General features: G+C 42.5%; 50 protein-coding genes, 6 tRNA genes and 1 pseudogene (2 of these 57 cut by a window edge). 41 read left to right on the plus strand and 16 right to left on the minus strand.

Translation table 11 applies throughout. The features are described 5' to 3' along the window. The 3 genes from HGO23_RS13615 to nagE all read right to left on the minus strand — a co-directional run. A protein-coding gene (locus HGO23_RS13615; protein ID WP_209026994.1) for a beta-N-acetylhexosaminidase crosses the window boundary here: on the minus strand, window positions 1-665 show its beginning. The gene continues 2,029 nt to the left of window position 1, outside the view; 665 of the gene's 2,694 nt are visible here — the first part of the coding sequence; the start codon lies at window positions 663-665; its stop codon lies beyond the left edge, outside the window. Between the two features lie 234 nt (window positions 666-899). Beyond that, complete coding sequence (gene glnS / locus HGO23_RS13620) at window positions 900-2,567, minus strand: glutamine--tRNA ligase (protein ID WP_209026995.1); 1,668 nt, start codon at window positions 2,565-2,567, stop codon at window positions 900-902. A gap of 391 nt (window positions 2,568-2,958) precedes the next feature. Next, window positions 2,959-4,986, minus strand: coding sequence for an N-acetylglucosamine-specific PTS transporter subunit IIBC (gene nagE, locus HGO23_RS13625; protein WP_209026996.1), 2,028 nt, complete (start codon window positions 4,984-4,986; stop codon window positions 2,959-2,961). A 333-nt stretch (window positions 4,987-5,319) separates the two neighbouring features. Here nagE and nagB point away from each other — a divergent pair, with 333 nt between their 5' ends. The 11 genes and pseudogenes from nagB (at window position 5,320) to HGO23_RS13680 (ending at window position 10,313) form a co-directional block, all read left to right on the plus strand. Continuing rightward, a complete protein-coding gene (gene nagB / locus HGO23_RS13630; protein WP_099134481.1) occupies window positions 5,320-6,126 on the plus strand; it encodes a glucosamine-6-phosphate deaminase in 807 nt (268 codons plus the stop codon). 28 nt (window positions 6,127-6,154) lie between these two features. After that, window positions 6,155-7,300: pseudogene (gene nagA, locus HGO23_RS13635) on the plus strand (N-acetylglucosamine-6-phosphate deacetylase); the annotation flags it as partial. Window positions 7,301-7,390: 90 nt separating this feature from the next. Beyond that, the gene (gene nagC / locus HGO23_RS13640; RefSeq protein ID WP_099134479.1) at window positions 7,391-8,614 is read left to right on the plus strand and encodes a DNA-binding transcriptional regulator NagC; all 1,224 of its coding nucleotides are present in this window, start codon (window positions 7,391-7,393) and stop codon (window positions 8,612-8,614) included. Between the two features lie 154 nt (window positions 8,615-8,768). Then, window positions 8,769-8,845, plus strand: a tRNA-Met gene (locus HGO23_RS13645). Window positions 8,846-8,850: 5 nt separating this feature from the next. Further along, a tRNA-Leu gene (locus HGO23_RS13650) sits at window positions 8,851-8,935 on the plus strand. Window positions 8,936-9,010: 75 nt separating this feature from the next. Next, window positions 9,011-9,085: transfer RNA gene (locus tag HGO23_RS13655), tRNA-Gln, on the plus strand. Window positions 9,086-9,170: 85 nt separating this feature from the next. Continuing rightward, window positions 9,171-9,245 (plus strand) — tRNA-Gln (locus HGO23_RS13660). A 40-nt stretch (window positions 9,246-9,285) separates the two neighbouring features. Further along, window positions 9,286-9,362 (plus strand) — tRNA-Met (locus HGO23_RS13665). Window positions 9,363-9,375: 13 nt separating this feature from the next. After that, window positions 9,376-9,450, plus strand: a tRNA-Gln gene (locus HGO23_RS13670). 182 nt (window positions 9,451-9,632) lie between these two features. Continuing rightward, on the plus strand, window positions 9,633-9,935 hold the full coding sequence (locus HGO23_RS13675) for a type II toxin-antitoxin system HigB family toxin (RefSeq protein ID WP_099134612.1): 303 nt from the start codon (window positions 9,633-9,635) through the stop codon (window positions 9,933-9,935). Between the two features lie 3 nt (window positions 9,936-9,938). Continuing rightward, window positions 9,939-10,313 carry a helix-turn-helix domain-containing protein gene (locus HGO23_RS13680; protein WP_099134478.1) on the plus strand — a complete coding sequence of 125 codons (375 nt, stop codon included), beginning with the start codon at window positions 9,939-9,941 and terminating at the stop codon, window positions 10,311-10,313. A gap of 79 nt (window positions 10,314-10,392) precedes the next feature. Here the strand turns inward: HGO23_RS13680 and ubiF are convergent, their stop codons facing one another. After that, on the minus strand, window positions 10,393-11,580 hold the full coding sequence (gene ubiF / locus HGO23_RS13685) for a 3-demethoxyubiquinol 3-hydroxylase (protein ID WP_209026998.1): 1,188 nt from the start codon (window positions 11,578-11,580) through the stop codon (window positions 10,393-10,395). A 213-nt stretch (window positions 11,581-11,793) separates the two neighbouring features. Between ubiF and miaB the strand changes: the two genes are divergently transcribed. From miaB to ybeD, 20 genes are all read left to right on the plus strand, one after another. Next, window positions 11,794-13,224, plus strand: coding sequence for a tRNA (N6-isopentenyl adenosine(37)-C2)-methylthiotransferase MiaB (gene miaB / locus HGO23_RS13690; protein ID WP_099134477.1), 1,431 nt, complete (start codon window positions 11,794-11,796; stop codon window positions 13,222-13,224). A 129-nt stretch (window positions 13,225-13,353) separates the two neighbouring features. Beyond that, window positions 13,354-14,331 carry a PhoH family protein gene (locus HGO23_RS13695; RefSeq protein WP_425330517.1) on the plus strand — a complete coding sequence of 326 codons (978 nt, stop codon included), beginning with the start codon at window positions 13,354-13,356 and terminating at the stop codon, window positions 14,329-14,331. Then, window positions 14,328-14,801, plus strand: coding sequence for an rRNA maturation RNase YbeY (ybeY, locus tag HGO23_RS13700; protein ID WP_209027000.1), 474 nt, complete (start codon window positions 14,328-14,330; stop codon window positions 14,799-14,801). The genes HGO23_RS13695 and ybeY overlap by 4 nt, the downstream gene beginning before the upstream one ends. 125 nt (window positions 14,802-14,926) lie before the next feature. After that, a complete protein-coding gene (corC, locus tag HGO23_RS13705; RefSeq protein WP_099134474.1) occupies window positions 14,927-15,805 on the plus strand; it encodes a CNNM family magnesium/cobalt transport protein CorC in 879 nt (292 codons plus the stop codon). Window positions 15,806-15,815: 10 nt separating this feature from the next. Continuing rightward, the gene (gene lnt / locus HGO23_RS13710) at window positions 15,816-17,345 is read left to right on the plus strand and encodes an apolipoprotein N-acyltransferase (protein ID WP_209027001.1); all 1,530 of its coding nucleotides are present in this window, start codon (window positions 15,816-15,818) and stop codon (window positions 17,343-17,345) included. A gap of 520 nt (window positions 17,346-17,865) precedes the next feature. Then, window positions 17,866-18,753, plus strand: coding sequence for a glutamate/aspartate ABC transporter substrate-binding protein (locus tag HGO23_RS13715; RefSeq protein ID WP_099134610.1), 888 nt, complete (start codon window positions 17,866-17,868; stop codon window positions 18,751-18,753). A gap of 87 nt (window positions 18,754-18,840) precedes the next feature. Further along, window positions 18,841-19,581, plus strand: coding sequence for an amino acid ABC transporter permease (locus HGO23_RS13720; RefSeq protein WP_209027002.1), 741 nt, complete (start codon window positions 18,841-18,843; stop codon window positions 19,579-19,581). 2 nt (window positions 19,582-19,583) lie between these two features. Beyond that, window positions 19,584-20,261, plus strand: a complete 678-nt coding sequence (gene gltK / locus HGO23_RS13725; protein ID WP_209027003.1) for a glutamate/aspartate ABC transporter permease GltK — start codon at window positions 19,584-19,586, stop codon at window positions 20,259-20,261. Continuing rightward, window positions 20,258-20,983, plus strand: a complete 726-nt coding sequence (locus HGO23_RS13730; protein WP_099134470.1) for an amino acid ABC transporter ATP-binding protein — start codon at window positions 20,258-20,260, stop codon at window positions 20,981-20,983. The genes gltK and HGO23_RS13730 overlap by 4 nt, the downstream gene beginning before the upstream one ends. Window positions 20,984-21,177: 194 nt before the next feature. Continuing rightward, complete coding sequence (leuS, locus tag HGO23_RS13735) at window positions 21,178-23,772, plus strand: leucine--tRNA ligase (protein WP_099134469.1); 2,595 nt, start codon at window positions 21,178-21,180, stop codon at window positions 23,770-23,772. 67 nt (window positions 23,773-23,839) lie between these two features. Continuing rightward, window positions 23,840-24,385 (plus strand): LPS assembly lipoprotein LptE, encoded by a 546-nt coding sequence (gene lptE, locus HGO23_RS13740; protein WP_209027004.1) that lies wholly within the window; start codon window positions 23,840-23,842, stop codon window positions 24,383-24,385. After that, the gene (holA, locus tag HGO23_RS13745) at window positions 24,382-25,449 is read left to right on the plus strand and encodes a DNA polymerase III subunit delta (RefSeq protein ID WP_209027005.1); all 1,068 of its coding nucleotides are present in this window, start codon (window positions 24,382-24,384) and stop codon (window positions 25,447-25,449) included. The genes lptE and holA overlap by 4 nt, the downstream gene beginning before the upstream one ends. After that, window positions 25,433-26,104 (plus strand): nicotinate-nucleotide adenylyltransferase, encoded by a 672-nt coding sequence (gene nadD, locus HGO23_RS13750; RefSeq protein ID WP_209027006.1) that lies wholly within the window; start codon window positions 25,433-25,435, stop codon window positions 26,102-26,104. Before holA ends, nadD begins: the two co-directional genes overlap by 17 nt. A gap of 99 nt (window positions 26,105-26,203) precedes the next feature. After that, window positions 26,204-26,530, plus strand: a complete 327-nt coding sequence (gene rsfS / locus HGO23_RS13755; protein ID WP_099134465.1) for a ribosome silencing factor — start codon at window positions 26,204-26,206, stop codon at window positions 26,528-26,530. Window positions 26,531-26,532: 2 nt separating this feature from the next. Next, complete coding sequence (gene rlmH / locus HGO23_RS13760) at window positions 26,533-27,003, plus strand: 23S rRNA (pseudouridine(1915)-N(3))-methyltransferase RlmH (RefSeq protein ID WP_209027007.1); 471 nt, start codon at window positions 26,533-26,535, stop codon at window positions 27,001-27,003. Window positions 27,004-27,039: 36 nt separating this feature from the next. Further along, window positions 27,040-28,986 carry a peptidoglycan DD-transpeptidase MrdA gene (gene mrdA, locus HGO23_RS13765; RefSeq protein WP_099134463.1) on the plus strand — a complete coding sequence of 649 codons (1,947 nt, stop codon included), beginning with the start codon at window positions 27,040-27,042 and terminating at the stop codon, window positions 28,984-28,986. 17 nt (window positions 28,987-29,003) lie between these two features. Beyond that, window positions 29,004-30,116 carry a peptidoglycan glycosyltransferase MrdB gene (gene mrdB / locus HGO23_RS13770; RefSeq protein ID WP_209027008.1) on the plus strand — a complete coding sequence of 371 codons (1,113 nt, stop codon included), beginning with the start codon at window positions 29,004-29,006 and terminating at the stop codon, window positions 30,114-30,116. Between the two features lie 12 nt (window positions 30,117-30,128). Next, window positions 30,129-31,082, plus strand: coding sequence for an endolytic peptidoglycan transglycosylase RlpA (gene rlpA, locus HGO23_RS13775; protein ID WP_209027009.1), 954 nt, complete (start codon window positions 30,129-30,131; stop codon window positions 31,080-31,082). A gap of 192 nt (window positions 31,083-31,274) precedes the next feature. Next, window positions 31,275-32,513, plus strand: coding sequence for a D-alanyl-D-alanine carboxypeptidase DacA (dacA, locus tag HGO23_RS13780; protein WP_209027010.1), 1,239 nt, complete (start codon window positions 31,275-31,277; stop codon window positions 32,511-32,513). A 108-nt stretch (window positions 32,514-32,621) separates the two neighbouring features. Beyond that, on the plus strand, window positions 32,622-32,885 hold the full coding sequence (ybeD, locus tag HGO23_RS13785; protein ID WP_099134458.1) for a DUF493 family protein YbeD: 264 nt from the start codon (window positions 32,622-32,624) through the stop codon (window positions 32,883-32,885). 251 nt (window positions 32,886-33,136) lie between these two features. Here ybeD and HGO23_RS13790 read toward each other — a convergent pair whose 3' ends face one another. After that, on the minus strand, window positions 33,137-34,597 hold the full coding sequence (locus HGO23_RS13790; protein WP_099134457.1) for a TrkH family potassium uptake protein: 1,461 nt from the start codon (window positions 34,595-34,597) through the stop codon (window positions 33,137-33,139). Window positions 34,598-34,779: 182 nt separating this feature from the next. Between HGO23_RS13790 and lipB the strand changes: the two genes are divergently transcribed. The 3 genes from lipB (at window position 34,780) to crcB (ending at window position 36,885) form a co-directional block, all read left to right on the plus strand. Continuing rightward, window positions 34,780-35,415 carry a lipoyl(octanoyl) transferase LipB gene (lipB, locus tag HGO23_RS13795; RefSeq protein WP_099134609.1) on the plus strand — a complete coding sequence of 212 codons (636 nt, stop codon included), beginning with the start codon at window positions 34,780-34,782 and terminating at the stop codon, window positions 35,413-35,415. A gap of 117 nt (window positions 35,416-35,532) precedes the next feature. After that, window positions 35,533-36,498 carry a lipoyl synthase gene (gene lipA, locus HGO23_RS13800; protein WP_099134456.1) on the plus strand — a complete coding sequence of 322 codons (966 nt, stop codon included), beginning with the start codon at window positions 35,533-35,535 and terminating at the stop codon, window positions 36,496-36,498. 12 nt (window positions 36,499-36,510) lie between these two features. Next, window positions 36,511-36,885: a fluoride efflux transporter CrcB gene (gene crcB, locus HGO23_RS13805; protein ID WP_099134455.1), complete on the plus strand. Its 375-nt coding sequence runs from the start codon at window positions 36,511-36,513 to the stop codon at window positions 36,883-36,885. Between the two features lie 69 nt (window positions 36,886-36,954). On the opposite strand, the gene cspE is transcribed toward crcB, so the two are convergent. Both cspE and HGO23_RS13815 read right to left on the minus strand, forming a co-directional pair. Next, window positions 36,955-37,164 (minus strand): transcription antiterminator/RNA stability regulator CspE, encoded by a 210-nt coding sequence (gene cspE, locus HGO23_RS13810; RefSeq protein ID WP_099134454.1) that lies wholly within the window; start codon window positions 37,162-37,164, stop codon window positions 36,955-36,957. A gap of 187 nt (window positions 37,165-37,351) precedes the next feature. Next, window positions 37,352-37,837 carry a methylated-DNA--[protein]-cysteine S-methyltransferase gene (locus HGO23_RS13815; protein ID WP_099134453.1) on the minus strand — a complete coding sequence of 162 codons (486 nt, stop codon included), beginning with the start codon at window positions 37,835-37,837 and terminating at the stop codon, window positions 37,352-37,354. Between the two features lie 761 nt (window positions 37,838-38,598). On the opposite strand from HGO23_RS13815, the gene proV reads away from it, so the two are divergent. The 7 genes from proV (at window position 38,599) to emrB (ending at window position 46,368) form a co-directional block, all read left to right on the plus strand. Continuing rightward, on the plus strand, window positions 38,599-39,801 hold the full coding sequence (gene proV / locus HGO23_RS13820) for a glycine betaine/L-proline ABC transporter ATP-binding protein ProV (protein ID WP_209027011.1): 1,203 nt from the start codon (window positions 38,599-38,601) through the stop codon (window positions 39,799-39,801). Further along, window positions 39,791-40,891: a glycine betaine/L-proline ABC transporter permease ProW gene (proW, locus tag HGO23_RS13825; protein ID WP_209027012.1), complete on the plus strand. Its 1,101-nt coding sequence runs from the start codon at window positions 39,791-39,793 to the stop codon at window positions 40,889-40,891. The genes proV and proW overlap by 11 nt, the downstream gene beginning before the upstream one ends. 15 nt (window positions 40,892-40,906) lie before the next feature. Further along, the gene (gene proX, locus HGO23_RS13830; RefSeq protein ID WP_209027013.1) at window positions 40,907-41,947 is read left to right on the plus strand and encodes a glycine betaine/L-proline ABC transporter substrate-binding protein ProX; all 1,041 of its coding nucleotides are present in this window, start codon (window positions 40,907-40,909) and stop codon (window positions 41,945-41,947) included. Window positions 41,948-42,153: 206 nt separating this feature from the next. Continuing rightward, on the plus strand, window positions 42,154-42,705 hold the full coding sequence (locus HGO23_RS19725; RefSeq protein WP_342355488.1) for an AzlC family ABC transporter permease: 552 nt from the start codon (window positions 42,154-42,156) through the stop codon (window positions 42,703-42,705). A gap of 129 nt (window positions 42,706-42,834) precedes the next feature. Beyond that, on the plus strand, window positions 42,835-43,362 hold the full coding sequence (gene mprA / locus HGO23_RS13840; RefSeq protein WP_099134448.1) for a transcriptional repressor MprA: 528 nt from the start codon (window positions 42,835-42,837) through the stop codon (window positions 43,360-43,362). A gap of 261 nt (window positions 43,363-43,623) precedes the next feature. Next, window positions 43,624-44,811, plus strand: a complete 1,188-nt coding sequence (emrA, locus tag HGO23_RS13845) for a multidrug efflux MFS transporter periplasmic adaptor subunit EmrA (protein ID WP_209027014.1) — start codon at window positions 43,624-43,626, stop codon at window positions 44,809-44,811. 15 nt (window positions 44,812-44,826) lie between these two features. Further along, window positions 44,827-46,368, plus strand: a complete 1,542-nt coding sequence (emrB, locus tag HGO23_RS13850) for a multidrug efflux MFS transporter permease subunit EmrB (protein ID WP_209027015.1) — start codon at window positions 44,827-44,829, stop codon at window positions 46,366-46,368. Window positions 46,369-46,487: 119 nt separating this feature from the next. Here emrB and HGO23_RS13855 read toward each other — a convergent pair whose 3' ends face one another. From HGO23_RS13855 to HGO23_RS13895, 9 genes are all read right to left on the minus strand, one after another. Beyond that, window positions 46,488-48,893 (minus strand): GNAT family N-acetyltransferase, encoded by a 2,406-nt coding sequence (locus HGO23_RS13855; RefSeq protein ID WP_209027016.1) that lies wholly within the window; start codon window positions 48,891-48,893, stop codon window positions 46,488-46,490. Continuing rightward, window positions 48,893-50,212: a lysine N(6)-hydroxylase/L-ornithine N(5)-oxygenase family protein gene (locus HGO23_RS13860; protein WP_209027017.1), complete on the minus strand. Its 1,320-nt coding sequence runs from the start codon at window positions 50,210-50,212 to the stop codon at window positions 48,893-48,895. Before HGO23_RS13860 ends, HGO23_RS13855 begins: the two co-directional genes overlap by 1 nt. 26 nt (window positions 50,213-50,238) lie before the next feature. After that, window positions 50,239-51,855: a pyridoxal phosphate-dependent decarboxylase family protein gene (locus HGO23_RS13865; protein ID WP_099134443.1), complete on the minus strand. Its 1,617-nt coding sequence runs from the start codon at window positions 51,853-51,855 to the stop codon at window positions 50,239-50,241. Between the two features lie 418 nt (window positions 51,856-52,273). Beyond that, window positions 52,274-53,041 carry a siderophore-iron reductase FhuF gene (gene fhuF, locus HGO23_RS13870; protein WP_209027018.1) on the minus strand — a complete coding sequence of 256 codons (768 nt, stop codon included), beginning with the start codon at window positions 53,039-53,041 and terminating at the stop codon, window positions 52,274-52,276. 1 nt (window position 53,042) lies between these two features. Next, entirely contained in the window at window positions 53,043-53,858 is an 816-nt protein-coding gene (locus HGO23_RS13875; protein ID WP_099134441.1) for an ABC transporter ATP-binding protein, read from the minus strand. After that, complete coding sequence (locus tag HGO23_RS13880) at window positions 53,858-54,910, minus strand: FecCD family ABC transporter permease (protein WP_099134440.1); 1,053 nt, start codon at window positions 54,908-54,910, stop codon at window positions 53,858-53,860. The genes HGO23_RS13875 and HGO23_RS13880 overlap by 1 nt, the downstream gene beginning before the upstream one ends. A 4-nt stretch (window positions 54,911-54,914) precedes the next feature. Continuing rightward, window positions 54,915-55,925: a FecCD family ABC transporter permease gene (locus HGO23_RS13885; RefSeq protein WP_099134439.1), complete on the minus strand. Its 1,011-nt coding sequence runs from the start codon at window positions 55,923-55,925 to the stop codon at window positions 54,915-54,917. Continuing rightward, window positions 55,912-56,970, minus strand: a complete 1,059-nt coding sequence (locus tag HGO23_RS13890; protein WP_244589833.1) for an iron-siderophore ABC transporter substrate-binding protein — start codon at window positions 56,968-56,970, stop codon at window positions 55,912-55,914. Before HGO23_RS13890 ends, HGO23_RS13885 begins: the two co-directional genes overlap by 14 nt. Window positions 56,971-57,037: 67 nt before the next feature. After that, window positions 57,038-57,671, minus strand: partial view of a TonB-dependent siderophore receptor gene (locus HGO23_RS13895; RefSeq protein ID WP_099134438.1) — the 3' portion only. Its footprint extends 1,580 nt past the window's final position; 634 of the gene's 2,214 nt are visible here — the last part of the coding sequence; its start codon lies off the right edge, out of view; it ends in the stop codon at window positions 57,038-57,040.

The raw sequence follows: 57,671 nt of genomic DNA on the forward strand, positions 1-57,671 counted from the left end.
ATTTGCCCACGCAGTTTATCCTCATCAATTAATGACACCTGGCTGTTTTTCTCAAAACGGCTTTCGGGTGTCATCAGGATATTGTTATCCGCTGTAGTTCGTTTCCACTGCTCCCCTTTAAAATCAGATAAAAATGCACTCAGATCCTCAGTATCAGTATTAGTCAGTACCTTGGGAACAGCATCACCTGAAGTGGCATACCAGCGTGGCATAAAATCTGTACTATAAATCTGCCAGTATTCACCAATAATTGGCAGTGAAACCTTTTCTTTAGCCTTGATCCCTCTGAACTTTTCTGTCGGTTCTAATTTATACAAGTCACCTGTGATATGCGTGATTTTGTATTGCTCATTATTAACTTTCAGAATTTGGCGAATGCTATGAAAATAGAGTGCCCAATCCGCAGAATCAATTGCCTGATCGCCATTGGTCAATGTGATATTAACCCGATTACAAGCGGCCCCATTTGCACCTAAAATGGCACAGTCAGTCCCATGTGATCCGGCCTGGTTGTCTACGATGCTGAAATTCACGTTTAACTGACTAAGTGAATCCACTATCTGCTGTGATGTCATTTCCGCATGAATATTTTCCGCATAAGTACCTGCCGTGAACCCTGCCGCCATGATAATTGCTGCTAAAGTGTGTAATTTAATGCTTTTCATTAATGACCTCGTCCGAGTTTCTCATTTTCGCCCAGAACAGAAGGCTGTTTTTGATATCACAAAACGATTTTGTACAACGGTTACAACATAGTATCAATGCGAAATAACCCTATACAAGATGTGACTATAAGGCAATTTTTAATCTTGGCAGGAAGAGTTAATTTTCATTACGAGACTTTTAAGCATAAAAAAAGCGCGATAATAATCACGCTTTTTTCGTGTATTCAATTTACATTATTCTTTGGCGATTTTCGCCCAAGTATCACGTAAGCCTACAGTACGGTTAAACACTAAACGTTCAGGACTTGAGAGTTTGCTGTCAGCACAGAAATACCCTTCACGCTCGAACTGATAGGTTTTTTCCGGCGGTGCTTTTGCCAGCCCCGGCTCAACAAAACCTTTACGTACCACTAATGACTCTGAATTAATCGTAGGCAGGAAATCCTCTTCCGCCCCCGGGTTCGGTACACTGAACAGACGGTCATACAGATAGAATTCCGCAGGGATAGCATGTGCAGCGCTTACCCAGTGAATAACCCCTTTCACTTTGCGACCATCAGCTGGATCTTTATTCAGGGTCTGCTCATCATAGTGACAATAAATAGTAGTGATATTGCCTGCGTCGTCTTTCTCGACACGTTCAGCTTTAATCACATAAGCATTACGCAGACGAACTTCTTTACCGAGTACCAGACGTTTATATTGACGGTTTGCTTCTTCACGGAAATCAGCGCGATCAATATAAATTTCACGGCTGAAAGGCACTTCACGACTACCCATTTCTGGTTTATTTGGATGGTTAGGCATTGTCAGAATGACTTCACCTTCCGGCATATTTTCAATCACCAGTTTTACCGGATCAAGAACTGCCATAGCACGCGGTGCATTTTCATTCAAATCATCACGAATACAAGATTCCAACGCTGCCATTTCAACGTTGTTATCCTGTTTAGTCACCCCGATACGACGGCAAAATTCACGGATCGCAGCAGAAGTATAGCCACGACGACGCAAGCCAGAAATCGTTGGCATACGTGGGTCATCCCAGCCATCAACGATGTTTTCTGTCACCAGCAGATTCAGTTTACGCTTGGACATCACCGTGTATTCCAGATTCAGGCGAGAAAACTCATACTGACGTGGGTGGCAATCAATCGTGATGTTATCCAATACCCAGTCATACAAACGACGGTTATCCTGAAACTCTAATGTACATATAGAATGGGTGATCCCTTCCAGGGCATCAGAAATACAATGGGTGAAATCGTACATCGGATAGATGCACCACTTATTACCGGATTGGTGATGTTCTGCAAATTTAATGCGATACAGAACCGGATCGCGCATGACGATGAATGGAGAAGCCATGTCAATTTTTGCCCGCAGACAGGCTTTCCCTTCAGTAAATTCACCAGCACGCATTTTTTCGAACAGAGCAAGGTTCTCTTCCACACTGCGATCGCGGTACGGGCTGTTTTTACCCGGCTCTTTTAGCGTGCCACGATATTCGCGGATCTCGTCTGGGCTTAATTCATCGACATACGCCAGACCTTTATTGATCAATTCAAGCGCGTATTCATACAGATTATCGAAATAGTTAGAAGAGTAGCGAATATCACCACTCCACTGGAATCCCAGCCACTGGACATCATTTTTGATCGACTCAACGTACTCAATATCTTCTTTCACTGGGTTTGTATCGTCAAAACGCAGGTTGCATTGCCCCTGGTAGTCTTGTGCTATACCAAAATTCAGGCAGATCGACTTCGCATGGCCAATATGCAGATAGCCATTAGGTTCAGGTGGGAAACGGGTATGTACGGATGTATGTTTACCAGTTGCCAAATCTTCGTCAATTATCTGACGAATAAAGTTTGTCGGGCGAGCATCTGCCTCACTCATCGTTTTATTCCTCAATGCAAAAAGCGCTTTAACATAACCCTCTATAATCTATTAAGCTGAACCGAGAAACAACACTTAGTTAATGGGAAATGGACGAAAAGAGCAAAGTTAGTGCTAAAAAGCGATTTATGTACAATATCGTTAAATTTTCGTTAAAAACAGTGAAGGATACTGACAAGCCATTATTAAAAAATGGCTTGCCGTCTTTCTCATAAAGCGCTCAATAATAGCACCAAGTAAGATCAGCAAATGCGATGATTTTCCAGCACGACGATTAACTGATCCGCACAATAAATAATGTGCTCCTCACTCCAGCTAGCTGGGGTATTTTTATATAATTCGGTGATCGCCGAAACGATCACCGTTAACTTGGAAGGAGAAATGCATTAATCTATTTCATTACCTGAAATAAATTTGATTCTTTAGCAATAACATGACTTTCAGCCATGATACTGACACCTGCATAGTCATCAATATTGCTGATAACAATCGGACTTATCATTGATTTGGCATGAGCGTTTAGGTATTCAAGATCCAATTTCAATAATGGCTCCCCTACTTTTACTCTCACACCTTCTTCAACCAAACGCTCAAAACCCTCACCTTGTAAAGAAACGGTATCAATACCTATGTGGATAATCACTTCAACACCGTTATCTGCCTCAATACACAGTGCATGACTGGTATCGAACACTTTCACCACCGTACCTGAAATCGGTGAAAAAACAGTATTTGAGGTCGGTTTAATTGCAATTCCATCACCTACTAACTTGCTGGAAAATGCTTCATCTGGAACATCCTCTAATTTAACCAATTCACCTGTTACAGGAGCCATTAAGGTTAAAATAGCTTTGTCTTGTGGCTTACGATCTTTTTTTACCTGAGTGTCAGGCTTTGAATTCTGATGTTCCGTATCAGCCGCAATAGGGCCTTTGGTGATAACTTTCTTCATGGCATTAGCAACCAGTTCTGCACGGGTTCCAATAATAATCTGAACGCTCTCTTTATTCAGACGGATAATCCCGGAAGCACCAAGTCGCTTGACCGCCTGTTCATTAATCAAACCTGAGTCTCTTACGGATAAGCGTAAACGGGTAATACAGGAGTCAATGCCCGTTAAATTGCCTGAACCCCCTACTGCTGCGATGTATTTATACGCTTCTTCCTGAATATTATCTGAGCCAATAGTTTTTGCAGCCATATCGATATCATAACCATCCGTTTGTCCTGTGGAAGACAATTCACGCCCTAGCGTCAATAGGTTGAATTTTTTGATCGTGAAACGAAATACGACATAGTAGAGACAAAAGAAAACTAAGCCTTGTAGGATAAGCATGTACCAGTGAACGGCTAACGGATTGCGTGAAGAGAGCAAAAGGTCAATAAAGCCAGCACTGAAACCAAAACCGGCAATCCAGTGCATAGTCGCCGCAATATAGACTGAAATCCCCGTCATAATAGCATGCAGGACATAAAGTACAGGTGCAACAAACATGAAAGAGAATTCAAGCGGCTCCGTCACACCAGTAAAGAATGCGGTAAATGCGCCTGCCATCATAATACCACCAACCATGGCTCTGTTTTCAGGCCGGGCACAATGGTAAATCGCTAATGCCGCTCCCGGTAAACCAAACATCATGATGGGAAAGAAACCTGCCTGGTAACGCCCGGTAATGCCCGGAATAGCTGTTCCTTCAGCAATAGATTTTGCTCCTGCCAGGAAATTAGGGGTGTCATTGATGCCTGCAACATCAAACCAGAAGACTGAATTCAAAGCATGATGCAAACCTATCGGTATTAACAGGCGATTAAAGAAAGCATAAAGCCCTGCCCCGGTTGAACCAAAGTTGGTAATACTTTCGCCGAATGCCACCAGCCAGCTATAAATCACAGGCCAGACAAACATCAGGATAAAGGAGAGCAGGATCATCAAGAATGAATTCAATATAGGCACTAAACGACGGCCACTGAAAAATGACAACGCCTGAGGCAATTCAACACTACTGTAGCGGTTATAGAGTTCGGCTGAAATGACTCCCACTAAGATGCCAATAAACTGGTTATTGATCTTACTAAATGCTGCTGGTACTTCAGCAACGGGAATACCTTTAATCATGGCGATTACTGCGGGAGAACATAGTTTGAGGACAACCATAAATCCGACTAATCCCGTCAGTGCGGCAGCACCATCCTTATCTTTTGACATACCATAGGCAATACCAACCGCAAATAATATTGCCATATTTTCGAGAATGGCATTCCCTGATGAAATAAACAATGCTGCCAGAGGATTGTCAGTACCCCAACCAGTTGGGTCTATCCAATACCCTACTCCGACCAATATTGCCGCTGCGGGCAATATCGCCACAGGCACCATCAATGCCCGGCCAATCCGTTGTAAGTAACTTAGAATATTCACTCACGCCCCCTTAAAGCTCCATTAATGGAGTCTTTTATTTAATGAATGATGTAATGACATCACTTATGTATTTATTGTTAAAACATTTTTAGTCTAAAAAAAATATTTTTCATCACAAATTAAATCCTTCTTATATGTGATAAAAATCACCACAATTGATATTTTTTTAATCAAAATATGGCCTTAATCAAAAACTTATTTTATTATAAAAAATAACATTACAACTTTCGACAAGTAGAACCATCACAAAGAATCGATATGATAGACGGCTTTCCTCGACAGCTGTTTGTATAGTTCCATTTTTAATCATGAATAATTTTTAAAGAGGTCATCATGAGGCTGATCCCCCTAACAAATACAAGTGATGTAGGTCGATGGTCTGCGTACTACATTGTTAGTAAAATCAATGAATTCAATCCAACAGCAGAGCGTCCTTTTGTACTCGGCTTGCCCACTGGCAGCACACCATTGACAACCTATAAAGAACTCATCGCGCTATATCAGGCAGGAAAAGTCAGTTTTAAGCATGTCGTCACTTTCAATATGGATGAGTATGTCGGTATTCCTACAAATCACCCCCAGAGTTACCACACTTTCATGCATCAGAACCTCTTTAATCACATTGATATCCCAAAAGAAAACATTAACTTACTCAATGGCAATGCGGAAAATGTTGATGCTGAGTGCTTACGTTATGAAAATAAGATCAAGTCGTATGGAAAAATCCATCTATTTATGGGCGGTGTAGGTAATGACGGTCATATTGCCTTTAACGAACCTGCATCCTCCCTCTCTTCACGTACCCGGATTAAGACATTAACGCTAGAAACGCGAACAGCTAACTCTCGTTTTTTCGATAATAATGTGGACTTAGTTCCCCAATATGCTTTAACCATTGGTGTAGGTACATTAATGGATGCCGAGGAGATCATGATTTTAGCGACCGGGGCCCAAAAAGCATTGGCCCTGCAAGCTGCAATTGAAGGCAACGTTAATCATATGTGGACAGTAAGCTGTCTACAGATACACCCAAAAGCAATCATCGTCTGTGATGAACCTGCAACGATGGAGTTGAGAGTAAAAACAGTGAAATATTTTCACCAGCTAGAGGCGGAAATTCTTAATGAGTTCGCCAGTTAGTATTTATTCAGGCGCTTAGGAGACCAGAATGTACGCTTTAACTAACTGTATTATCTACACTGGGCACGAAAGACTGGACGGACATGCTGTCATCATTGCAGATGGTTTGATTAAGCAAGTCTGTCCAGAAAACGAATTACCGGAAAATATTGAAAAACACGATTTACACGGTGCAAATCTCTCTCCCGGATTCATTGACCTGCAAGTCAATGGCTGCGGAGGTGTCCAATATAATGAACGGCTGGAATATATTACGGAAGAGACGCTGTGTACTATGCAGGAAACTAATCAGCGTCATGGTTGTACCAATTTTTTACCTACACTTATCACCAGCCCTGATGAACTGATGATTAAGGCCATCGAAGTGATGCGTATCTACTTGGCCAATCATCCTAATCAGGCACTTGGGCTACATCTGGAAGGGCCTTACATTAATCCGGTAAAAAAAGGGACTCACAATCCAGCCTACATACGCAGGCCGACACCTGAAATGATCAATTATCTGTGTATTAATGCTGATGTGATCACCAAGATTACTCTCGCTCCTGAGATGATCGAAGCTCAGTATATTCGCCAATTAACTGAAGCGGGTATTATTGTTTCTGCTGGTCACTCCAATGCAACTTATGAAGAAGCCCGGAAAGGGTTCCACAATGGCATTACTTTTTCTACTCACTTATATAATGCCATGCCTGCCATTTCCGGTCGTCAACCCGGGTTAATCAGCGCTATTTACGATACTTCTGAAGTCTATGCCGGCATTATTTGTGATGGCATGCATGTATCATGGCCAAATATCCGTAGCGCCAAGAGATTGAAAAATGAGAAATTAGTTCTTGTGACAGATGCCATCGTTCCTGCCGGTCTTGATTCAGCGACAAATACTCTGGAGCAATTCACCTTTGCCAATAAAACAATATATTATCGTGACGGATTATGTGTTGATGAACATGGCACACTAAGCGGCTCCTCAGTCACAATGATAGAGAGTATCAAGAATAGTGTTGAACATGTTGGTATCGCTTTGGGTGAAACATTGCGGATGGCAACTCTTTATCCAGCCAAAGCCATCGGTGTTGATAAACTCCTCGGTACGATTGAAGTCGGCAAAGTCGCAAACCTGACCGCATTCACACATAATTTCAAAATCTGCAAAACCATAGTTAACGGAAACATAGCCCACGAAAACGTGGTTAACGAAAAAACAGCGAATGAAAACATCGCTAATAGAAATGAAATTGAACTATCGTGAGTATAGGGCCTGATGAGTAACCATAATGCACAAAAGCAAATCGGTAATATTGATCTGGTTAAACAGCTCAATAGTGCGGTGGTCTATCGTTTGATAGACCAACATGGCCCAATATCCCGTATTCAAATTGCAGAAGAAAGCCAGCTTGCTCCTGCCAGTGTCACCAAAATTACACGTCAGTTATTAGAACGTGGCCTGATAAAAGAAATCGACCAACAAGCCTCTACTGGCGGGCGCAGGGCTATTTCTATCGTTACAGAAACCAGCCGCTTTCATACTATTGGCATACGGCTCGGACGCCATGATGCGACAATCGCATTATTTGATATGAGTGCCAAACAATTAGCCGAAGAACACTACCCCGTACAAGAGAGGACACAACAGGAAGTCGAAAAACGGATTATCTCCGCCATTGAGAATTTCATTGCCAAAAATCAGCGGCGGATCCGTGAACTGATCGCAATCTCAATCATTCTTCCCGGCTTGGTGGATCCCGATAACGGCATCATTCGCTACATGCCACATATAAAAGTAAACAATTGGCCATTGGTGCAAAACCTACGGAAACATTTCAATATCTCCTGCTTTACCGGGCATGACATTCGCAGCCTTGCGTTGGCAGAACACTATTTCGGGGCCACCCGCAATTGTGAAGACTCACTTCTGGTACGTGTTCACCGTGGTACAGGAGCGGGAGTTATCGTCAATAATAATATCTTGCTCAACAAACGCGGCAATCTGGGAGAAATAGGACACATCCAAATCGAGCCACTGGGTGAACGTTGTCATTGCGGTAATTTTGGCTGTCTGGAAACTATTGCATCTAACTCAGCAATAGAGGCTAAAGTACAGCATCAATTACGGCAGGGATTTCCAAGCCAATTAACCTTGAATAGCTGCACTATTCATGACATATGCTTCGCAGCTAATCAGGGAGATCTTCTGGCCGTTGAAGTTATCAGACAGGTAGGACACAATCTTGGTAAAGCTATTGCCATCGCCATTAACTTCTTTAATCCCCAGAAGATAGTTGTTGCTGGCGATATTACGGAAGCTGAGCAGGTGCTACTTACTGCTATCCAACGCTGCATTAACACACAGTCGTTAAAAGCCTTCCGTGAAGATCTCCCCGTTGTTGTTTCCGAACTAAATCATTGTTCTGCAATTGGTGCATTTGCCTTAACAAAGCGCGCAATGCTCAATGGTGTACTGTTACAACATCTTCTTGGAGGATAACTTCACCAATCCCGTTGGTTTTATCATCAACATGATTACAAGCCAAACAAACAAGCGATATTATGCATATTTTTTAAAAAAAGCAGTTGACGCATTTGTCTGATATACGCATAATGCGCCCCGCACCGCCGATGAAGGCAAAGCGAAAAAAGATGGCTACGTAGCTCAGCTGGTTAGAGCACAGCACTCATAATGCTGGGGTCACAGGTTCGATTCCCGTCGTAGCCACCATCTTTGCGGGAGTGGCGAAATTGGTAGACGCACCAGATTTAGGTTCTGGCGCCGCAAGGTGTGCGAGTTCAAGTCTCGCCTCCCGCACCATTTTCTTCGTCGGTTGTACTTAAATCGAGTTGAACTAGCGTTATTTTGGGTTTAAGTTTTAGTATTGTTTTCAGATGGGGTATCGCCAAGCGGTAAGGCACCAGGTTTTGATCCTGGCATGCCCTGGTTCGAATCCAGGTACCCCAGCCATATTATTGAAAACAACAATAACTAAGGCATAAATCACCAAAAATACCAAACTGGTATCAACAAGATTTTAATAAGAATAATCAGGTGGGGTATCGCCAAGCGGTAAGGCACCAGGTTTTGATCCTGGCATGCCCTGGTTCGAATCCAGGTACCCCAGCCATATTCCTGAATATTTTCTAAAATTTACAGTTAATGTAAATGGCTACGTAGCTCAGCTGGTTAGAGCACAGCACTCATAATGCTGGGGTCACAGGTTCGATTCCCGTCGTAGCCACCATTTAAAATTCAGTTGGGGTATCGCCAAGCGGTAAGGCACCGGATTCTGATTCCGGCATTCCCAGGTTCGAATCCTGGTACCCCAGCCAAGTTTTTAAAAATGTTAACTAAATTGACAACCACCGATAGGTGGTTTTTTTGTTTTTCTGCTGCTAAATTTCCCCTATATCTTCATCAAACAGCACTTAATACACGTTATTAAAATATGGCAGGTCATAGATTAAACAATAACCACTTGTTTTAGTCCCATTTCGGGACTGCCATGAAGGTTATGAAAATAATATCCGTTGCATCACTGAAAGCACTTTGGGAAAAACACCCAGATGCTGAACAACCACTAAAGGCTTGGTTTGATGAGGCCAAAAAAGCCTCTTGGAAGACGCCAGCTGATATTAAAGCTCAATACCGCAATGCGAGCATCCTGAAAAATAATCGCGTGTTATTTAACATTAAGGGGAACGATTACCGTCTGATAGTTTCCATCTTTTACCCCGCAGGTTGGGTGTATGTTAAATTTATCGGTACGCATAAACAGTACGATACCGTAGATGCCAACAGCGTAGATCTGGAGTGAACAATGAATATTAAACCCATCAGAACAGAGCAGGATTATCAGGGCGCACTAAAAGCGATAGCACTACTATTTGATAACCAACCTGAAATGGGCACACCTGAATTCGATTACATGGAAGTCATGGTGTTATTGATTGAATCCTATGAAAAAGAACATTATCCAATCGACTCACCAGACCCCATTGAAGCCATTAAATTCAGAATGGAGCAATCCGGTTTGACAGTGAAAGATTTAGAACCAGCAATTGGTAAATCTAACCGTGTTTATGAAGTTCTCAATAGAAAGCGTAACCTGACATTACCCATGATCCGAAATTTACACGGCATGTTTGGAATACCTGCCGATGTTTTGATAAAACCAACAAATAAAACCCCGTAAAGGGAATCCACATTTGGGCTAACGGAGCATTTGCAAAAAAATGCTCCTACCCTCAAAAATATTCGATAAAAAACAACAATCACACGCCCAACGCATATTTCAGCGCCAGTTTTTTCATCACATCTGAACGTTGTGCTGCCATCAATGCCAGATTGCGCATGGTTTTTAATCCCGGCAAATCATGGCTGAATGCCGTGTGAAAGAGATCCATTCCCGCCTGCATAACCAAATTATCCGGCATCCTGCGACGTTGATAGCGCTTCAATACTGCCAAAGAGTCCCACTCTTCATGTAACTCTTTAGCATTGATTAATACCTTAAGCAGAGTATCAACATCCCGATAGCCCAAATTAACCCCCTGCCCCGCCAATGGGTTGATAGTATGAGCAGCATCCCCCAGTAAAACCAAACCTTCGCGTACATAATCGCTGGCATGATGGCGAGTCAGAGGAAACGACCCTGCGGCAACCGGCGTTACTTTGCCTAAACGAGCTGGAAATGCCCGAAAAATTTCCGGCTCAAGTTGTGTCATTGACATCGCCTGTAACTGGCGAATACGAGCGGGAGAGTCATACCACACTAATGAAGCCCATTGTTCAAACAATGGCAAAAAGGCTCTAGGGCCGGAAGGAAAAAATTGCTGCCATGTTATATCTTGCTGAGGCTGTTCAGTTTTGACTGTAATCAGCATACACGACTGGCGATATTGCCATCCCCTGCTGCCAATACCAGCCAATTGCCGAACCTGCGAGCGGGCACCATCAGCACCAACAATTAAACGTGTGTTTAATTCCGGGCCATTAGCCAATTCAACCCGCCAGGTTTTATGATCATGTTGCCGATGTATCGATTTCAATGCAGCTGGACAAAAGAGCGTGAGGTTGGGATACCGTTCAAATTCCTGCCACAATGCCAGTTGCAAAATATGGTTTTCTACCATGAACCCCAATTCCGGCAAACCAAGACTTTCTGCATCGAAAATCACGTTGGAGTCATTCTGTTCCCACGTTTCCAGAGTCCGATAGGGTGCACTACGCATCTGTAAAACATTTTTCCATGCCCCCAACTGTTTCAATAAATCCACAGAAGCACAGCTAATCGCTGAGACACGAACATCCGGTTCATGATCTGCATTGTAAGGTTGTGGTGGCTGGTGTTCCAATAATGCAACACGCCAGCCTTCTTGTGCCAGCCCCAATGCCGTTGCTGCACCAATCATACCTGCACCAACGACAACAATATCGAATTTTTGTTGTGGATTATTCATATTCATCACATTATTAACCTCTTGATTAAAAGTGTACCGGAATTTTCCCTTTCCGGCTGTGAATATCCGGTGTTACAGTCTGGTCACTGGTGTCTCAAATGACTACAATAGCCAGCAACATTATGCTAAATACACTGTATTCAATACGCTGGTTCATATACTACGCTTTTCAGTGTTGATGCATTATTTCACTGAAAACACCGGATGCACAAAATGTCGACGATAAAAAAACTGTATATCAAAACTTGGGGCTGTCAGATGAACGAATATGATTCATCCAAGATGGCCGACCTGCTGGAAACCACTCACGGTTATCAGTTAACCGATATCGCCGAAGAAGCAGATATCTTACTCCTGAACACATGTTCAATTCGTGAAAAAGCACAAGAAAAAGTCTTTCACCAACTCGGACGCTGGAAAGGGCTGAAAGACAAAAACTCTGAAGTCATCATTGGTGTCGGTGGTTGCGTCGCTTCTCAGGAAGGAGATTACATCCGCCAGCGTGCACCCAGTGTTGATATTATCTTCGGACCACAAACTCTGCACCGTCTGCCGGAAATGATTAATCATGTAAAAGGCACCCGCAGCCCTGTTGTTGATATCAGTTTCCCCGAAATAGAGAAGTTCGACCATCTGCCAGAACCACGAGCTGAAGGCCCGACTGCATTCGTTTCTATCATGGAAGGCTGTAATAAATACTGCACATTCTGCGTTGTTCCTTACACCCGTGGGGAAGAAGTCAGCCGTCCTTGCGATGATATCCTATTTGAAATTGCCCAACTTGCTGCCCAAGGCGTGCGCGAAGTTAACTTGCTCGGTCAAAATGTTAACGCTTACCGTGGAGCAACATTTGACGGGGATATCTGCACATTTGCGGAATTACTGCGTCTGGTTGCAGCTATTGATGGTATCGACCGTATACGCTTCACCACCAGCCATCCAATCGAATTTACTGACGATATTATCGCTGTTTACGAAGATACACCAGAGTTGGTCAGCTTCCTGCATTTGCCCGTCCAGAGCGGCTCTGATCGTATTTTGACCCTGATGAAACGCGCTCACACCGCGCTGGAATACAAAGGCATTATTCGTCGCCTGCGTAAAGCGCGCTCTGATATTCTCATCAGTTCTGACTTTATCATCGGTTTCCCAGGCGAAACACAAGACGACTTTGAAAAAACGATGAAATTGATTGCTGATGTTAATTTCGACATGAGTTTCAGCTTCATTTATTCAGCACGTCCGGGAACGCCTGCGGCTGATTTGCCAGACGATGTGAGTGAAGAAGAGAAGAAACAGCGCCTGTATCTGCTCCAGCAGCGCATTAACCAACAAGCCATGAGCTATAGCCGCGCCATGCTTGGCAGCACACAACGCATTCTGGTTGAAGGCCCATCCCGCAAAAATATCATGGAGCTTTCTGGCCGTACTGAAAACAACCGTGTGGTTAACTTCGAAGGTACGCCTGATATGATTGGTACATTTGTTGATGTCGAAATTGTTGACGTTTATGCCAACTCTCTGCGTGGTAAGGTGATCCGTACCGAAGATGAAATGGATTTACGTGTCCATGAATCTCCTGAGTCAGTGATTGCCCGTACCCGTAAGGAAGACGAAATCGGCGTTGGCATTTATCAGCCCTAAAAAATAGGTCAACTTTAACAAATTGGCAAGCCTTGACAGGCCCTAATATAGAGATAATCAGTGACACAAATAAACCCACAAGTAGCAACACAAGAGATTTTTCTGGAACCCGCAGACAATCAGCGATTAATGAGCCTGTGTGGCCCACTTGATGACAATCTGAAACAACTTGAACGTCGCCTGGGAGTAGAGATCAACCGCCGCGACAATCGTTTCAAATTGGTGGGAAAACCACTGTGTGTCAGTGCAGTAACAAGCATATTGCGCCACCTTTATGTCGAAACCGCACCTGTACGTGGCGTGATACCGGATCTTGAGCCTGAACAGATCCATTTGGCAATCACAGAAAGTCGCGTACTGGAACAGTCAGCAGAAAGCATGCCTGCCTACGGCAAAGCCTTGAATATCAAAACCAAACGGGGTGTTGTAAAACCCCGTACTCCTAATCAGGTGCAGTACATTGCCAATATCCTTGACCATGATATTACATTTGGGATCGGGCCAGCAGGAACAGGTAAAACCTATCTGGCCGTTGCCGCAGCAGTTGATGCACTGGAGCGGCAAGAAATTCGCCGGATACTTCTTACCCGCCCTGCGGTTGAAGCTGGAGAAAAACTGGGATTTTTGCCGGGTGATCTAAGCCAGAAAGTCGATCCTTACTTACGTCCACTTTACGATGCTTTGTTTGAGATGCTAGGTTTTGAAAAAGTTGAGAAGCTGATCGAAAGAAATGTTATTGAAGTCGCTCCATTGGCCTATATGCGTGGACGAACACTCAATGATGCTTTTATTATTCTTGATGAAAGCCAGAATACCACCATTGAACAGATGAAGATGTTCCTGACTCGTATTGGCTTTAACTCTAAAGCGGTGATTACTGGTGACGTAACCCAGATCGACCTGCCAAGAGGCCAGAAATCGGGTCTGAGCCATGCGATGGAAGTCTTGTCGGAAGTTGACGAGCTGAGCTTTAATTTCCTCCATAGCGAAGATGTGGTTCGCCACCCTGTGGTGGCCAAAGTCGTTATCGCCTATGAAGCATGGGAAGCTACAGAGCAAAAACGTAAACAGGCGCTTAACGAAAAGCGCAGACAGGAAGCGCAATGAGTTCAGTTATATTAGATTTACAAATCGCGTGTGAAAACTCAATAGGACTTCCTGAGGAAGTCCTATTCCAACGCTGGTTGGACGGTGTTTTGCCACAATTTCAAGCTGAAAGTGAAGTGACAATCCGCTTGGTTGATGAAGCAGAAAGCCACGAATTAAACCTCACTTATCGTGGGAAAGACAAACCAACCAATGTGTTATCCTTCCCATTTGAAGCTCCACCCGAAGTGGAACTGCCCTTACTCGGCGATTTGATTATATGCCGCCAGGTTGTTGAGAAAGAAGCGAAAGAACAACAAAAAACTGTTGAAGAACACTGGGCACACATGGTGGTTCACGGCTGTCTTCATCTACTTGGATATGACCATATCGAAGATGAAGAAGCGGAAGAAATGGAATCTCTGGAAACAGAAATCCTGAAAAAAATGGGTTATCCTGATCCTTATCTCGCGGAAAAGAATAACCCCTAAGAACATTTTTATGTTAAACATTACGAATCGTACCCTATAGATCTCAGGATGTAGCCAACAAAGCTACAACTTGAAAGACGACAGGTATTCAACTTTAATTAATGAGGAATTTTAATTAAAACGCCATGAGCGACGACCATCCTTCTAGTAACGATAACCCTAGTCCTAAGAAAGGCTTTTTTGCACTTCTTAATCAGATTTTTCACGGTGAGCCGAAAAACCGTAACGATTTGGTTGAACTGATCCGTGATTCTGAACAGAATGACCTGATCGACCCTGATACCCGAGAAATGCTTGAAGGGGTGATGGATATTGCTGACCAACGCGTGCGTGACATTATGATCCCGCGCTCACAAATCGTTACCTTAAAACGCAATCAATCTCTGGACGAATGTCTGGATGTAATTATCGATTCAGCCCACTCTCGCTTCCCTGTGATCAGTGAAGATAAAGATCACATTGAAGGCATCTTGATGGCAAAAGATCTTCTGCCATTTATGCGTACGAATACAGAGCCTTTCAGCATTGATAAAGTGCTGCGTCAGGCTGTCGTGGTGCCGGAAAGTAAGCGGGTTGACCGACTGCTGAAAGAATTCCGTTCTCAACGCTATCACATGGCAATTGTTATCGATGAATTCGGCGGTGTTTCCGGCCTTGTCACGATTGAGGATATACTTGAACTGATTGTGGGGGAAATTGAGGACGAATACGATGATGATGAAGATAACGATATTCGTGCCTTGAGTCGCCATACTTATTCAGTGCGGGCATTAACTCAAATCGAAGACTTTAACGATGTTTTCAGTACTAATTTCAGCGATGAAGAAGTTGATACCATTGGCGGGTTGATTATGCAAGCATTTGGACATCTGCCTTCCCGTGGAGAATCCATCAACATCAATGGCTATCACTTCAAAGTAGCAATGGCAGATAGCCGGAAAATCATCCAGGTTCATGTCAAAATACCGGATAATGCTGAAGTTCCTGGCCTTGATAGAGATTAATAGGATCTGGATGAACAAAGCCTCATTAATGAGTTGCCAGCGGCTACGCGCTTTGCTGGCACTTTTCTTCGGAGCCAGTGGAACACTGGCTTTTTCACCTTTTGACTTCTGGCCCGCAGCCCTTGTTTCTCTCTGTAGTCTGCAAATCCTGACACTTAACCGGACTACCCGACAAGCGCTCTTTATTAGCTTCTGCTGGGGCTTTGGCTTGTTTGGTAGTGGTATAAACTGGGTTTATGTCAGTATCGCAAATTTCGGAGGCATGCCAACTGCCGTTAATATCTTTTTGGTGATCCTGCTTTCCGCTTATCTCGCTCTTTATCCCGCCCTGTTTGCTGGGCTGCTTAACCGCTTTTTCCCGACCTCAAATGGGATGAGGTTAATCATCGCCAGCCCTGCATTATGGCAATGCACTGAATTTTTGCGTGGTTGGGTATTAACGGGTTTTCCGTGGCTACAATTTGGCTATAGCCAGATTGATGGCCCATTGAAAGCAGTTGCCCCGATTTTTGGAGTAGAAGGTATCACCTTCCTGCTAATGATGAGCAGTGGTTTGTTAGTTTTTGCGGCCGTTCATAAAAAACGCTCATCTGCCATCGCCGCCATTATCTTGTTACTGCTGCCGTGGCCAATGAGACATTATCAGTGGTATACCCTGATGCCAGAAAAATCAACCGAAGTAGCGTTGGTACAAGGCAATATTCCTCAGGAAATAAAATGGGATCCCTCTGTATTGGGAAAAACTCTGGATATTTATCTGGATAATAGCCGGCCTTTTATCGGCAAAATCCCTATTATTATCTGGCCAGAAGCGGCTATACCTGATTATGAATATAATCAGAATAATTTTCTGAGCAAACTGGACATTCTGCTCAGGCAACATAACACTAACCTGATTACAGGTATTCCCGATGCGCGCCCTACACTGGATGGATACAAGTTCTATAACAGTATTATTGTGTTAGGAGAAAAAACTCCTTACCAATATCCGGCGATTAGCCGCTATGACAAACATCACCTTGTTCCATTTGGTGAATTTGTTCCTCTGGCATCATTACTGCGTCCATTGGCTCCCTTCTTTAACCTGCCAATGTCCTCTTTCAGCCAGGGAAATTATATACAACCTCAGCTTTCTGTTGCGGGACATGAAATTACCGCCGCAATCTGCTATGAAATTATTTTGGGCGAGCAAGTCCGTGATAACTTCAAACCCAGTACAGAGTTTCTGCTGACTGTTTCCAATGATGCCTGGTTTGGACGTTCTATTGGGCCGTGGCAACATTTCCAAATGGCGCGTATGCGTTCCCTTGAACTGGGCCGTCCTCTGTTAAGAGGGACAAATAACGGAATTACAGCGGTAATCAAACCAGATGGTTCAATACAAGCCGAAATTCCACAATTTACTCGCCAAGTATTGGACGCTAAAGTCACACCAGCCAGTGGTATTACACCTTATTTCCGATTCGGTAATTGGCCGATTTGGGGAATAACCGTGTTGTTTATTTTATTCGGATTGATAAGCAATCGTCGCCAAATCTAGCTAATCATTTAACGATATTTCAGAAAATATCCGATATAAGTCCAGAGGTTTAATTTATTCCCTGGGCTTATATTTTTTCACTCTCCCCCTCCCTTGATAACCCCAATAAATATTACCCATCATAATTAATATTAAATCAGGAATGTTTTAATAAAAGATAAAATCAAATTAAATAATAACTAAATAAAATATTTAATCCTAAAAAGTACAAACTGTGAGCAAGATTAAAAATTATTCACCTCAAAATCACACTTAAACAAAATTGTCTATTTTTAGTGCGAAGTGGCTCGCGAAATGAAAACATATGGTTTAAAAAAGTAACATTATGAATTATTTTTTTACAACATATACACAAAATAATTCAGAAAATCATTTCTAAAAAAACCGCTTCTATAAAAAACAGAAGCACCAATATGTGCAAGCAAACCCAATTTTGCGCAAAGCAGTTTTAGAAAACCCGTTGTACAAAACAACCTGTACTAAACAAATTGCGCAAAACAACCAGATGAAGGAGCTGTATATGCGTAAATTGATGTTAACCATGATGTTGCTTAGCGCAGTAGGGGCTGCCCATGCTGAGGAATTGACTGGAACACTAAAAAAAATCAAAGACAGCGGTGTTGTTGTTGTCGGGCACAGAGAATCTTCTGTTCCATTTGCTTATTATGATGGTAAACAGAATGTTGTCGGTTACGCCCAGGACCATTCCAATTTAATCGTGGAAGCGATTAAGAAAAAAATTAATGCGCCCAACCTACAAGTTAAGCTGATCCCTGTCACTTCTCAAAATCGTATTCCATTGCTGCAAAATGGTACTTTTGATTTTGAGTGTGGTTCAACCACTAATACCCCTGAGCGCCAAAAACAAGCTGCGTTCTCCAATACCATCTTTATCGTCAACACACGCTTGCTGACTAATAAGGATTCAGGGATCAAAGGATTTGACGATCTGACTGGAAAAAATGTCGTTGTAAGCGCAGGTACAACTTCTGAAATGTTGCTGAATAAACTCAATGACGAAAAGAAAATGAAAATGCGCATTATCAGTGCAAAAGATCATGGCGATTCATTCCGCACGCTGGAATCAGGCCGCGCTGTTGCCTTCATGGTCGATGACGCACTACTGGCAGGCGAACGTGCAAAAGCGAAAAAACCTGATCAGTGGGTTATCGTCGGTGAACCACAATCCAAAGAAGCTTACGGTTGTCTGATGCGCAAGGGTGATCCTCAATTCAAAAAGTTGCTGAATGACACTGTTGCAGAAATACAAACTTCTGGCCGGGCAGAAAAAATGTTTGATCGCTGGTTTAAAGAGCCAATTCCACCTAAAAATTTGAATCTGAACTTTACTCTGCCAGATGAGATGAAAGTTTTGTTTAAATCACCAAATGATAAATCGCTAAATTAATAAACCGAAGATCCCGATTTTATTGGCACGACGGGTATGAGGTAGTCGTTCCCTACCTCATTTTTTTATGCTTCAGGGAGCATGTATATGTCAGTTGATTGGAACTGGGGCATCTTTCTGCAAGAAGCCCCTTTTGGTAATACCACCTATCTTGGGTGGATCATTTCTGGGTTGCAGGTGACAATTGCTCTTTCTATCTGCGCCTGGACTATTGCATTTATTGTCGGTTCGTTTTTCGGCATTCTTCGTACTGTTCCGAATAAGTATCTGGCAGGATTAGGAACCTGTTACGTTGAACTGTTTCGTAACATTCCTCTTATCGTCCAGTTTTTTGTATGGTATTTGGTTGTACCAGAATTCCTGCCTAAAGACCTGAGTAATTGGTTCAAAATGGATTTGGATCCCAATATCCAATTTTTCCTTTCTTCGGTAATCTGTCTGGGGCTATTCACTGCGGCCCGTGTATGCGAGCAGGTTCGTGCAGCCATTCAATCGCTACCACGAGGACAAAAAGCCGCAGGGCTGGCAATGGGTCTGACCCTGCCACAAACCTACCGTTATGTCCTGCTACCTAATGCCTATCGTGTCATTACACCGCCAATGACCTCAGAAATGCTTAACCTGGTGAAAAATTCCGCAATTGCATCAACTATCGGTTTGGTAGACATGGCCGCCCAGGCCGGAAAATTACTGGACTATTCTGCGCATGCGTATGAAACATTTACAGCAATCACATTGGCATATGTTGGTATCAATCTCGTGATCATGCTTGCAATGAGTATGCTTGAGAAAAAAGTACGGTTGCCGGGCAATATGGGAGGACGATAGAAATGTATCAATTTGACTGGAGTTCCATTATTCCCAGCCTGCCCCTGTTGTTGGACGGGTTAATCATCACTGCTGAAATTACCATAATCGCCATTATCATTGGTATTGCCTGGGGAACTACTCTGGCAGTTATGCGACTTTCTTCCATTAAGGTATTGAGCTGGTTTGCCACTTTATATGTCAACCTGTTCCGCTCTGTACCTCTGGTAATGGTATTGTTATGGTTTTATTTAATTGTGCCTAGCTTAGTCCAAAATGTTCTAGGCATATCACCAAAAACTGATATCCGTTTAATCTCTGCAATGGTAGCGTTCTCGCTCTTTGAAGCAGCCTATTATTCCGAAATTATTCGGGCAGGTATTCAGAGTATTTCTCGTGGTCAGTCATCTGCGTCACTAGCATTGGGAATGACTCATATGCAAAGCATGCGTCTGGTCATTCTGCCACAAGCATTCCGTGCAATGATCCCATTACTGTTAACGCAAGGCATTGTATTATTTCAGGATACCTCTCTGGTATACGTATTGAGTCTGGCAGATTTTTTCCGTACAGCAGCCAATATCGGTGAGCGTGACGGCACACAGATTGAAATGGTTCTATTTGCCGGTTTTGTTTATTTTGTGATTAGTTTTTCCGCTTCCATGCTGGTTAACTATTTGAAGAAAAGGACTATTTTATGATCTCCCTGAAAAATGTATCCAAGTGGTATGGCCAATTTCAGGTTCTGAATGACTGCTCAACTGAAGTCACAAAAGGCGAAGTAGTGGTAGTCTGTGGACCTTCTGGTTCCGGTAAATCCACGCTGATAAAAACAGTTAATGGCCTTGAAGCTGTCCAGCAAGGTGAAATTTGGGTAAACGGAACGAAACTAAATGATAAAGGCACAAATCTGGCTCAACTACGTTCCAAAGTTGGCATGGTGTTTCAACATTTTGAACTGTTTCCCCATCTATCGATCATTGACAATCTGACACTGGCTCAAGTCAAAGTCTTAAAGCGTGATAAACAAACTGCGACTGAAAAAGGCTTAAAACTATTAGAGCGTGTTGGATTGGCAAATCACGCCAATAAATTTCCTGCCCAACTTTCCGGTGGGCAACAACAGCGGGTCGCCATTGCCCGTGCGCTTTGCATGGATCCCATCGCCATGTTGTTTGACGAACCAACTTCCGCCCTTGATCCAGAAATGATCAATGAAGTCCTGGATGTTATGGTTGAGCTGGCTAACGAAGGGATGACCATGATGGTTGTCACCCATGAAATGGGATTTGCCAAAAAAGTTGCCCATCGCGTTATCTTTATGGATGAAGGCACTATTGTCGAAGACAGCAAGAAAGAAGAGTTCTTCGTCAACCCTAAATCAGAACGTGCCCGCGATTTTCTGGCGAAGATCCTGCACTAATTTACCGCTGTCGGCGGATAACACTTTACCGCCGACTTTAAACCTCGACTAAATTCAGTAATTTTCCGTGTTCTTCCTATAACAAGTGTTGTTGCCCCAATTCCTATCCGCTATGCTATGTCATCCTAAATTTCATAAACAAACACGCTCGCTAAAAGCGTAGCTTTATTACTCACCATAGGATTATCGGTGCCATGCAAGAACAATATCGTCCAGAAGACATAGAGCAACAAGTCCAGCTTCATTGGCAAGAGAAGCAAACTTTTAAAGTGACCGAAGACAGCAGCAAAGAAAAATACTATTGCCTGTCTATGCTACCTTATCCTTCTGGCCGACTACATATGGGCCATGTTCGTAATTACACTATTGGTGATGTGATCTCCCGTTACCAGCGTATGCTTGGCAAAAATGTACTACAACCTATCGGTTGGGATGCATTCGGCCTGCCAGCAGAAGGCGCTGCGGTCAAAAACAAAACTGCTCCGGCTCCGTGGACTTACTCCAACATTGAATACATGAAAGGCCAGCTAAAAATGCTGGGATTCAGTTATGATTGGGATCGTGAAGTCACAACCTGTACACCAGAATACTATCGCTGGGAACAGTGGTTCTTTACTAAGTTGTATGAAAAAGGACTGGTTTACAAAAAAACCTCTGCTGTTAACTGGTGTCCACATGACCTGACAGTTCTGGCAAATGAACAAGTTATTGATGGCTGTTGCTGGCGTTGTGACAGCCAGGTAGAACGCAAAGAAATCCCACAGTGGTTTATTAAAATCACCGATTATGCGGAAGAACTGCTAAATGATCTGGATAAACTAGAAGACTGGCCTGAACAGGTTAAGGTCATGCAACGTAACTGGATCGGTCGCTCTGAAGGTGTCGAAATCACCTTTGATGTCGCTGATAGCCAAGAAAAACTGACCGTTTATACTACCCGCCCAGATACCTTTATGGGAGCGACCTATGTTGCTGTAGCCGCAGGTCATCCTCTGGCAAAACAAGCTGTGGAAAATAATCCTGAGCTGGCTGAATTCATCAGTGAATGCCGTAATACCAAAGTTGCCGAAGCAGACATGGCAACTATGGAGAAAAAAGGCATGTCAACCGGCATGTTCGTTATCCACCCATTAACCAATGAACGAATCGCTATCTGGGTTGCTAACTTCGTACTGATGGAATACGGCACAGGTGCTGTTATGGCAGTTCCAGCCCATGACCAACGTGACTGGGAGTTTGCCACTAAATACAACCTGCCTATGAGAGCGGTTATTCTGGATAACGATGGTAACGTACCAACGGTTCAGGAAGCTGCCGTCACCGATAAAAATGCTCTGGTTAATTCCGGTGAGTTCAGTGGCCTGAGCCACGAAGAGGGCTTCAATGCCATCGCAGATAAACTGGTTGAGATGGGAGTTGGCAAACGCAAAGTTAACTATCGTCTGCGTGACTGGGGCGTTTCCCGTCAGCGTTACTGGGGAGCACCAATTCCAATGGCAACATTGGAAGATAGTACTGTTGTACCTGTTCCTGAAGATCAACTGCCAGTGATCCTGCCGGAAAATGTTGTGATGGATGGCATTACCAGCCCAATCAAAGCTAATCCTGAGTGGGCAAAAACCACTATCAACGGTCAATCGGCTCTGCGTGAAACCGATACCTTCGACACCTTTATGGAATCATCATGGTATTACGCACGCTATACCTGCCCGGATTATGACAAAGGTATGCTTGATCCTGCTGCCGCTAACTATTGGCTGCCAGTGGATCAATATATCGGCGGTATTGAACACGCTATCATGCACCTGATGTATTTCCGTTTCTTCCACAAATTGATGCGAGACGCAGGCTTAGTTAACTCTGATGAACCGGCAAAACGTTTGTTGTGTCAAGGTATGGTTCTGGCTGATGCTTTCTATTACATCGGCAGCAACGGTGAAAAAGCTTGGGTGTCACCGGCCGATGCAATTGTTGAACATGATGAAAAAGGCCGCATCATAAAAGCAACGGATCAGGCTGGTCATGAGTTGATCTATACTGGCATGAGTAAAATGTCAAAATCCAAAAATAACGGTATCGATCCACAACTTATGGTTGATAAATATGGCGCAGATACCGTTCGCTTGTTTATGATGTTCGCTGCACCACCAGAGCTAACTTTGGAATGGCAGGAATCTGGTGTGGAAGGGGCTAACCGTTTCCTGAAACGTGTATGGCGTCTGGTCCATGAGCACGTTAATAAAAACGCAGACAAAGGCGAACTTCAACTGTTAGATATTGCTAACTTGACAGCAGAGCAGAAAGATTTGCGTCGTGATCTACACAAAACGATTGCTAAAGTTACTGATGATATCGGTCGTCGCCAGGCATTCAATACCGCAGTTGCCGCTATCATGGAACTGATGAACAAAATGACTCGCGCACCACAGGAAACAGAGCAGGATCGTGCTCTGATGCAAGAAGCGCTGACAGCAATTGTGCGTATGCTTTCACCTATCACTCCACATGCCTGTTTCGTTATGTGGAAAGCGCTCGGTAATGAAAGTGACATTGATGTTGCTGAATGGCCGCAGGCTGATGAACAGGCGATGATTGATGATACTAAACTGGTCATCATCCAGATTAACGGTAAAGTCCGTGGCCGCGTTACTGTACCGGCAGATGCCACAAAAGAGTACGTTCAGGAAATGGCAACCCAAGAATACAGCGTAACGAAATATCTTGAAGGCGTTAGTATTCGTAAGGTCATCTATGTTCCGGGCAAATTGCTAAATCTGGTCGTTAGCTGATATTAACTGATAATGGGAGGCCATTCTTGTGATAAAAAGTGTGGCAATAAATCTGATAGGAAAAAATATGCGGCATCGTATTTTCACGTTGTTGCTGGGGTTAGCGGTGCTGGTCACCGCTGGCTGCGGTTTTCACCTTCGTGGCACAACACAAGTACCAAAAGAACTTCAAACGTTACAGTTGAATTCAAGTGATCCATACGGGCCACTGGCACGGGCAGTACGCCAGCAACTACGTCTGAATGACGTCAAAATTGTTGAACAGGCCAGTGCCTCTGTTCCGATCCTGAAACTGTTAAGTTCAAGTGAAAACAAAGAAACTGTTTCAGTATTTCAGGATGGTAAAGCAGCAGAACGCCAGCTAGTACTCAATGTTGATGCACAAGTTCTAATGCCAAATGGCAATATCTATCCATTGCGGGCAAAGGTTGATCGCGCTTTCTTCGATAACCCGTTGGAAGCTCTGGCAAAAGATGCAGAAAATGAACTGGTTCAGCAAGAAATGCGTGAACAAGCTGCCCACCAGCTTATACGCCAACTGCTGACGGTTCAGAGTACAGAACAGTTAAAATCTGCTAAAAAACAGCAAGCAGCAACTGCACAAAAACAATGATCAGACTCTATCCTGAACAACTTCTTTCGCAGCTCAATGAAGGGCTGCGAAGCAGCTACCTGTTATGGGGCAACGAACCGTTGCTGCTACAGGAAAGTCAGGACAACATTCGTAGAGTGGCTGAACAGCACGGCTTTATAGAGCATTTCTCGTTCTCGTTGGATAATCACACTGAGTGGGATGAAATCTTCAGCCTCTGTCAGTCACTCAGCCTTTTTGCCAGCCGTCAGTCAATTACTTTGTTATTACCTGAGAATGGCCCCAATACGGCAATGGCCGAACGTCTAACCAAACTTTCCGAACTATTACATGAAGATATTCTGCTGATACTACGTGGACACAAATTGACCAAAGCGCAAGAAAACAGCACATGGTTCAAAGTAATTGGAAAAAATGGTGTCTATGTCAGTTGCCTCAATCCGGAACAAAATCGTCTTCCCCAATGGGTGGCACAACGCGCTAAAAGTATGGAATTGTCACTGGAAGATGAAGCGAACCAATTATTGTGTTATTGCTACGAAGGCAACCTACTGGCACTGTCTCAAGCGTTAGAACGCCTTTCATTACTCTACCCCGATAATCGGCTAACTCTTCATCGAGTCGAAGACGCAGTCAATGATGCAGCACATTTTGCTCCTTATCATTGGGTTGATGCTCTGCTGGCAGGCAAGCTTACGCGGGCATGGCATATCCTGAAACAGTTGCGACAAGAAGATACCGAAGCAATTATTTTACTCCGCACGATACAGCGGGAACTTATGCTACTGTTGACACTTAAGCGCCAGGAAAAAACGACACCTTTGAAAACACTGTTTGATCAACATAAAGTGTGGCAAAACCGCCGGACACTTCTGACAATGGCATTACAGCGGCTGTCACTGAAAGATTTACACTCGGCTATACGTTTATTAACCCAGATGGAACTGCGTATCAAACAGGATTATGGCCAATCGATTTGGGCTGACCTGGAAACACTTTCTATGCTGTTACTATACGGAAACACCCTCGGAAAAACGCACGGAAAAATATTACCAGAGAGCTTTTTGAATGCTTCGTACCACTAATTCATCCTTAAATTCACCGATTATCCATGCTTTATTTGGTGGCACGTTTGATCCCATCCATTATGGTCATTTGCGCCCGGTAGAAGCACTAGCAAAACAAGTGGGTCTTAAACAGGTTATTTTGTTACCTAATCATGTTCCGCCGCATCGTCCTCAACCCGAAGCTTCTCCTCAACAACGGTTGGCAATGGTGCATCTGGCGGTACAAGACAACCCGCTTTTCACGGTTGATACCCGGGAGTTGCAACGTCAGACACCTTCTTACACCATCGAAACATTGAAATCATTCCGCGAGGAAGTTGGGGAACAATGTCCGCTGGCATTCATCATAGGGCAAGACTCTCTGCAATCTATCCATACATGGCATTGCTGGGCAGAGTTATTGGATATCTGTCATCTACTGGTCTGCTCCCGTCCGGGATATGCAAGACAACTGGCAACCCCGGAAATGCAGAAGTGGCTTGAGCAACACCAAATTGATACTCCGGCCTCATTAAGCCAGAAATCACATGGCTATATTTATCTGGCTAAAACTCCATTATTAGACATTTCAGCAACGGATATTCGTCAGCGTCATCAACAAGGATTAAGCTGTGATGATTTACTGCCTCCATCAATACAAAATTATATTGATTCACAGAATTTATATAGCTGATAGTCAAATCATTATGTGATTTCCCCGTTGAGCCGCTTACGTTTATAGAGACGGGCATGCTATTATTCTACGTTACACAACTAATTTGATGAAATTAAGGTGATCCTTTTGCAAGGCACAGAACTACAACAATTTATTATTGATAAACTTGAAGATTCCAAAGCACAGGATATTGTTTCTATAGATGTTCGTGGAAAATCCAGCATTACAGACTGCATGGTTATCTGCACTGGCACATCAAGTCGCCATCTGATGTCAGTCGCAGACAACCTTGTTGATGTCTGCCGTAAAGCAGGCATCATGCCTCTGGGTGTCGAAGGGCAAGGCATTTCAGATTGGATCGTTGTTGACCTCGGCGAAGTGATGGTACATGTCATGCAGGAAGACAGCCGTCGCATGTATGAACTGGAAAAACTCTGGAGCTGAGTTTGAAGTTACAACTTGTCGCTGTAGGAACAAAAATGCCGGACTGGGTGCAGACCGGCTTTATTGATTACTTGCATCGTTTTCCAAAAGACATGCCATTCGAATTAATTGAAATTCCGGCTGGAAAACGAGGCAAGAACGCCGACATCAAACGTATTCTGGAAAAAGAAGGCGAACAGATGCTGTCGGTTGTCGGTAAAGGCAATCGCATTGTCACACTGGATATCCCCGGATCTCGTTGGGATACTCCCCAGTTGGCACAACAGCTTGAACGCTGGAAACAGGACGGAAGAAATGTCAGTTTGCTGATTGGTGGCCCGGAAGGTTTAGCGCCTGCCTGTAAAGCCGCCGCAGAACAAAGCTGGTCTCTTTCTCCACTGACTCTTCCACATCCTCTGGTACGGGTTTTGGTTGCCGAAAGCTTGTACCGGGCATGGAGCATCACAACTAATCACCCTTATCATCGGGAATAAGTTAGGTAATCTATCACCGTGAATTCTGGTAATGGGATGAAAAATAAACGAACCCCTTTCCGCGATCATACGGCTGAATCAGCCCTTTTTATACGCCGCGCTCTCGTGGCGTTTGTTGGCATTATCCTTTTAACAGGGGTTCTGATTGCCAATCTCTATAATCTCCAGATCACCCGCCACGAAGATTATCAAACGCGCTCAAATGGGAACCGTATTAAACTTGTTCCCATTGCTCCAAGCCGGGGACTCATTTATGACCGTAACGGCACACTACTGGCAGCTAACCGTACAATTTACCAGTTGGAGATTGTGCCCCAAAAAGTTATTGACCTTGATAAAACCTTAAATGAGCTGCGTTCCATTATCGGGTTAACCGATGAAGATATCGAAAATTTCAAAAAAGAGCGGCTACACGCACGCCGTTTCACCTCAGTCCCCCTGAAAACATCACTGACTCAGGTGCAGGTTGCCCGATTCTCCGTCAACCAATACCGCTTCCTAGGGTTGGAAATCAAAGGATATCAACGCCGTTATTATCCTTATGGTTCTGCCCTCACCCATGTCATCGGTTATGTTTCCAAAATTAATGACAAAGACGTAGAGCGACTCGACGAAGAGGGGATTTTGCCAGATTACGCAGCAACTCATGATATCGGCAAACTAGGTATTGAACGCTATTACGAGTCGGTTCTGCATGGAAAACCCGGTTATGAAGAAGTTGAAGTTAATAACCGTGGCAAAGTTATTCGCCAGTTACATGAACAACCGCCACAAGCGGGTAAAGATATCTATCTGTCAATAGACTTAGAACTACAAACTTACATTGAAGAGATATTGACAACCAGTCGTGCAGCAGTTGTTGTCACAGATCCCCGTACCGGCGAAGTTCTGGCAATGGTATCCAACCCAAGCTATGACCCCAATCTGTTTGTTGATGGCATTTCCAGTAAAGATTATAAAGCTCTGCTCAACAATCCTAACCGCCCATTGATTAACCGTGCAACTCAAGGTGCTTACCCTCCGGCCTCAACAGTAAAACCTTTTATCGCTGTTGCAGCACTAAATAGTGGTGTCATCACAAAGAACACAACCATCAATGATCCGGGCCGATGGCAATTGCCTAACTCTAATATGAGTTATCGTGACTGGAAACGTTATGGGCATGGTCTTTTGAATGTGCATAAATCCATTGTTGAATCAGCAGATACCTTTTTCTATCAGGTAGCCTATGATATGGGTATCGATAGGATCTCCAAATGGATGACAAAATTTGGTTTTGGTCAATTGACTGGTATTGACTTGAAAGAAGAGGCGGCGGGTAACATGCCGACCCGGGAATGGAAACAAAATCGTTATAAAAAACCGTGGTTTCAAGGAGATACGATATCTGTTGGCATCGGTCAAGGGTACTGGACGGCCACACCTATGCAGATGGTAAAAGCCCTGATGATACTGATTAATGACGGCGAGGTGAAAACACCGCATTTTTTACTGGGGATGCGCGTAAACGGTGATATACATCCTTATCAGCCTCCTGTCAGTGAACCAATCGCAGATATTCATTCTGGGTATTGGGAGATTGCCAAAGATGGCATGTATGGTGTTGCCAATGCTCCCAATGGCACAGCACGCAGATTTTTTGCCGGAACTCCTTATAAAGCCGCAGTAAAAACCGGTACGGCGCAGGTGTTCAGATATGAAACCTATAATGCGAGTAAACTTGCGGAGCATCTACGGGATCATGGACTAATGATTGCTTTTGCTCCTTATGATAACCCGACCGTTGCGGTTTCCATTATTTTGGAGAATGGAGGAGCGGGGACACCTGTTGGCACTATCGTGCGTCAAATTCTGGATCATATTCTAATCAGGAATAATAAAAGTACTTCATCTACTGAGTCAGCTGATAAAAGTAGAAAACCGCCTACAGCAGAACCCGTTGGTGAAAAACGATCTACCCAAAAACCCGCTACCAGAACATAAGATAATTGAGTAATGCTATGACAGAATCGCAGAAAAAAGTTCCTTTCTGGACCAAAGTACATATAGATATTCCACTGCTACTATGTATTCTGGCACTGCTGGCCTATAGTCTTTTCATTATGTGGAGCGCCAGTGGACAAGACATTGATATGATGGAACGTAAAATCGGGCAGGTACTCATTGGTTTAGTGGTCATGGTTGCTCTGGCTCAAGTACCACCTCGCATATACGAAAGTTGGGCCCCTTATCTTTATATTGTCTGTGTCATGCTGCTCATCCTTGTTGATGTTTTCGGGCAAATAAGTAAGGGGGCCCAACGTTGGCTGGATTTAGGCATTGTACGCTTTCAGCCATCAGAAATTGCCAAAATCGCTGTCCCTTTGATGGTGGCACGCTTTATAAATCGTGACCTTTGTCCCCCTTCCCTGAAAAATACAGGGATTGCATTAGTACTGATATTCTTACCTACTCTGCTTGTCGCTGCACAACCTGATTTAGGTACTTCTATCCTGATAGCAGCTTCCGGGTTATTTATTCTGTTTCTGGCAGGAATGAACTGGCGGTTAATTGCTATTGCCGTTTTACTGATTGCCTGTTTCCTGCCGATTTTATGGTTCTTTTTAATGCATGATTACCAGCGAGCCAGAGTCATGATGTTGTTAGATCCAGAAAGTGACCCTTTGGGTAAAGGCTATCACATCATTCAATCAAAAATTGCTATTGGATCAGGTGGGTTATTTGGAAAAGGCTGGTTGCAAGGCACACAATCACAATTAGAGTTTTTGCCTGAACGTCATACCGACTTTATTTTTGCTGTCTTAGCGGAAGAAGTAGGATTGATCGGTGTCCTCGCCTTATTGGCACTTTACCTATTAATCATCATCCGCGGCCTGATTATTGCCACCAACGCACAAAATACCTTCGGCCGTGTCATGGTAGGGGGGCTAATATTAATATTGTTTGTCTATGTCTTCGTGAATATCGGCATGGTTAGCGGTATTTTGCCTGTAGTCGGTGTGCCTCTGCCTCTGATTAGCTACGGAGGTTCAGCATTAATTGTCTTAATGGCGGGATTCGGCATTATCATGTCGATACATACTCATCGCAAGTTATTATCCAAAAGTCTATGAGGAAGAATTTTCATGCGTCAACAATGGCTTATTCTTGGCATAGTCGCTGCACTAATTTCAGGCTGTACAACAAGCAATGAAAGAGGTGCTTCTTCTGTTCCGCCAATTCCAACCCGTGATGTATTGGGAGCAGAGCCTGTATATGAGCCTTACCACCCAAGTGCCAACCAGAATTACAGTAGGGGTGGAGAAAGCTATCATATCATTCAGGATCCTGCCCAGTTTACTCAAACAGGCTATGCCAGCATATTTGGTGAAGAAGCGAATGGAAAATTGACAACAATAGGAGAACGAACTAGTCCTTATGCATTGACGGCTGCTCATCCGACACTTCCAATACCAGGTTATGTACGCGTCACTAATTTAAGCAATGGACGCATGATAATCGTCAGAGTTAATGATCGCGGCCCCTACAATAAACCAGGCAAAGTGATTGAATTATCACGCGCTGTTGCCGAACGGCTGAATTTGATGCCGCAAAGTCGGGTGAAACTGGATGGCATTCAGGTTGCCCCTGATGGTTCACTTTCTGGTTTGGGAACAGCTGGTTCAACTATTGTCAAACAAAGCTATGCTTTACCTGACAGACCTGTCCTTAATTCTCCATCAACAGGGGCTGTCACAAACATGACACCGGATTCTCCTGAACAGAATAGCTCAAACCAGAATCTGTCTGGAAATACAGAAAATCAACCTGCTGTACCATCAGAGAAAACATCCCCTGAATCAGCCTCAGCCACTTCCTCTGGTTATATGGTACAAGTTGGTGCTGTCAGTTCTGAACAAAAAGCCAAAGAATGGCAGCAATCATTAAGTCAACGCTTTAATGTACCGGGACGTGTGACCCAGTTTAATCATGTTCACCGCGTTCAATTGGGGCCTTTCAGCAGCCGCCAGCAGGCAGCCCAAATGCAAAAGAAATTAACTGACCAAATGCACCAATCTTCCTTTATTGTTGCTCCTTGATTGCATTGTTCTCTGATTAGCCTGCGTCCTGCTGATACTTGTTATTCTGATTAGTATCAGCGGGGAGAAAAAACCAAGTAAAAAAGTGCAAATCTTCATCTCTTCCAACTTTGTTTAATGTCACGCTTTTTGTCATTTGTTATTATGTGGCTTATTATCAATGCTTCTCTCACGGATGTTATCTAATCAATCATGAAATACATAGTTACTTCTCGTATAGTTACTTCCCGTATCGCTACTTCCCGTTTTATTAAAATTGCCGCCCTGAGCATTGCTCTGGCTGCCAATGTTTCTGCATTCGCAAATACGGATGATAATTTCAAAACCATGATCCCCGGAGTGCCGCAGATCGATGCCGAAGCCTATATTCTGATTGATTACAATTCAGGAAAAATATTGGCCGAAAAGAATTCAGATATCCGCCGTGACCCTGCTAGCCTGACAAAAATGATGACCAGTTATGTTATTGGTCAAGCCATCAAATCAGGGAAAATTGGCCCGAATGATATCGTTACGGTAGGTAAGGATGCCTGGGCAACAGGAAATCCTATATTCAAAGGTTCTTCTCTGATGTTTTTGAAACCCGGCGATCAAGTTTCTGTCGCTATGCTGTCCCGTGGTATTAACCTGCAATCCGGTAATGATGCTTGTGTAGCAATGGCGGACTACGTAGCAGGTAGTCAGGATGCGTTCGTCAGTCTGATGAATAAATATGTCCAGAGTTTAGGACTGAAAAACACCCACTTCCAAACTGTTCACGGTCTGGATGCAGAAGGCCAATACAGTTCTGCCCATGATATGGCGCTGATTGGTCAGGCATTGATCCGCGATGTGCCGGATGAATATGCCATCTATAAAGAGAAAGAATTCACTTACAATAACATCCGCCAGACCAACCGCAATGGTTTGTTGTGGGATAAGAGCCTGAATGTGGACGGCATCAAAACCGGCCATACCAGTGGTGCTGGATATAACCTTGTTTCCTCTGCGACTGAAGGTAACATGCGCCTGATTACTACAATAATGGGTAACCCGACATTCAAAGGCCGTGAAACTGACAGTAAGAAACTGCTGACCTGGGGTTTCCGTTTCTTTGAAACTGTTTCGCCATTACGGGCAGATAAAGAATTTGCTTCTGAGCCAGTCTGGTTTGGCGATACTGATAAAGTACAACTGGGTGTCGAGAAGGACGTTTACCTGACTATTCCCCGTGGTCGCCTGAAAGATCTAAAAGCCAGCTATGTATTAAATAGCAATGAACTACACGCCCCTCTCGCCAAAGATCAGGTAGTCGGCACAATCAATTTCCAACTTGATGGTAAAACGATCGAACAACGCCCATTGGTCGTGATGCAGGAAGTCAAAGAGGGTGGTTTCTTTAGCCGTATATTCGATTACATCCGCTTAATGTTCCACCACTGGTTTGGCTGAAATCTTGAAAGCTGAGCATTGAACCTTATATTAATATAAATTGTTAGAAAATAATCACACCACGGTAGAATCCATCATTCTACCGTGACTAATAAATCAGGAGCGCCCATGAAAACGAAATTAAATGAACTGCTTGAGTTCCCCTGCTCATTCACTTACAAAGTGATGGGATTAGCTCAACCTGAGCTGGTGGATCAGGTTATTGAAGTGGTTCAGCACCATGCGCCGGGCGATTACTCCCCAACAGTGAAACCAAGCAGCAAAGGTAATTACCACTCTGTTTCTATTACTATCAATGCAACTCATATTGAGCAGGTTGAAACGCTGTATGAAGACTTGGGTAAACTGGAACTGGTGCGCGTAGTGTTGTAATGAATGCATGATACTATATACATAATATATAGTGAGTAGTAATGTGATAGTATCGTGACAATTTCTACTTCTGCAAATTCGACTTCTATAAAAAAGTGCTGACAAAAAAGTCAGCACTTTTTTGGCTTCCTATCTCACCTGCCGTATCAGCGTAATAAAATGGCACGTCAATGAAGGCAGTAAAATCGTTAACCAACGGTGGTACAGTGGGATCAAAGCTATCAGCACTCCTATACATACTAACGCCCCAGTCAAAAACGCCAGAACGCTTTCGAGCATAGGATCAGAATAGGATAAATTTCCAGCCTTCCCAACAACATAGCAGCGCACATCATCCATTTCGCCACAGCATCAAGATTGCCAAAACCTTGTGCTGTCTCACCATAACCAACGCCCATGTTATTGATACATGCGGCAACCGTGGCAAATGAAGTCACCAGATCATATCCCAGAAAATTCAGTGCCCAAATAAAAAAGCAACTGCAAAAAATATACAAGAAGAAAAAGCCCCAGACGGAACGAAGTACCCTTTCCTGCACCGGTGATTTACCCACTTTAATCGTTGAAATGGCGTTCGGATGAATAAGCTGATTAATCTCACTGAAACTTTGTTTTGTCAGGATCAGAAAACGCAGCGCCTTAATACCTCCACAAGTCGAGCCAACACAGCCACCAAAGAAACTTACCGCTAATAACATCAACATCGTGTGAGGTGGCCATTGCGCATAATCTGAAGTTGCCAGACCATTGTCTGTCATCATTGAGCTGGTCATGAAAAAACCATGCACAAAGGCATCTTTCAAGCCATACATCCCAGAGCGATACAATTCCAGCCAAATAATACAAATCACGATAAAAAGCACCAGCAGGAAGAACTGAAACTCGGCATTTTTCAGTAAAGGTTTGAGGCTTCTTCGTGTCAGGACAACAAAATAGAGGGTGAAATTAACCGCTGACAATATTGAGAAAATGCCTCCCACCATTTCAATGAGTGAATTGTCATAATAGCCAAGACTTTCATTGCGGGTCGAAAATCCTCCCAAAGAGACCGTTGATATCCCATGGCAAATGGCATCAAACCAAGACATCCCGGCTGCCCAGAAGCTGAACGAGCATATTCCTCCTAGCAACAGATAAACTACCCATAAACTTTTGGCGCTATCTGCAAGGCGCGGAGTTAATCGTTCCTCTTTAAACGGGCCAGGCATCTCTGATTGATAAAGCTTTACACCACCAATACCGAGCAATGGCAAAATAGCTACGGCAAGCACGATAACACCCAAACCGCCGATGAAATTGAGCTGAGCGCGGTAATAAAGAACAGACTTAGGTAATGAAGAGACATCATTCAGTACCGTTGCTCCTGTCGTTGTGATACCGGATATACCTTCAAACATGGCATCCACAAGATTGATATTCAGATTTTTATCCAGCACGAAAGGCAAGGCACTAAGCAACGAAAAGAGCAACCAGAATAAAACGATAATAAGGAACCCATCTTGAGTACTGGGTTGTGCTTTAGTTTTTCGGGTGAAATACCACCCAACACCTCCAAGTATCATTCCAATAACAAACGTTTCGAAAAACGCAAAAACACTTTTTTCTTTATAAAACAAGGCGACAAAAACAGGCAGCAGCATTGAGAGGCTGTATAAGAGCACCAGAGAACTGCAAAGATGCCCAACAATCAGGAGTTGGTTTTTTCTGACCATCTGTTAGCTCAAACAGAAAACAAGGGGGAAATCGTCGAAATATATAATTATGATAATATAAAATCTAAACATATTCGTCTAATTAACATTATTATTGCATGAAGGCATTCTCTAACTAGAGAGAATTCTTTTAGGGCGTTATACTGGCGGGCAATTTTTGTTAACTGATGATGAAATTTCCATTGCAACATAACACCATTATTTTACGCCAGTTGGGTATTCAGCCTTACGAGTCGGTTTCTGAAGCCATGCACCAGTTCACCGAGCAGCGTGCAGCGGAAACCCCCGATGAAATCTGGCTGGTCCAGCATGAAAAAGTGTTTACGCAGGGACAGGCAGGTAAAGCAGAACACGTGCTTGTACCGGGTGACATTCCTGTTATTCAGTCCGACAGGGGAGGCCAGGTCACTTATCATGGGCCTGGTCAGCAAGTCATGTACATTTTGATCGACTTAAAACGGGCTAAAATCGGGGTTCGTCAGTTAGTCACCGCAATTGAAAATACCGTTATTGGGACATTAGCTCATTTTGGCGTTGAGTCTCATGCCCGACCTGATGCGCCGGGAGTTTATGTCAAAGGCAATAAAATTTGTTCATTGGGATTACGTATCCGAAAAGGGTGTTCTTTCCATGGCCTGGCATTAAATATTGCAATGGACTTACAGCCCTTTTTGCGCATTAATCCATGTGGTTATGCAGGCATGCAAATGATTCAGCTCAGTGACCTCGTAGCTGGGATCACTGTTGAAGATGTACAACCCGTTCTGGTACAAAAATTCTGCCAGATCTTAGGATTTCAACTCATCAATGAAAGATGATATAATTTTTTAACATTTTTCAAAAAAATTTGAATACACTTATTGCTCCGATAAATTTGGCCTATTAATCAAGCAATAAAAAACAATCTGAAGAATATAACTGGAACCAGCACGATTATGAGTAAACCAATTCAGATGGAACGTGGTGTCAAATACCGCGACGCAGATAAGATGGCTTTGATCCCTGTGAAAACAGTGGTCACAGAACGTGAAGCACTCTTGCGTAAACCTGAGTGGATGAAAATCAAACTTCCTGCGGATTCCAGCCGCATTCAGGGAATCAAAGCAGCAATGCGCAAAAATGGGTTGCATTCCGTCTGTGAAGAAGCCTCTTGTCCTAACCTTGCCGAATGCTTTAACCACGGAACCGCTACTTTTATGATCCTGGGTGCTATTTGTACTCGCCGCTGCCCGTTCTGTGATGTGGCACATGGGCGACCAAACGCACCAGATGCAAATGAACCGATTAAACTTGCGCAAACTATTCAGGATATGGGTCTGCGCTATGTTGTTATTACATCTGTTGACCGTGATGATTTGCGCGATGGAGGAGCTCAGCATTTTGCTGACTGTATCACTGCGATCCGTGAAAAAAATCCATCAATTAAAATTGAAACACTAGTACCGGATTTCCGCGGCCGTATGGATCATGCACTGGAAATTCTGACTGCAACACCTCCCGATGTCTTTAACCATAATCTGGAAAACGTACCACGGATGTATCGTCAGATCCGTCCAGGTGCGAACTACAACTGGTCATTACAACTGCTGCAAAAATTCAAAGAAGTACACCCAGATATTCCAACTAAATCAGGTTTGATGGTAGGTTTAGGGGAAACTAATAAAGAAATTTTAGAAGTGATGCGTGATTTACGTAGTCACGGGGTAACTATGCTGACATTAGGACAATATTTGCAGCCAAGTCGCCATCACCTGCCAGTCCAGCGTTATGTCAGCCCTGCTGAATTTGATGAAATAAAAGAAGCAGCTTTAGAAATGGGCTTTACTCATGCAGCTTGTGGGCCATTTGTCCGTTCTTCTTACCACGCTGACTTGCAAGCCAAAGGTATGGAAGTCAAATAACCGGGGCCACTACTGATGAATCTTATTCTCTCTGTATTTATCGGTGGTGGTTTTGGCAGCGTCTTACGTTGGTTCATTGGCCTCCGCCTGAATAATGTCTCAGCTCCTATTGCCATTGGTACTCTGACGGCTAACTGTATTGGAGCATTTATTATCGGGCTGGGACTGGCCTATTTCAGCAAAGCAACACATCTTGACCCTACCTGGAAACTCATGTTAACAACGGGGTTCTGCGGTGGATTGACAACTTTCTCTACATTTTCCGCTGAAGTGGTTTATTTATTACAAACAGGGAAAATAAGTTGGGCACTAAGCACTATTCTGGCAAATGTGATCGGTTCATTATTAATGACTGCCTTCGCGTTTACCTTGATGAATAAACTCTAAACTAAGCAGAAATTAGATAACATAAAAAACCCGTTATGAAAACGGGTTTTAAGAATATGGGATTAGAAATTAGATCGCGACAACGTTTGCAGCAGATGGACCTTTCGCACCCTCAGTGATTTCAAATTCAACTTTTTGGCCTTCAGCCAATGTTTTGAAGCCATTAGTCTGAATGGCGGAAAAGTGTACGAAAACATCTTTACTACCATCTTCTGGAGTGATAAAACCGAATCCTTTAGATTCATTAAACCACTTAACGTTACCTTTAATTTTAGACATCAAACTTACCTTTAATAAAAAAGACACAGACTCCGTGTTACATACAGTACAACAAATAATATAGTCCACTGTCTGCAACCTAGATCACGAAACATATAACAAAATGAACAAAACGCACGTTTTGTTTAATGTCATTAATTTATTCTATACGCCAATTGCCATTTCACAAATTAATTGGCGTTTCATTCTAGCTTGGTTTAATTATCGTCTTTTTTTTCTTCTCATGCTCCAGCAACCACTCCTTAATATTAAGCCCGCCTGTATATCCGACTAACTTACCATCATGCCCAATTACCCTATGGCAGGGAACAATCAGTGAAATCGGATTACGTGAATTAGCCATACCGACTGCACGACAATAATTTACCGAACCCAACGTTAATGCTAATTGTTTATAACTCCACATTTCACCAAATGGGATATTACAGAGTTGTTGCCAGACACGTTTCTGAAATTCAGTTCCTTGCATACTCAAAGGAACCGTAAATGTCTGCCGTTTTCCTTTAAAATATTCCTGTAGCTCTTTTACACACTGCTTAGTAATAGCATTTTTAGATTCCAGTTCTTTCTTTTCATTAACAAAATAAATACTAGTGACTCCTTCATCGTTCGCAGTGATGTGTACATAAGGTTTAGGAAAACCTTCTGGAGTATTCAGGTAATGGTGATACATAAACTACCTCCATTTAATTTATTGTTAATAATTTCTATACTAGCCTAAGTCTCTCTTTCACCACTTTGCAATGATGAATTCAGTTACACATCTGACAATTTGATAAAGAAACCATACCGCCTTCTGATAATAAAAATCATAGGATTACCAATAAGATATAACATCTTACTTTTAGCAGCATTCATTCAAAAAAGATAAAAACACCATATATGGATAAAAATATCAAAAAATGCACCATATATAGTAACCTTCTCATAAAGAGATTTCTGAATTGTAATACATAAATACTCGTTTTCATTCTTCGGTAAGTGCGTAGATCAATAAAGAATTTTACCAGAAGAGTGATAATTTATGGCAAACACAGTTGGATTGTGAGTAATCTTATCCATCATAAAATCTCGCAACATGTTCTTATCCTACAATTATAGACAATGAATTTTTTCAAAGTAGCCACACGACAAAAAAGAGATAAAAGAGATAAAAGAGATAAATCCCGCAAAAGTTTACTTTGCTCTATATTTATGACGATAATAGTCTTTTTTTTAATAAGTCAACCTTCTTACAATGAAAGTTAAAATTAAGTAAAAAATGTAGACATTTACCTGTAAAAAACTTTACCTTTTAGTTAATAATTATATTCTGGAAGTTATCAACATAATATCTCAACGTGCTAGAGTATAGTCCGAGCAAATTATCTAAAAATTATCTGAAGTAAGCAATTAAAGAGAATATACCTTTTCACAAAGCTAAATATTTATTACATGACAATTAAACTTGAAGTTAGAGATCTGTATAAAATATTCGGTGACCATCCAGAGCAGGCAATTAAGTTATTAGAATCCAACTACAATAAAGCAGAAATATTTAAAAAAACTGGTATGGCAGTTGGCGTACAAAATGCTAATTTGGTCATCGAAGAAGGTGAAATGTTTGTGATTATGGGCCTGTCCGGCTCAGGAAAATCCACACTGGTACGCCTTCTCAACCGCCTGATAGAACCAACCAAAGGTCAGGTAATTATCGATGGGCAAGATATCTCTATAATTTCAGACATTCAATTGCGCGAAATCCGCCGCAATAAAATCAGTATGGTTTTCCAATCATTTGCGCTTATGCCACATTTAAATGTGGTGGAGAATGTGGCTTTCGGTCTGGAGCTTACTGGTATTCCTAAAGAAATACGCCAGTACAAAGCACTTGAAGCCCTGAAACAAGTCAATCTGGAAAACTACGCTATGTCTTACCCGGATGAGTTATCGGGTGGTATGCAACAGCGTATTGGATTAGCCAGAGCGCTTGCCAATAATCCTGATATTTTATTAATGGATGAGGCCTTTTCTGCCCTCGACCCCCTTATTCGTGCGGAAATGCAGGATGAACTATTGCGCCTGCAAGGTCAACATCAACGCACAATTATATTCATTTCCCATGATCTGGATGAAGCAATCCGTATTGGTGATCGCATTGCCATCATGCAAGAAGGGATTATTGTTCAGGTGGGAACACCTGATGAGATTTTAAATAATCCTGCCAATGATTATGTCAAGGCATTCTTTCGAGGAGTGAATATCAGTCATGTATTTTCAGCAAAAGATGTCGCTCGTCGTCGGCCAGAAGCACTACTCCATATTGCGGTAGGTTTTGGGCCTCGTTCAGCCTTGAAAATACTGGAAGATGGAGACCGAGATTATGGCTATCTGATCGAGAAAGATCAGAAATTTATTGGGGTAGTTTCAGTCGATTCCCTGCAAGACACACTGGAAAAGAAATATCCTATCGAGCACGCTATCCTGGCAGAGCCAGCGGCAGTGCCGGCAGATATGCCATTGAATGAGCTGATATCCATCGTAGCTCAATCTCCCTGTGCCGTCCCTGTTGTGGGTGATGCTCACCGTTATTTGGGTATTATTTCCAAAGGAATACTGTTGCAGGCTTTAGATAAGGAGGCACCAAATGAGCAGTAATACGCCGCAATCAACACCCGATCAGACAACATTCAGTGATCCCTGGCTCAACAGCACCACAAGCGATTCATTATCAAATACAGATTGGCTGGATGCCCCTACAGATAATATCTCACAGGGACATTTTAATATCATGGAACCTTTTCAGCATAAACTCATCCCATTTGATTCGTGGGTCACCCATGCCATTGATTGGATCGTTTTACACTTCCGGCCTTTTTTTCAGGGAATACGTATTCCGGTGGATTTTATCTTAAACAGATTTGAGCAATTCTTGATGTCAATGCCAGCTCCCATCACGATACTTTTCCTGGCATTTCTGGCATGGCAGCTAGCAGGTGCTGGCATAGGCGGGCTCACTTTAATTTCATTATGCTTTATTGGCACCATCGGGGCATGGTCTCAAGCGATGACCACACTGGCACTGGTACTCACGGCTCTGCTATTTTGCGTCCTGATTGGGTTGCCACTCGGGATTTGGCTGGCACGCAGTGACCGAACAGCCGGGATCATCCGCCCTCTATTGGATGCAATGCAAACAACACCTGCCTTTGTTTATCTTGTGCCTATTGTGATGCTATTCGGTATTGGGAATGTACCGGGCGTCATGGTAACAATCATTTTTGCCTTACCCCCAATTATTCGCCTGACCATTTTAGGGATCAAACAAGTTCCGGTAGATCTGATTGAAGCCGCGAGATCTTTTGGTGCCAGTCCACGTCAAATGTTGTTCAAAGTCCAACTTCCCCTTGCCCTGCCAACAATTATGGCTGGTGTGAACCAGACATTAATGTTGGCACTATCCATGGTTGTTATTGCTTCAATGATCGCTGTCGGTGGTTTGGGACAAATGGTACTTCGGGGGATCGGTCGTCTTGATATCGGACTGGCCGCAGTTGGTGGGACGGGTATTGTCATCCTTGCCATTATCCTTGATCGCTTAACTCAATCTTTAGGAAGAAATATCCGCACCAGAAATAACAGACTCTGGTATCACACCGGGCCAATAGGATTGTTAATTAAACTGTTATCCCTGAAAAAACTAACCCACCACAAAAATGCTCAACATCAGGATGGTCAAACAGATTAATAACGGGGGAAAATCATGCTAATCACAACCCGATTGAAAAAGCGCATAAACAAGAAAATTATCTTAGGATTCAACCTGATATTTTTAACAAGTACGTCGTTAGCTACTACAGAACTTCCCGGAAAAGGTATTAGTGTACAACCGTTGCAAAGTACCATCGGTGAAGAAACATTCCAGACGTTAATTGTCTGCAAAGCTTTGGAAAAGCTTGGTTATGATGTCAAATCAATCGAAGAAGTCGATTACAACGTCGCCTATGCCACCATTGCCTCAGGTGATGCCACATTTATGGCGGTCAATTGGGTTCCTCTTCATAATGTACAGTACAAAGCTGAAGGCGGTGATAAGACGTTCTACCGAAAGGGAACCTTCGTTAAAAATGCTGTTCAAGGATATCTGATCGATAAGAAAACAGCCGAAAAATACCACATCAATAATATTGCCCAATTACGAGATCCAAAACTGGCTGAGTTGTTTGACAGCAATGGAAACGGTAAAGCAGATCTGACTGGCTGTAACCCCGGCTGGGGATGCGAAAAAGTAATAAACCATCAATTAAAGTCTTATGGTTTAGAAAATACTGTGGAACAAAATCAGGGTAACTATACCGCCATGATGGCAGATACTATCGCCCGTTACCGTGAAGGTAACTCTATCTTTTACTACACATGGACGCCCTATTGGGTCAACGATGTTCTAAAACCCGGAAAAGATGTGATATGGCTACAAGTTCCTTTCTCCGCCCTCAATGAAGATGGTGAAATTGATACTCAATTGCCAAATGGCCGCAATTATGGTTTTCCTCCCAGCTCCATGCATATCGTGGCGAATCGGATTTGGGCTGAAAAAAATCCAGCGGCAGCAGCACTTTTTGCTGTCATGCAATTACCTGTTGCAGATATCAACGCACAAAATATGCGTATGCATGCTGGGAAAGACTCCGAAGAGGATATTGAACATCATGCCAACGGCTGGATTAACGCACATCAAAAAACCTTTGATGGCTGGCTCAATGAAGCCAGAAAAGCTGCGAAGCAAAAATCAGCTTCATCTTAGCTTCTGTCACAATCACACATAAATTTATTAACAAATCAACATTCCGATCACTTGTCAACTCCATTTTTTCGATCAAAATCATTGTCCTAAATAATATTTGTTAAATAATTTAGACATTTCATATTTCCACTTTTATTATATTTTGTTAATGTTGTTTTACTATTAACAAAAAAATAAATTACCTTATGTCGATACCTGATACCCCTGTGTCCAATAACTTAACATCTGACACAGCGATAAATGACTCCGCAATACCAAGCAAGTGTTTTTCATTCATTGGAGATATTTTTGAGAATATTCCTATTGTTATTAACTATATTTCTATTTCCTTCACATTTGCCCTTAGTGCCGTCGAATTGAGATTCACTCCCCTTGAAGCAATATCAGGCAAGAAAACTGCAATTTGGGATTTCGGGTTAACCGATGAGTTTTTTGCCACTGCGACAACAAAATTCATTAAAGATCAACCCAGTTGGAGTGAAAACTGGATGAGCGCAATTGCCATTTATTCATGGCTATCTTGGGTATTGGGTACAGTGGCGTGCGCATTAATAGGAGTCATACTTTTTTCCATTCCAGTTGCCATTCTGGCAGGTGCAGGAACCCCTGATGTGATGCAGGAGCACAATAAGTTTTTTTCTACTCTAACTGGCTGTTTGATCATCTGTGCATGCTTCTATAAAACGCGCAGCATCATCATTACTACACTATTCGGAGCAGCCATTTTTGGATTAACATTCAAGGTATTTATGAATTAGGTATCAATATTAAAATAAATATGATGATAATAAATAACTATAATTGCTAAATTATACTTTTAATATAGTATTTGTATGGTTTTTCGCAGAAGTTACTTTACCGGTTGAAACTAATAAGGTATCTAAACAATGGAAAGTTCATTCACTCCCACAGAAGAGTTACTTAATTGCCGTGTTGCACAGCAAAAAGAGTTGAACAAAAGTTTGCCCTATCAAGAGATATTACTCACTCGCTTATCAATGCATGTCCAGAGTAAGATGCTGGAAAATCGCAATAACATGCTGAGAGCGCAAGGAATCAATGAAACCTTGTTTATGGCACTGATGATCCTGGATACCAAAGAAAGTCGTAGCATTCAGCCATCAGAACTTAGCTCGGCGTTGGGTTCCTCTCGCACAAACGCAACTCGAATTGCTGATGAATTAGAGAAGCAAGGCTGGATAGAAAGAAAAGAAAGCCATAACGACCGTCGTTGTCTCCATCTTCATCTGACAGAAAAAGGTACAAATTTCTTGAATAGTTTACTCCCACCTCAACATGAGTGCCTGATTAAACTTTGGTCTTCTCTTGATCTGGAGGAACAAAAACAGTTAGAAAAATTGATGAGAAAATTGTTGACACAATTGGATAACATCGGGGATTGTTTGAAAAAGTAATTGTATTCTCCATGAACAATACCGGACCCCGAAAAATCACAATATGGCAACATGACCTAAAAAAACTTTTCTGCTAGCCAGTATCATTTGGTATGTCATATGGCTAATGATATGTCATATGACTAACTATTATCCTCAGATAATATCAAACCCATATAGCCCATCTTTTCCAGTAGTGTAACCCGCACTACTGGGAATGAGTGGTCTTTATGGCGTGGACATCATGTAGCAATATAAACAAGAAAGATACGGAGATTCACTATGAGCCTTAGTGAGGAAAGTCTATTGCCACCGACTTCAAGTCGTCAGCAAAAAAATAAGAGACATCAACGTCGCAATACCATGATTTTGCTTACCTTATTGTTTTTAATCCTCGGTACGATTTATGCTGTTTACTGGTTCATCTTTTCGCGCCATCAACAAGAAACAGATAACGCTTATGTAGCAGGCAATCAAATACAAATCATGTCTCAGGTCGCGGGCAGTGTCACCACTATCTATTTTGATAATACCGACTTCGTAAAAAGTGGTAGTGTTCTGATACAGCTTGATCCCCGGGATGCTGAACTCACTCTGACAAAAGCGGAAAATGAACTGGCTACCGCTGTGCGGAAAACTCACCAACAGATGGTTGATAGTAAGAAGTACCAAGCTATCATTGAACAGAAAAAGATTGCTCTTAGAAAAGTGCAGAATGATTTCAACCGAAGGAAAATACTTGGCAGACAAGATGCTATTGGTCAGGAAGAACTACAACATTCATATGAAAGTGTTGCACTTGCCCAGGCTGATCTAGATGTAGCCGTCGAACAGTACAATAGTAATCAAGCTGTTATTCTGAACACACCGCTGGAAAAACAACCTGTGGTAGAAAAAGCGGCTTCTGGGGTTCGTGATGCCTGGTTAAACCTGCAAAGAACGAAAATTGTCAGCCCTGTAGATGGATATGTTTCTCGTCGTAATGTACAAATAGGCTCTCGCATCAATATGGGAACACCTTTAATGGCTATCGTGCCAGCCACTAATATGTGGATTGAAGCCAATTTTAAAGAAACCCAACTTTCTAATATGAAGATCGGACAACCGGCAAAAATTATCAGCGATTTTTACGGTGATGACATCGTATATACAGGTAAAGTTGTTGGCCTTGATATGGGAACCGGTAGTGCTTTTTCTCTGCTGCCAGCTCAAAATGCCAGTGGAAACTGGATCAAAGTTGTTCAACGCTTGCCTGTTCGCATTGAACTTGAACCAGAACAACTGAAGCACCATCCTCTGCGTATCGGCCTGTCAACAAAAGTGATTGTCGATACGGCAGATACCAATGGAATGACTTTGTCCACCACTGGACGCATCAAACCAGTCTATCACACGGATGCCTTAATGATAGACATGTCTCCTGCAAATAAAATAGTTACTGACATCATTAATAGTAACTCTAATAATTAGTCATAAGGGGAAGTCATGGTGACAAGAAAACCACTTACAGGCACGAAGCTGGCGTTACTGACCATTTCCCTCGCAATGGCTACTTTCATGTTGGTTTTGGATTCAACCATTGCTAACGTTGCCATACCGACAATTGCAGGAAATTTAGGTGCATCAAATTCCCAAGGAACATGGGTCATCACCTCTTTTGGTGTTGCAAACGCCATTTCCATTCCTATTACTGGTTGGTTGGCAAAACGGTTTGGAGAGGTAAAACTATTCATTTGGTCTACCGCTCTCTTTACCTTCTCCTCATGGCTGTGTGGCATCTCCAACAGTCTTGAGATGTTGATTGTATTTCGTATCATTCAGGGGCTGGTCGCAGGGCCAGTCCTTCCACTTTGTCAAAGCCTTTTGTTGAATAACTACCCCCCTGCCAAACGGAATATGGCATTGGCACTCTGGTCTGTTATGATCGTGGTTGCACCTATTTGTGGCCCGATACTGGGTGGTTATATCAGTGACAACTATCATTGGGGCTGGATTTTCTTTATTAACATACCTCTTGGTATCGGTATTATTTTTGTCTCAATGCAGATCTTACGAGGTAGGGAAACTAAAATCGAAATTAATCCTATTGATACAGTAGGATTAATTCTGCTAATCGTTGGTGTCGGTTGTCTGCAAATCATGCTTGATCAGGGTAAAGAACTGGATTGGTTCAATTCCACTGAAATTATCGTCCTGACAGTCATAGCGGTTATTTCATTATCGTTTTTAATTGTATGGGAATTAACCGATGAACACCCTGTTATCGATCTATCATTATTCAAAGAGCGTAACTTTACTATCGGTACACTCAGTATCAGTCTCTCCTTCATGCTGTACTTCGGCAGCATCGTCCTGTTGCCACAGCTACTACAAGAAGTATTCGGTTATACCGCAACATGGGCCGGCTTTGCAGCTGCTCCGATAGGGTTGTTGCCTCTGCTACTTTCACCACTCATTGGCAAATATGGTCATAAGGTCGATATGCGTTTGATCATAACATTCAGTTTCGTTATTTATACTGTCTGTTTCTATTGGCGGGCATATACATTTGAATCAGGGATGGATTTCGCGACTGCGGCATGGCCTCAATTCGTACAGGGACTCGCTATGGCTTGCTTCTTCATGCCTTTGACAACCATGACTTTGTCAGGTTTAGGGCCAGAGCGCATGGCATCAGCTTCCAGCCTGTCAAACTTTACCCGTATATTATCAGGCTCGATTGGAACCTCCATCACAACCACCATGTGGACACAACGTGAGGCCATGCACCATTCATACTTTACGGAGAATATCAATCCGTATAACCCTAATTTTCAGCAAACTTATCAGCAACTCTCCCAACTAGGTATGAATGACCAACAGATTTCAGCTTATTTGGCAAAGGGGATCACCCATCAGGGATTGATTATTTCAGCCAATGAAATTTTTTGGCTTTCCGCAGGCATATTCCTTATGTTGACATTGCTGGTCTGGATGGCAAAACCACCTTTTGGTGCAGGAAACCAGGGGAGTGGAGGAGCACACTAACCCGATTTTATCCTAGTGACAGGAAGCCTATGTTTCTGGTAATCGTTGACAAAACCTGTTTAAAAAGAACCCGACTGGCTGTCGGGTTCTCTGTTATAAATAAATGATTAGTGTTTAAATCACTTTATATGAGCAGTTTTTACAAATACAGCAATTGGATTAATCAATTCCTCAGAAAATTTCAAACTCTTAGAGGGATCAGACAAATCCAACATTTGACGATTATTAGCAATTTGCAGACGATTCAGACAGCACCGTTTAATTTCTGGTGTAAACAGTTCATATTGAATAAATTTTTCTTTAAGTTCTGGATGCTCAAACTGATAATCCAAAATACAATCGGCTACCGCTTTCCAGAAATCGTCTTGTGGATATCCACCTTGTTCATCAAGAATTGCTGACAGGTAGCGAAAAACTCCATCAAATACGTCAGATAAAATAGTCAATGATTTCATTTCTTCTGGCATATTTACTTTCACCCGACTAGCCTTTTCTGGCAAATCAGCATCAGGATTCATCACCAGAATTTCTTCTGCCAAATCTTTCATAAAGATGTATTGCGGTATATGCTCCTCAAGCACCATAATGATATTTTCACCATGTGGCATGAACATCAGATCGTAAGCATACAAACAATGCAATAGCGGCAGCAGATAGCAGCCCAAATAACGACGTACCCACTCATCCGTAGATAATCCTGAGGCAGATATTAAAGCGGGTAAGAAAGCATTCCCCTGTTGATCATGATGCAATAATGCTGCCATCGACATCACATTCTGATTATTTTCAATCAGTTGAAGAGGGTTTTCTCTCCATAACGCAGCCATCATTTTCTTATAAGGTGTATCACCATTAATGGCCTGTTCATAATAACTACTCCTAAAACCAATGCTCGCGACTTCTCTCAAGAGTCGAAAACCACAACGCTGTAAAACCACATCGTTTTTTACTAAATCAAACAACCATTCATTTATGCCCGGTGTGGTCGCCATATAATAAGGTGATAAACCACGCATAAATCCCATATTCAGAATAGATAAAGCTGCTTTTACATAGAAGCGTTGTGGGTTGCTACGATTAAAAAGAGTTCTTATTGACTGCTGAGCCTGATAAATATCGCTTCCCTTCCCCAAATAAATCAAGTTTCGGTTAGCAAGGTCATGAGCAAATACCGATGGCAGTTTGTTTTGCCATTGCCATGGATGAAAAGGCATCAATAAATATTCTTCTGGATTAAGACCCATAAGAATAAGTTTATTATTAAATTGAGTGACCTCCTCTTTGCCTAATTCCTGCTCCAATAGTTGCTGATAAGTAAGTTGTTCAATGCAGGCAAAATGTGCTTTGCGCTTATGCGCAGCCAACCATATCAAACGAATATCAGCAGCAGATTCAGGACTAAAATTTTGGAAATCTTCCGCATCAAAGCCAATACGTCCATTATTAGCCACAAATATCGGATGACCTTCCATCATTTCAGCTTCAATAGCCTGAAAATCAGCATCGACCAATTCTTCTACTTTAATACCACTCCGATGATATTTGAATGCACTGCTATGTAATGTACTGGTCAATTCTTCCAAATAAGTTGGCATCACGGTATCGCTAATACCAATCTGTTTTTTAAACTCAATGATAAAAAGAATGAAATCGAGTTCAACCCAATCCCCTGCCTGCATTTTTCGTAATGAATCAGCATCAATAAGCCAATGGTCAAGTGCCAACCGACGTGCACGGAAATGATAATCAACCGAATGTTCATTATTTTCTAAGTGATAATGCCGATAACCATCCTGGTCTGTGGTTTCAGTCAATAGCTCTGGCGATAACAGACACTCGTGGGCAAACTCAGAAATGGCTTTCTTCAAATGTAATCGGTTCACTTTTTGCCAAATGGCAGGGTATAAGTGCCTAACGAAAGCATCGCTGTGATTAAGAGTTTCCGGTAATTCCGCTGATTGCAACGCTATTTGGTGCTGTTCTCTCGTACAAAATGCCAATCCAGCAGTTTTGTGTGGTAATTGCACAGTTTTATGATAAACAAAACCAGCTCGTAAATTGAGGCGGTGGATCTTTTCATTTCGTATATCAGGCTCAACAACGATTCGATTAACAGCAGAATTACTGAAAATAAATGCAATAATTGTTTGAAAGATCCCCCACGTAAATTGCTTGATCTTCTTATCTGATGGCGCAACCAGTATATGCATCCCCATGTCATCCGGGAGGACATCATAATATTGGCCGATCTGATCTTTCTGTGCCCAATAACACTCCAGCAAGAAAACCGGTTGTTCCTGATATATTCCAATAAAAACAGAATCAGGCTGATTTTCTATTAAGTCTTGATAGAAATCTCTTACCTGCTGTTCAGTATGATCTTGCATTCCCCAATAACAAGCGTAGTCCCGGTTAACCCAATCTGTAATAACCGCAATGTCTTCATCTATATCTAATGGACGCAATGAAAACGTTCCCAAATCAGGTAGTTTTTTTTCAAATGATATAGAGGCAATATCAAACATCAGCATACTCCTTCACTGGCAACACTAAATTGTTGGAATGAAATACTTTTTTCTATCACGTAATGTTCTTTTCCCGTGATTTCCTCAATCAGGCGAGAATTGCGGTAACAGGCCATTCCCAAGTCTGGCGTCACAAAGCCATGTGTATGCAGTTCAACGTTTTGTACAAAGATTTCATTGTTGTAGTCGATACTATAATTGCGCTGCACATCATAACGACCTCGTTTATCCCAACGGATACGTTGCTGAATACCCTCAATAAATCCAGGAACCTGATATTGATATCCTGTAGCCAGAACGACTCCTTCTGTTTCCAGATAAAACGGGGCTTCCTGTTCCTGCTGGAATAAATCCAATACAAATTTTTGTTTTACTACTGTATTCTGGTTTTCAGTTATGCAATGTATTTCTCGCAATTCACTGTTGGTATATAACGAAACATTCAATTCTCCATTTAATCGCTTGGTGTACATCAAATCGAAAATTTCATTAATAAGTGAGCTATTAATACCTTTATAGAGAGATTTTTGTGAGCGATTGAGTTCTTCACGCTTGTTTTCTGGCAAGCTATAGAAATAATCCACATATTCAGGAGAAGTCATCTCCAATGTCAGTTTGGTATATTCAAGCGGGAAAAAGCGAGGAGAGCGTGTGACCCAATTGAGTTGATAACCATAGGTATCAACGTCCTGTAACAGATCATAAAAAATCTCTGCGGCACTCTGACCACTTCCTAAAACTGTAATAGATTTCTTTTGCTGTAAAGCTGCTTTATTACTTAAATAATTTCCAGATGTTATCATTTGATTTTCGAAGGGCTTGCAACACTTTGGAATATAAGAAGAAGGCCCTGTTCCTAACACCAATTTTTTTGCAAAAAATTGGTGTTTCTGCCCTGTCAAAGTATCCGCACATTGCAAAATATAATGCGAATGAGCTTCATCATAACTAATATCTTCAACCTTTGTGTTAAAACGAAGATTAGAAAGTTTTTCCGCTGCCCATTGACAGTATTGGTTATATTCTTTGCGCATCAGGAAAAAGTTTTCCCGAATGTAGAATGAATAAATACGTCCCTTCTCTTTTATATAATTGAGAAAGCTCAATGGATGTGTCGGAGAAGCTAATGTTACCAAATCCGCCATAAACGGAGTCTGCATAGTCGAGTTTTCTAACATCATGCCTGGATGCCAATCAAATCCTGCTTTCTGATCAATAAACAGGCTAGTGATTTCTTTTATAGGCTGAACCAGACAAGCCAACCCCAGATTAAATGGGCCGACTCCAATTGCGATAAAATCATAAGTCTTGGTTGTCATAATTACTCCTAATAAATACAAGTTGATCAATAAACAGCTTGATGTTGATTGAATAATGAATCATCAGAAAATACGAGATCGGTCAGCAACAGGTTTCCCTGAGTGACAATACTGTCGATGATCTCTTGTAAATGTTTTACGGTTGTAGCCGGATTAAGGAACGTGAATTTCAGATATTGCCTGTCATTGATTTTAGTGCCAGCAATAACACACTCTCCTTCTCTAAACAGTGCTTTACGGATGTTGGCATTAAGGTGATCAATCGCATATTCAGGGAATCCTTGCTTCGGGACAAAGCGAAATACCAACGTACTTAATACAGGTTGATGGACAAGTTCAAAACATGGGTTTTGTCTCATCAAATGATACGCGGACTGTGCCGTGTCCAATAAAGTATCAAATGCCTGTCCAAGTTGTTCGGCACCAATCACGCGCAGTGTCAGCCACATCTTCAGTGCATCAAAACGACGCGTCGTCTGGATGCTTTTATTCACCAGATTCGGCGTTCCCTCCTGTTCCGCACTCAAAGGGTTCAAATACTCCGCGTGGTAGGTCAGATGAGAAAAATGCTGTTTATTTTTAACGAAGAAAGCACTGCAACTTACAGGCTGGAAAAAGGATTTGTGGTAATCCACGGTGACGGAATCCGCTCTGTCTATGCCCTGAAGTAAATGAGAGTGGCGGGATGAAACCAGTAGACCACATCCATAAGCAGCATCAACATGCAACCATAAACTGTACTTTTCGGCTAAATCAGCAAGTAAAGGTAATGGATCGATACTACCAAAATCTGTCGTTCCCGCAGTAGCAACAATGGCAAAAGGAATATTCCCTTCATCAAAACATTGTTTAATATTTGCTTCTAATGCCTGTACAGACATTCGGAATTCATCATCACATGGGACAGAGACAACAGCGTTATAACCTAACCCCAATATCGCAGCGGCTTTTTGAGTGCTGAAGTGGCTCACCGATGAGGAAAAAATACGTAGTTTATGAAAATCCGCAGGTAAACCGTGCAGTTGGTTTTTGTGCCCTGGGTTTCGTTGGTGGCAAAACCAGTCCCGTGCCAATAGCATTGCCATCAGGTTTGATTGCGTACCACCACTGGTAAATATGCCATCTGCTTCTTTACCTAAACCAATCTTATCCAGCGTCCAATCAAGAACTTTCTGTTCTATCAGTGTCCCTCCAGCACTTTGATCCCATGTATCTACAGATGAGTTTATGCAACCAATTATTGTTTCAGCTATCGCTGATGGCAGCACAAGTGGACAGTTAAGGTGTGCAACATATTTAGGATGATGGAAATAAACAGCATCTTTAATATAAAGGTGCTGCAATTCTTCTAATGCATGTTCCCAAGATCCCAATGGGTTATCTAAATTTATCTTTTTAAATGATGAAGATAATTCATTAGGTAATATTCCGCTAAAAGGAGATTTTGTTTTCTGCAATATCCTTTTTAACTTAACAATTACATCGCAGGAATCTTCTAGGTAGCTCCCTGCATTATCACCATTTAATAGATATTGATTAAAGTGGTTTTCTTTAAAGCTATCGCTATTTTTAAAATTATCATTTCCCGTTAAATAGGTGTTTTTGGCCAAAGATTCGGCAAATACTTGAGATTCTTCAAACATTATATATCCTTACTTTTTATATAAGCTATAGCATTAATATTCTAACTTATTGATCTTATAACTATGTTCATTAAACCCAGTTATATATAGCTCTATATTTTTTAATCTTTAGTCTACTATTCCTAAATTTAGGCTCTAAATTCATTAGATATTCTTTTCATTTTTTAATTTTTAATTTTTATCTATCTGGCTTAGCTAATTTATCCCGATAACATAATTATGAACATATATTCTATATGTTCCGGGGAAATACCTTACTTATTATTAACAAAAAATAAAATCTATTTGGTATATAGATAACCTTTTAAAGTATTTTTTACAATATGAATTCCTCTATTAACAATCAAGTTAACAAAGTCATAAAAAGAAAGAATCATAACCTTCTTTTAAAAAATAAGGTAATTCAACCTAATACTATTTATGCAGTTGATTCAAGAGGACAATCATGACAATTTCCTACTCCCGGTAGTTTGTTTCTTTGACAGCAGCAACGACGCTGAATCACATTATTTCTCAAAATAACTGTCCGATACAATGGATTATCCCTGCCATCCGGTAATTTCTGTTCAAAGAAAAGGTTATTTACCAATATGTTGTATTGTTCAGCATCCATTCTTTCCCTGAAATTACTCAAATACCAATACATCACATAACCAATATTGTTCCATAATAAACGCCCATTAATTCCCCGATAAGATTCAATTTTCTCACAAACAGGAATAATATGGCGATCCAATAAAGAATAATAACGTTCCAGCAGGGATATAGGTTCTTTCATCCAGTTTAACTGGTAATAAACCATATTAGGCCGGCCACTTTCATGAAATTCAACCTGAAAAAGATGGTAATCTGCATCTACTGCCTGTGGATATTCCAACAACATTAACATAATAGGAGGAACAACCAAGCCAAAATACCATTGTGCCCATAACGAATAAAGACCTTTATTATTTGGCTTATGTTCATTATTCCCATAGTACTCGTTTTGGTAACGCTGCATTAATAATGAGAATTCTTTTTCATTCGACCATTGATAAAAATCCATACTCTCTGATGGGATATTTCCCGCATTCACTTTCATTGATGAGTTAAAGTGACTGAATGCACTGTCGAATAAATTAACAATATCGTTAATATCTATTTTTGATATCATTTGATTGGAGCTATGATTATTTTTATTTGCCATTTTACACTCTCCTGTTATATCTCGGAATAACTAACGGCTTGTCAGATTCCGGATCACGAATAATGCAACAGGCCAGACCAAATACATCTGCAATACTTTGTTCTGTGATGATTTCTTCCGGCTTGCCTTCTGCATAAACTTGCCCGTTCTTCATCATGATTAACCGTGTGGCATAACGTAGAGCCAAATTGATATCGTGTAAAACCAGTACCAGAGTTTTCCCTTGTTGATGTAAACGCTGACACAAATCAAGCATCTCAATTTGATGAGAGATATCCAGATAAGTCGTCGGTTCATCCAACAGGATAATGGGGGTTTGCTGTGCCAATGTCATGGCAAACCATGCGCGCTGACGCTGACCACCTGACAATTCACTAACCAATTTCTGCGACATATCCCATAAATCTACTGCCCGTAATGCTTCATTGACGACACGTTCATCTTCTTCTGACCACTGCCGCAAGAAAGTCTGATAAGCGTAACGTCCACGCGAAACAAGGTCATAGATTGTCAACGCCTCAGTTATAACTGCCCCTTGCGTTAATAATGACAACTCACGTGCAACAGCTTTTGGCTTATAGCGATGGATATTTATTCCATCAAGTTGGACCTCACCCTGCTGTGGCTGCATACTGCGGCTGATCGCCCGCAACAAGGTTGATTTTCCGCATCCATTGGGGCCAATGATGACACTAAATTCACTATCGTGAATCGCGATATTAATACCGTCAATGATCGTTCTTTTACCGTATGCCAGTGAAAGATCCAGGGCTTTAAGCCGTGAAGTCGTCACAGGGGAATTCTCATCCGATGGCATTATCGTGTTCTCCTTAATTCTGCATACAGTAAATACATCAAATAGATCCCACCAATTACCGCAGTAACTAAACCGACAGGTAAACGAGCCGGAGTTGGTAATATCAGGGTAATTAAATCAGACAACAACATCAGCAAAGCCCCAACCAAAGCAGAGCAAAACAATGCAGCTCCTTTCGCATGTACTAATCGATGGGCAATTTGTGGTGCAGAAAGGGCAATAAAGGAAACAGGGCCGACAACTAATACAGACATGGCGGCAAAAATGACTGCCAACAATATGCTAACAATCTGGATAAAACGTACTGGCACACCCAGTGTATTAGCGATGTCATCGCCAAAATGGGTATAATTTAATTGCCTGCCCAACCAAAACAATACGGGAGTAAAAATTATCAACCCACTGATAGTTATCACATCCTGCCATCCTCTGCTGGCAAGACTACCTATCAGTAATGAACGTATTTGCTGAGCCTGCTCTATGCGGATATTTGAGACAGCAAAGTCAACCATTGCCATACAAAATGCAGCAACTGCAACCCCGGATATCACTATTTTCCCGGTTTGCATTCTTCCCAGACCGGCGCCATTACCGAAATAAACCAACAACACAGCAAGCCCGGCTCCCAATAAGCCACCTAAAGGAATTGGCAGTACACCGGGCCAGATAAGCAGTGCTGCCATAATACCTACTGCGGCTCCGGCATTAATACCAATGATGTCTGGGCTACCAAGTGCATTGCGGGTAGTCAGCTGAAATAGTGTCCCCGAAAGAGCCAGTGCTATTCCCGCTCCAATTGCTAGCAACGCTCTGGGCAAACGTATCTGCAATAGAATAAATTCCTGATAAGGTGTTTCCGTTGTCAGAAAAGGGTTATCCATCCCTTCTCTGCCTAATGATAAGGTCAGATAAAAAAGCACTACCAACAACAGCAACATCGAAAATACCATTTTCCTTGTCTGCCACGATGGTGTGATAAAAACGGCCTTTCCCAATGCGAATGTTCTGACACGTGGCTGCCTGATTGGTGTTGACGAATCAATCTGCGTCATACTTCTATTCCACCATTATTTTTTGTGTCCGGTTTTTGGCAACCAGATAAAGCAACGGTGCACCAAGGGCTGCTGTAATAATTCCAACCATGATCTCCTCTGGCGCTATCAGCAATCGTCCCACAACATCCGATATCAATAGCAAACAAGGGCCTGCAAACAGGCAGTAAGGCAGCAACCAGCGGAAATCACTGCCTACTAAGGCCCGCATCAAATGTGGTGCCACCAGACCAATAAAGGCAATCGGGCCCGCCATGGCTGTCGCTCCTGCCGCCAACATGGTGGCACTTAATAATGACAATATACGGGTACGGGCAACATTGGCACCGAGAGAGCCAGCGATCCCTTCACCAAAAACCATCACATTCAATGAAGCACTGAGTGAAAGCGTCAAAACGATAGCCACCAGCAGATAAGGGATCAATAAACTTGCTTCCCTTAATGACATGGTGCTCAAAGAACCCATTGTCCAAAAACGATAACTGTCCATTGCCTGTGCATTCATCAGTACAATTCCCTGTACCACGGCAAACAGGGAGGCATTAATAGCTGCTCCTGTCAAAACCAATCGTACAGGATTGGTATTGCGGGAACCCCCGCTAAGCAGGTAGAACAATAAAGTTGATAAGCCAGCGCCAATAAATGCTGTCCCAAAACGAGGCAGTTGATCCAACACTGGAATGAAAGAGAAAAAGACTACCGCGGTCGCCGCCCCCGCATTAATTCCCAACAAACCGGGATCTCCCAACGGATTACGTAACAATCCTTGAGTAACAGTTCCTGCAAGTGCCAGTGCGGCTCCGGCCATTAAACCAATGAGTGTACGCGGCTCACGAGCATTGATAACCAAATCATAATAACTGCCTTGATCCCCTAGCCAATAATGCTGCCAAATGGCTGACAGCGGTAGGGATTTTGATCCCAAACTTAAGCTGACGGCGACACAAAGACAGGTCAGTAATGCCATCAACACCAAACCCAATGTGAGAGATAGACGTTGCTTAGTGTTTCTCATGTTTTGCTATCTCCAGCTTCAACAACGGCATAAATCTGGGTAATCCCCAACGCAAACTCAGTAGCGAGCCATAAGACATTGACATTACGAGAGACTGATCAGTCATCGGAATATACCCTCCCTCACGGACGGCACGAATAGATCGAAACAGAGGCTGTGCTTCCGTCTGCTGACGCTCCTTTTCACTGGTATACCAGGTAACTAAAATATCCGCTCCATTCAACAAATCAGCGTTCTCCAGACCAATATTGAATGCAAAACTACCAAAAGGAGCGGTCAGAGAATCCGCCAATGGCAACAATGACAAGCCTAGGTGTACCAAAGTATCAACCCTGGGATCATTTTTGACATAGATGGATAAGGTGTTACCTGTTGTTCCAGCCTTGATATAGGCAAAGGAATAATGCTTTATATTAGGGATCGTACTCCCCGTCTGAGTCAGTATGGCATCCAGTTCAGCATTGAGTTTTTCTCCCTGTGGCATTTTATCCAACGCACGAGCCACCAGCTCAATCTGCTGCCGGGGTGTCGTCTGCCACGGCTTATGAGGGTAGGCAATTACAGGGACAAAATGAGACAGATGATCATAATTTTGCTGTGTAATACCTGATTGTGTTGCCAAAACTAAATCCGGTTTCAGCTTGATGATTTTTTCGATATCCAGCTCAGGATACATTTCGATAATAGCTGGTAATTTTGCGCCACGTCGCTCTATTTCCTCTCTGAACCAGGGTAAATACCCGTCTGTATCCCCACCCCAACGGTGCGATTCAATACCCACGGGAATAACACCAAGATCTAACAAAATATCTTCAGTACCGGTTCCCAATGCCACAATCCGCTGCGGCGGTTGGTTAATCACCGCCGTTCCCAGTTCAGTGGTAATGATTTTAGGATAGCCAGCTTTTGAATAATCGGTGGTATCCACCGGTATATTGTTTGCTGTTGTCGGCTTATCACAACCGACTAATAAACCGATCAACAATATCAACGGCACGGCGGCCAAAATTCTGCAATGTGTTCGTACTCTTTGTATCAACATCATCGCTTATGATCCTTTACCGCTTGTTGTTTAAATAGATAAAAGTACATCACCGCCGCCCGTGATTCAGTTAGAACTTATAACGTAAAGTCGCTTCGACATTACGTGGTGCACCATAGTAGTAATGAGTGTAACTACCGAATGAGGTGTAGTATTTTTTGTCAAACACATTATTCAGGTTAACAGTCAGGGAAAGGTCTGGCGTAAATTGATAACGTCCCATCAGGTTAACCGTGGTAAAGCTACCTTGCCCATCTTCACGTTTACCGTTGGGGCTATCAAGCTCCAGCCGTGTTTTATCCTGCCAGTTAACTCCTCCACCAAGAGTCAGATCATTCATTACTCCAGGTAAGGCATAAGTAGTAAACAATTTGAACAGACGATTTGGTTTATCTGTATTGACACGCTTACCACCAGGCATGGTGGCGCGGAATTGAGTGTAACCCGCATACAAACGCCAGTCATCGGTAATCTGGCCACTGACTTCAGCTTCAAAACCACGGGTTTTTATACCGTTGGCTGCATAATAAACAGTAGAATTCTTTGGAATGGCTGAGTGTCGCTCTTTAGAATTATCACGAATTGTATAATTATCCTGATGGATCTCGAAAATCGCCAAGGAATAATCAAGGCCGTTATTAAATGCAACACCTTTCAGACCCAGTTCGTAGTTTTCCCCTGTAACCGGCTTGAGGAGTTGGTTA

Source organism: Xenorhabdus budapestensis (genome assembly GCF_017743015.1).
Classification (GTDB): Bacteria; Pseudomonadota; Gammaproteobacteria; order Enterobacterales; family Enterobacteriaceae; genus Xenorhabdus; species Xenorhabdus budapestensis.

Coding starts and splice junctions, on each gene's coding strand:
- glnS (WP_209026995.1), bottom strand. CDS start 2,567: ATGAGTGAGGCAGATGCTCGCCCGACAAACTTTATTCGTCAGATAATT.
- nagB (WP_099134481.1), top strand. CDS start 5,320: ATGAGGCTGATCCCCCTAACAAATACAAGTGATGTAGGTCGATGGTCT.
- nagC (WP_099134479.1), top strand. CDS start 7,391: ATGAGTAACCATAATGCACAAAAGCAAATCGGTAATATTGATCTGGTT.
- HGO23_RS13675 (WP_099134612.1), top strand. CDS start 9,633: ATGAAAATAATATCCGTTGCATCACTGAAAGCACTTTGGGAAAAACAC.
- HGO23_RS13680 (WP_099134478.1), top strand. CDS start 9,939: ATGAATATTAAACCCATCAGAACAGAGCAGGATTATCAGGGCGCACTA.
- ubiF (WP_209026998.1), bottom strand. CDS start 11,580: ATGAATAATCCACAACAAAAATTCGATATTGTTGTCGTTGGTGCAGGT.
- miaB (WP_099134477.1), top strand. CDS start 11,794: ATGTCGACGATAAAAAAACTGTATATCAAAACTTGGGGCTGTCAGATG.
- HGO23_RS13695 (WP_425330517.1), top strand. CDS start 13,354: ATGAGCCTGTGTGGCCCACTTGATGACAATCTGAAACAACTTGAACGT.
- ybeY (WP_209027000.1), top strand. CDS start 14,328: ATGAGTTCAGTTATATTAGATTTACAAATCGCGTGTGAAAACTCAATA.
- corC (WP_099134474.1), top strand. CDS start 14,927: ATGAGCGACGACCATCCTTCTAGTAACGATAACCCTAGTCCTAAGAAA.
- lnt (WP_209027001.1), top strand. CDS start 15,816: ATGAACAAAGCCTCATTAATGAGTTGCCAGCGGCTACGCGCTTTGCTG.
- HGO23_RS13715 (WP_099134610.1), top strand. CDS start 17,866: ATGCGTAAATTGATGTTAACCATGATGTTGCTTAGCGCAGTAGGGGCT.
- HGO23_RS13720 (WP_209027002.1), top strand. CDS start 18,841: ATGTCAGTTGATTGGAACTGGGGCATCTTTCTGCAAGAAGCCCCTTTT.
- gltK (WP_209027003.1), top strand. CDS start 19,584: ATGTATCAATTTGACTGGAGTTCCATTATTCCCAGCCTGCCCCTGTTG.
- HGO23_RS13730 (WP_099134470.1), top strand. CDS start 20,258: ATGATCTCCCTGAAAAATGTATCCAAGTGGTATGGCCAATTTCAGGTT.
- leuS (WP_099134469.1), top strand. CDS start 21,178: ATGCAAGAACAATATCGTCCAGAAGACATAGAGCAACAAGTCCAGCTT.
- lptE (WP_209027004.1), top strand. CDS start 23,840: ATGCGGCATCGTATTTTCACGTTGTTGCTGGGGTTAGCGGTGCTGGTC.
- holA (WP_209027005.1), top strand. CDS start 24,382: ATGATCAGACTCTATCCTGAACAACTTCTTTCGCAGCTCAATGAAGGG.
- nadD (WP_209027006.1), top strand. CDS start 25,433: ATGCTTCGTACCACTAATTCATCCTTAAATTCACCGATTATCCATGCT.
- mrdA (WP_099134463.1), top strand. CDS start 27,040: ATGAAAAATAAACGAACCCCTTTCCGCGATCATACGGCTGAATCAGCC.
- mrdB (WP_209027008.1), top strand. CDS start 29,004: ATGACAGAATCGCAGAAAAAAGTTCCTTTCTGGACCAAAGTACATATA.
- rlpA (WP_209027009.1), top strand. CDS start 30,129: ATGCGTCAACAATGGCTTATTCTTGGCATAGTCGCTGCACTAATTTCA.
- dacA (WP_209027010.1), top strand. CDS start 31,275: ATGAAATACATAGTTACTTCTCGTATAGTTACTTCCCGTATCGCTACT.
- ybeD (WP_099134458.1), top strand. CDS start 32,622: ATGAAAACGAAATTAAATGAACTGCTTGAGTTCCCCTGCTCATTCACT.
- HGO23_RS13790 (WP_099134457.1), bottom strand. CDS start 34,597: ATGGTCAGAAAAAACCAACTCCTGATTGTTGGGCATCTTTGCAGTTCT.
- lipA (WP_099134456.1), top strand. CDS start 35,533: ATGAGTAAACCAATTCAGATGGAACGTGGTGTCAAATACCGCGACGCA.
- cspE (WP_099134454.1), bottom strand. CDS start 37,164: ATGTCTAAAATTAAAGGTAACGTTAAGTGGTTTAATGAATCTAAAGGA.
- HGO23_RS13815 (WP_099134453.1), bottom strand. CDS start 37,837: ATGTATCACCATTACCTGAATACTCCAGAAGGTTTTCCTAAACCTTAT.
- proV (WP_209027011.1), top strand. CDS start 38,599: ATGACAATTAAACTTGAAGTTAGAGATCTGTATAAAATATTCGGTGAC.
- proW (WP_209027012.1), top strand. CDS start 39,791: ATGAGCAGTAATACGCCGCAATCAACACCCGATCAGACAACATTCAGT.
- proX (WP_209027013.1), top strand. CDS start 40,907: ATGCTAATCACAACCCGATTGAAAAAGCGCATAAACAAGAAAATTATC.
- mprA (WP_099134448.1), top strand. CDS start 42,835: ATGGAAAGTTCATTCACTCCCACAGAAGAGTTACTTAATTGCCGTGTT.
- emrA (WP_209027014.1), top strand. CDS start 43,624: ATGAGCCTTAGTGAGGAAAGTCTATTGCCACCGACTTCAAGTCGTCAG.
- emrB (WP_209027015.1), top strand. CDS start 44,827: ATGGTGACAAGAAAACCACTTACAGGCACGAAGCTGGCGTTACTGACC.
- HGO23_RS13855 (WP_209027016.1), bottom strand. CDS start 48,893: ATGTTTGATATTGCCTCTATATCATTTGAAAAAAAACTACCTGATTTG.
- HGO23_RS13860 (WP_209027017.1), bottom strand. CDS start 50,212: ATGACAACCAAGACTTATGATTTTATCGCAATTGGAGTCGGCCCATTT.
- HGO23_RS13865 (WP_099134443.1), bottom strand. CDS start 51,855: ATGTTTGAAGAATCTCAAGTATTTGCCGAATCTTTGGCCAAAAACACC.
- fhuF (WP_209027018.1), bottom strand. CDS start 53,041: ATGGCAAATAAAAATAATCATAGCTCCAATCAAATGATATCAAAAATA.
- HGO23_RS13875 (WP_099134441.1), bottom strand. CDS start 53,858: ATGCCATCGGATGAGAATTCCCCTGTGACGACTTCACGGCTTAAAGCC.
- HGO23_RS13880 (WP_099134440.1), bottom strand. CDS start 54,910: ATGACGCAGATTGATTCGTCAACACCAATCAGGCAGCCACGTGTCAGA.
- HGO23_RS13885 (WP_099134439.1), bottom strand. CDS start 55,925: ATGAGAAACACTAAGCAACGTCTATCTCTCACATTGGGTTTGGTGTTG.
- HGO23_RS13890 (WP_244589833.1), bottom strand. CDS start 56,970: ATGATGTTGATACAAAGAGTACGAACACATTGCAGAATTTTGGCCGCC.